Genomic DNA, 57,671 nt, shown 5'->3' on the forward strand with positions numbered 1-57,671 from the left:
CTAGTGTATATGATATTGCTCGGCCTGGCTGTCTATCTGCCCCTCTTTCTGCAAGGGGTGTTGGGTATATCCGCGACCAGCGCAGGGATGAGCATCACACCCTTTCTCATCTGTGTAACAGTGGGAGCAACCCTTTCCGGCTGGTTGATTGCTATCCTCAAACGCTATCAGGTTGTTATTATAGGGGGAACGTTCATCATGACCTGTGGCGTTTTTTTGCTGACACAACTGACATCAACAACCGGACTCCTGGCAGTAATCGTCGTTACATCAATGGCCGGGCTTGGTATTGGCTCGATTTTCTCTGTCCTCTATGTTGCAGCGCAGAATATACTGCCCCCAACTCAACTTGGTGTGGGGAGTGGAGTTGTGCGCTACTTTGGTCAGATTGGTTCAACCCTGGGGGTGGCCCTGGTTGGTATGGTCGTTAATCAATCACTGGACAATTCCGGCAGGAATGCAGGTGATGGACTTGCTACGGCTCTCCAACACGGTTTTCTGGCCATTCTTGTCTTCTGTGTTATAGCTCTCCTGGCTGTATTCTTTCTTAAAGATCCCTCCATCGTGCAGCAGCCTGGTAGATTGCCAGAGGGTCAAAAAGGATAAGAAACGAAGAGAGGTTCTTGAACGTTGATTCGTATTTCCCATGCAATATTGCTTTTGCTCTCAACTTGGTGATAGACTGCTTATATTCTCATGTACGACTATAAAAGGAGGATTACCATGAACGATACTTCGGTCGCACGCTTTCCTCTGTGGGTATCTATTGTGGTCATTCTCGGCGCTCTCTTGACCCTCGCTGGCGCGTTGATCGGTAAGCTAGATCCTGCGCTGCTGACAAACGGGAGTATCGCGACTGAAGCGGTGCGCGTCTATGCAGACTATATGTTTGCACGGAATCTCGCTCTTGCGATCATGCTGCTGTTTCTCCTTGGTGTGAGGGCGAGGCGGATGCTAGCGGCCTTCATGGTCCTGATCGCTCTCATTCAGCTTATTGATATAGGGGACGATCTGGCTCGGGGAGCATTGCTGCTCGTACCTGGTCTGCTTGTGTTTGTCATCGTGTTTTTGCTAGGATCGTGGCGGCTCTTTGGACGGGCATTCTGGCACATCGATGCATGGCGTGAGGGTGGGGAAGCCTGACTATTCATCAGGATCGAGATCGAGACCTCAATTACTCCTGAGCAAAAAGCCGAAATGGTGCATAAAGCAATTGCCTTACACCTTTCGGTAGAAGCCGAGCAGCAACGCCCTGAAATTGCGCTCGTTCATTTCGGAGCTATCATGGATGCCCGGGGATATCGACTGGAAGATATTCCAGGAGAGTTGCTCCATCCGATTCTCGAAGCCTACCCTCGACTTGGCTTCAAGCAGGCGTTTGCTGAAGTGCTGATGGAGCAAGCCAGAAAAAAGCCAGCCTCGGCCACTGCTGAGGCTATCAGGAATGGCGCGCTTAACGGACTTCTACAAGCCCCGTTTCCTGACTGACCACAAAGCAGCTCCGGCAACTGGCTTATGAAGAAGTTCCTGGTAAAGAAATTGCGTTCCCTTGTTGATGGTCTGCGATCAGGCGGAGTTTTTGTGTGCGAGAGAGCGCTTTAATCGCGTGTTCAATCCGTAGCGCCTCACTCTTTGTGGGAAAGGTCCAGCAGGCAAGCAGCGTAACCGGACGGTGAGCACGTGTGTATCGAGCGCCTTTGCCAGCATTATGTAGTGCAATGCGTTTCGCGACATCAATTGTGTATCCTGTGTAGAGCGCACGATTGGCGCATTGGACAATATAGACAAAGTATGTCTGATTCACAGAGACTCCTCTTCCTCGCCCGCGTGGTCCCATTGAACCCTGGCAAAGTTCGTTGCTGTTTGCTCCATCAACGCCTTGACAATTTGCCAGGGAATCGCACGCAGATCAGCGCCCTCGAAAGTTGCATGGTCCACAGTGGCCTGTTCCAGATTCGCCCCTTGCATGGTCGCATAGGTAAGATTGGCGCAAAACAGGTTCGCGCCTTGTAAGTTGGTCTGGCTTAAGTTGGCACCAAACAGGGTTGCAGAGCTCAGATCAGCATGACTCAAATTTGCACCGCTCAGATTGGCCCCCCACAAATCAATGCCGGGCATCTGGGCAAAACTCAAGTTAGCATGACCCAGATCTGCATTGCTTAACTCGGCAGGGTACAGCTCGACCTCACCGGACTGGGCACTGCTGATTTCTTCCTGGTGGAGCACAGCCCAACCCAGAATGGCATGGCTCAAGTTCGCCTCTGCAAGAATAGACCCTTTGAGGTGAGCACCACTCAAGAGAGCGCCGCTCAAGTTGGCCCGGCTCAGGTTGGCAGGACGCAAGGTTGCTTTGCGTGGGTTCGCTTCACTCACGTATGGCCCGTTTCGCCTGTTTGGATAGCGTTTGCCATAACTCAGATTGGCCTCGCGTAGATCGGCGTTGCGTAGATCAGCATCACGCAGGTCTGCCCCGCTGAGCCTGGCAAGGTAGAGGCTGGCCCCACTGAGGTCGGCATCGCTCAAGTTGGCTCCGCTCAGATTGGCTTCATTCACGTTAGCTTCGCTCAGGTTGGCCCCACTGAGGTCGGCATCGCTCAGATCGGTCGTGTCTCCTCGCACTCTGGCACGCGCTAGTTCGGTAGGACTGAACGTGGCAGGACTGAGATCAGCCTCGCTGAGATCGGCCCCGCTCAGGTTGATGCCTCGTAAACGAATGCCGTACAAGAATGCCTGACGAAGATCAGGATGGATCTCTGGATGCTGTTGTCGCCATCGATTCCACCTTCCTCGCTTCCATGAAGCACCAGCCGCCTGTTTGAGTCGATCAATGTGTTCCGGATTCGCCATCGGGTGTCACCTCCGGCTGTTTTCTCTGCCTGGAGTATACTGGCGCGTTCGCTACAAGGCAAGTGGGAGAGCACAGCCCTCGCGGTCTGGGATTGAGCGGCCGAGAATGTGAGACACTAAAGATAGGGCCATGTGTGGATTGTGTATTCTTTTAGCCAGGGATCATCGAGTATCGTGAAAGAATGAACTGCTCGATCCCGCCAGCGTAAGAGGCCCATCGATCCTTGTTCAAGCACCAATGTATCGCGTTCCCGATGCAGATCTGCCAGTTTGACTGAAAGCGTGATGCCATTGCTATCAGTGCGCACCTGGGGCGGACCTCCATAGTGGCCAAAGAAATGGTAAGCAGGTCTGTCCCTATCTAGAATGTCTTCGATCTCCTTCATCCCGCTCGCACTTTTCCCGCTGTACCCAAAGTGGGCGAAATTGGGGCGCGCATCGTGGGTCAGCAGGATATCAACCGGGCTGCGTTGCAGATGGGCAAGCTTTTCTGCTTCATAGTGCTGAATATACTTGCTTTGTTGCTGGTCCTCTTCTCCTGGTGGCGCGCCAATCCGTCCAACCCCCATGATCGTGATCTGCTCATCCTCACGCTGGAATAGCCAGGGCAGACCCGTTTTCAAGTTGTACACCCGCTTGTAAGCATCAATGGGAAAGATGGGTTCTTCGCTCTGCTGCTCAAGGCCATCGAGCCAGTTGTGATCTTCGTGATTGCCGCGCACAAAGATCATCGGGCATGTTGTCTTGTCCAGGACCAGGGCAACTGTAGGATCATAACGGCAGAACTGTTTCAGGAACCCGAGTTCTGTTGGATCATGCTCAGCATACCGGCGCGTGGCTTTGTCCAGTCTTTCCATCGCGGGAAACGCGCCCAGATCACCGGCCTGCAATATCAGATCGATGGTCTCTCCAGTCTCCCTCTGCCAGCGCTCACAAAGCTGGAATGCGAGCAGCAGCCTCCCATGCAGATCTGCAAAAATAGCGATATTCATACACCTTCCGCTTCTGGTTTAGCCAGATGTACGCGACTCTTCAACGCTAAATGCCTGCTTGCTTTTGCTCAGGCCTAGTTTTGCAACGTCTAAGGCCGTCTGGTCGCCGAAATCTGCGATAAACAACTCAAGTGATAAATACTCGTGATAACCTGCTTGATCGAGCAACCTTGCGATTTCTGCTGCGGGAGCAATGCCATCGCCAGGAAAGACGCGATCTTTATCCTGAATCGTCGCTCGATCCGGGACTGCGGGATAATCATTGGCATGTACGATTCCAATGTTGCGGCCCTTGAGATAGGCCAGATTATTGACCGCGCTGCCGCCGGTATACATGTGATACGGGTCCAGCAAAATCTTCACATCGGGCAACCCGCTTTGTAGGGCAACGGAGAGCGCATCGCTGAGCGTAGAGAGTTGCCTGGCTCGGCCCCAGAACTCCAGATATGGCTCGACGCCTGTGCTGTGACCAATCTCCACGAGTTGTGCAAAACAGGCGGCCATGTCGTCCAGTGTGACATGCTCAACATTGCCAAATGGCGGGGCGGCAATAGCTGGACATCCCAGTTGTGCCAGGAGGTGCATCTCCTTTTCTGCCTGGACCAGTCCTTGTTTGCGCGCGGTTGCTTCAGCATCAGCCCAGGTGAAAAAGCTAATGGCGTTGACGATGGCGATACCCAGATCGTCCCCATAACGCTTCAAATCCTGGAGGTTTCCTCCATCGGCAAGATATTTCTCTATGTCGCGCATCCACAACTCAATGCCTTCATAGCCAGCTTCGGCGGCAATCTGCACCTGTTGCCTGACATCCAGGTGAAAGGGAAACAATGTAGACGCATTTAAAGCCATTTTGAACGGGAACATCGGCGATCCTTTCTTGCTGAGTCGTTGGAAGGAAGAGCGGAGGTGTCCCCCCTTTTTTCAGCATCGTCCAGCGATAGAAATTGCTGTTACCATCACGCTGCATCCTGTCGCTGAGCGGTCGGAGGGAACATATTCATTATTGGATACAGTATAGCATATGCTTTGACGATCCGATATTTTTGCGGGTGAATCAACAGGGCTTTCCAAATCTCCCATCTAGCAGGAGTGCAGAGGGCGGCAGCCCTTTGCCGGGGTGCGGGGTGTCCCCGCAAAAACCTTTTTTCTTCTCTTTTGCGCGCCGCCGCAGGCGGCGCGCGAAGGAGGGAAGGAAACTGGGGACGCCCCAGGCCCCGGCAGGGAGACCCTGCACCCCTTTGAGCGGAGAACTGGAAAGCCCTGGGTGAATCAATCTTTCGCAAATGCATGAGATAGACGTTTCAAATACCTCTATCCCAGGAAGATAGAAGTAGGCGCTTCTGTTTCTCTGATTTTATCAATTTAGCGCTTGAGGTACCAAAAGTAGAGAAATATTTCTCTACTTTTGGTAAAAAGGTAATAGTGAAAACGTTATATTTTATTCATTTTATAGCCCTGAATGCTGAAACGTTGCCTTATCACTGAATGTCTCTTTCACTTGCGGGTCGTGGCTTCGACGCCATTCAGGTGAGTCTGCGCTGAAGACCACATGTGATCTCTGGGAAAATTCATCGAGAGCAAGGTAGGGAGCCGTTCGCGGTGCTGAACGGAGCATCGAGAAGATCATCATGAGCATGAGCTTGAACTGGGTGGCGAAGCTCCGTCTGGCTTCTGGGGTGGTGGCAGCGTAGCGTCTCGCGATGGTCTCAAAATCCTCTGCCTCTCTCCCGGTGATGCGGCGAACAACGTCTGTCGGCGCATTGACGGCAAACGCATTCTTCTGGTAATCGATAACGTACTGCTCATAAATGGCAAGGTTGTAGAGAGACAATTGGCTTCTCATAATCTTCGACAGCATCTGCATCGGAGTATTGCGGTATGTGACCTTCCGTCCAAGTACTTTTCCGAGGATTGCCGCGATTTCTTGCGGGGATAACAGCTTTGGACCTGTTGGGCGATACGTCTTTCCTGCGTGTCCTTCTGGCCTGGCGAGAATCTCAGCCACCACACGGGCCATATCTTCATTGGAAGGAGGCGCGTTGAGGCCAGAGCCGTAGGGCAAGGACAATAGCCCAGATTGAGCAGCGAAGGGTAAGAATTGCATCTCGTTGTCCGCGAAAAAACCAGGGTTAATGAAGGTTACGGCGGTTCCAGGTAACAACTCAAACAACCTGTCTGCCAGCCAGGTCTCGCGCGTGTGGATGGAAGGGTGATTGGGATTGGACAGCCACATGCTCATAGCGACGATGGCTTCCAATTTTTGCTCAGCCGCGACTACTGTAAAGATGGTTGCCGCTTTGAGATTACCCGCCTCATTTGGAACACAGAAGTAGGCACGCGTGGCACCTGCCATTGCTGTTCTCATATCGTTGATGTCCGTGAGCGAGCCGACGACGATATCCGCTCCTTTCGCTTTGAGACGTTCGCTTCGCTGATCTGCTTTATGTACAAAGGCAGTCACAGGAAAGCCTTCGTCCAGGAGTTGAAGAACAATGGGCATGCCAGTTCTTCCGACGGCTGCTAGAACAAGGATTCTTGGTTTACTCATGAGATGTAGTTCCTGCTTTCATGCATCTTATTTATTGTTTTCAGAATTGCGGAGGGGAGCTGGTGGCACGACGACCTCGACATAGCGGTATGAAGCAAAAGAACACTTTATACCGCTACAATGAGCATACAGTTTGCCGCAACGTCAAAGTCAAGCCTTACGTTTCAATACATCGATTGTAGGCAGCAACTCAGATGGGGAGGGCTGAATGATCGCGTCTGGTTACTGGCAGTTGCACCTCGATTACCGCTTCGTCCTGCTCCCCCGACTGCGGCAGTTGGATAAGGATATCTCGCCCCTCTCCACTTATCTGCCATCCATGTTGTTCTATCCAGGTAGCCAGTTTTCCATAACTCCTATGATTATCGTTGACTCGCCCGACGTGTGTAAGGGTTGCCATTGTCTCAATTGCTGGTAATATGCGCTGTGTGAGCATATGCACCTTTGAGAGTTCGACCGCTTGTGGACCATTCCCAATGAGCAGATAGCCGACTTCGACATCGAGCGCTTCAGGATCATACAGAGAAGAATGGATGATGACGGCGATATGACCAGGATTGTTGCGTCCTAACATCGTCGGAACAGTGGTAGCGATTCTGCGAACAAGATGCTGTATCGCGTTCATGCCTGGCAGCACGTCGCGTAGCCCAAGAAACTGCATTGCTGGCACGGCTTTCAGGATTACGTCAGGTTCTTGCATCTGCCCGTGTGTGTCGATCTGCTGCAACCGTGTCTCCACGATACGCAATCGCTCCATCTCTTCCTGAACTGATTGCTCGATCTGGGCTTTACGTAAGGTCAGCATCCCGCGAATTTCATCGATAGAAGTCTGCTGGTCCAGGAGCTGGGCAATTTGTTCTAACGATAAGCCGAGTTCTTTCAGCACCAGAATGCGATTGAGCCGGGGCAGTTGCCGGGCGCTGTAGTAACGATACCCCGTTTCCGGGTCGATAAACTGAGGACTCAGCAGGCCAATCTCATCGTAATACCGCAGCAAACGACCTGAAACCTGAGCAATTTTGGAGAATTCGCCGATACGAAACATATCAATTCCTCCTTAGAGTCTATAGAGGGAGAATTCGCCGATACGAAACATGTCAATTCCTCCTTGTAGATAGGCTCTACAGAGAATGTATAGTTTGACGTTACGGCAAAGTCAAGAGAATTTGTTTTTCAAGAACAGTACAGGGGTGCCGATAAAGAACAAGTGATGGGGAGAGGACCATCCTGTTTCTGCCATCTCTGAAGAAAGGAATATCTGCTATGAACCAATGGAAATTTACTCTTCCAGGCTTTAGTGCGGAGGCTGCTCTTTTGAGTCGAGTCAGCACGAGATCGTTCGCTGCTCCCGCCCCTGTGGGAAGCACAAATCACCAGATTCAACCACAAGCCGCTCTCCTATGCCCCATCGCTTGCGGTCCCGCTATGAAGGCATGTGCTGGAGCTGCCAATCAAGCGCATTGTTTGATACAAGCGGGGGCCGATCAGTGCATGCCATGCCTGTAATTCAAGAAAAGCAGATTTTTCAGAAGGAGATAGGAGGAAAGAGATGCTTCACAAGCATCTGGAGGTGATTCATCTTCTTCCTCTAATGCAACGTACTAGTGGTCGTCCTGACGTACTACTTGGACTGATTGATGGGCCGGTCGCCTTTTTGCATCCGGTGTTCAAGTCGTCTGCCCTCCGTCTTCTGGGCACTACATCGGCTGGCCCTCTTCGTGAGAGCCTCGCGCTCTTGCACGGTACGGCGGTCGCGTCCGTTCTGGCCGCCCGGCGAGATAGCAATGCTCCAGCCATCTGTCCCGCATGCACGTTACTCGTGCGACCGATCTTCGAGGCGGCAAGCGAGCGTCTTGATGGTGTACCAGCCACTACTATGACGATCCTGGCACAGGCCATCGTCGAGTGTGTCGAGGCCGGAGCGCGGCTTCTCAATCTGAGCGTTGGACTGATCCAGTCTTCGGCCTCTGGACAGCAAGAGTTGCAGGAGGCGCTCACCTACGCGAAGGAGCATGGAGCACTGCTTATCACGGCAGCGGGCAACCAGGGCAGCATCGGCGGGTCACTGCTCACCCGTCACCCTTCCACGCTGCCCGTCGTCGCCTGCGATCTTCGAGGGCGACCCCTGGACTATTCCAATCTGGGAGCCTCGACTGGCAGGCGGGGAATCTCGGCTCCTGGGAGCGCTCTGCCGAGTATTGGTCTCTCCAGCAGCCCATTTCTCTTGAGTGGCACGAGCGCTGCTGCTCCTCTGGTGACTGGGACAGCGGCCCTACTGTGGTCGCTATTTCCAACGGCCTCCACCGCCCAACTGCGTTATGCCATTACAGGAGCCTGGTCGTCCCCGCGAGTTCGTCTCGTTCCCCCACTACTTGACGCGTGGCGAGCTTATCAAATCTTACAACAGATCATTCCCTCACAACAACTGAGGAGGTTTGCATGACAGAGCAGCATACGCCTGCTGATCAGCAGGCCAAACATCGGGTGCGTTTGCCGGGCTTTGTCTCCGATGAAGAGATTGGCCTGGGTAATGTGATCAAAAAAGTGACCTCGACGATAGGTATCAAAACCTGCGGCGGATGCCAGCGTCGTGCTGAGGCACTCAATCGCTGGATGTCGTTTACTGGTAGGGGTTCCCGTTAACGCCTACCATACCACAAGACGAGAAAAGGAAACAGAGTTATGGAACCTCTTGAAGCGCTGGAACTGCCAGAAGAAGCGATTATAGGCAATGGAACCTCTACTCTCTCAAGTAATGGAACGGCGCTGCTTGCTCCTCCGACCATTGAGAACGTGACGGCACCATTGCCGTTCGTCCCTGAGCCTGTGACTGGTATGCCTTCTGTTGCTATTTTTGCCCTGGGTCGCATCAACGTGCAATTTCCTACGCTGGCTATCGAGAAGGAATTTGCTCACGCTGCCTCGCAGATCGACACTTCCGGCAAGAGCGACCTGGAGGCCCGTCATCTGGTTTTATCTGCGCCCGAGAACCGCTATTTGCTCCATCATCTCTGCTGGGTCTTTTCGGTGGAAGGTTTAGAGACCTACATCTTGCACCCCAGGAACCCGGCACATTATGATCTGCTGGTCAATGCGATCCGCCCGGTTCCCAGCAACCTCGACGTGGATATCGTGATCGGAATGCGTGGTGAACTGGCTCCCCCTGAAATGTGTAACGGACTGGTGGTTCCCATTGTCCACTTCGACCAGATCTATTCGTTTGACCGCGATCAGCTCATCGCCGCTATTCCCCTGCCAGAAGGGACGCAAGAGTCGCAAGATGGCACCTTCCGGCAGCAGGCTGGCGAGTTATTTGATCGCATGATGCAGATGGCCGATAATGCCGGAGCCACCGATGAAGATCGAGCCTTGAACTTCCTCTCCGTTCGCTACCCGGCGATCTATGCGAAGGCAGCGGAACAGTTCGGCAAGAACTTTCAGTTGACCGGCATAGAGACTCATGCTTCCCGTCTCTCCGGGGCGCGGAAGGTGATGGATGTCATTTTCTCCTATCGGCACCGGCAAACCGATGTCAGCGAGAAGTACTTTGTACGTGTGGATGTGACCGAGGAATACCCCTTCCTGGTTAGTAAGCTGGCTCACTACTTCAGTCGATGAGCCAACGTTCTCGAAGCAGTCGAAAGGAGACGATCATGAAACAGTGGAACGTCACCCTTCCCGGATTTAGTGCGGAGGCTGCCCTCATCCCAACTGAGCGTTTTTTCATTGCTCAAAGCGATGCTCGACAGTTGGGTCCGGTCAGACCCCAGATGTCGGCAGAGCGGAAAGAACGGGTGTGTGGGTGGCTACATCGTCGCTGTGAAGAGGGACAGGCCGGTTCCTGCCGGACGTATCTCACCCATTGTCATAGCTAAAGAACGTTTCAACGGTAAACCTTACCCTTCGTAGTGGAGCGATTGATCGCGTTGGATCGGCCTGTGGTGCGCTTGCGCCAACGCGATCAATCGCTCCACTACTACTTTGTCAAATTTCATCGCCCCTACCATAGACGGTCCCACCCCAGAGGATGTTCTGGATGCACCAACGAATGAAGCTTGACAGAGTACTACGAACACTTTCCCGACGTTGTTTGTATAAATTCATTATTGAATTGAAAGGAGCAGCGAGATGAAGAAGCTCTCAACCTTCCGGGTGCCTGGTTTTTGTGCAGAGGCAGCTCTCAGCCGACGAGAGAAGACTGCCAGGCAGATGGCAACAGGTCAGCAAAAAGCGATACAGGCTGGTGGAATAGTGGTTCCACAGGCCCTTTCTCCTACTGCTTGTGCCTCGTTAAACGCTTCCTGCCGAGCTGGTGACGACTATGCCTGTAGCTTCTATCAAAGCGGGTGTCCATAAGGAACCTAACAGGACTGCACAGATAAGAACACACGATCCACGCACACAGAATGTGTCCTCTTCCAGCAGAGGACACATTCTGTGTGCGTGGATCGTGTGCAGACGCATCCATGAGGGATGTGATAAGATGGGGACGAGAACATATTTTTTCCACTTTCAGGGGGAACTCTATCATGCAAGAGGCTGTACTGCCACAGCTTGCCAGCTGGGAAACTTTTTATGTCATTGTCGGCACTGCTGCGGCAACGCTGACGGGTTTGATGTTCGTCGTGGCTACCCTGGTTGCGGCGGCGCGCCCGCGTGTCTCGTCTCCTGGCGAAGCGTTTGCAGCCTTCAACACCCCGAGCGTCGTGCATTTTGGTGCTGCGCTTCTGATCGCTGCGCTGCTTAGCGCACCCTGGCAGGCGATCTGGCCTGTGAGCTTGCTGCTCGCCCTTGAAGGGCTGGCAGGGATGAGCTATGTCGTGATTGTGCTGCGACGCGCTCGCCATCAACATGACTATCAACCGGTGCTGGAAGACTGGATCTGGCACACGATCTGCCCCTTCATTGCCTATACGATTCTCCTGGTCGCTGCGCTGCTGCTGCCTGTCGATGCGACGCTGGCTCTCTTCTTCATCGGGACGGCTACTATCCTGCTCCTGTTCATCGGCATCCACAACGCGTGGGATAACGTAACTTATATTGCCCTTGAGTTCTCTGAATCAGAGGACACGCCCCAGGAAAAGTAGAGCGTGCCTCTGCTTTTCCTCTCCGGTTGCCTCTTCTTTGTTGGAGATTCGCTAGCTGCATTACGCGAGTTATTGTATATATAACTCTGGTCTGTTATAATGAGAGAAGAAGGCCTTCTACGCATTTTCGTAAAGGATGGTGCCAGGTTATGCATGATGCATTTGCTTCTGCTTTCAGAAGATCCCGGCAATGGCGAGATATCTTCGTAGTTATGATCGTGGTAATGTTCGTAAGTACTGGTTGCTTCCCCTTTCCTCTCCTGACCACTCTTCCACCTGCTTCCCTAACCAACTCGACGGCAAATACAGTCGTCGATGGGAACGCACGCTTTATGGTGTTGACGCCCAGACTGGTGCGTGCGGAATACGCTGAGGATGGCAAATTTCAGGACGCCACGACCTTTAACATTATCAATCGCAGCTTTCCCGCCGTTGCGTATACGACCAGGGTGATCAATGGCTGGCGAGAGATTCAGACTGCTGATCTGCTCATGCGCTACAAAGAAAACTCCGGCGTGTTCTCGCCAACCAATCTCACAGTCCACCTGCAAGGACAATCGCTATCTCCCTCAGCACAATCTTCCCAGATCATTCCTGATTGGGGTCTAGCAGCCATGATGCCTTGTATGTTTGCTCAGGCATGTGAAGCTGAGAACGCAACTTTGAGTGGTGGCGAGATGATACGTTCCGATCACAAGAACGCTGGCGGTACGGGCTTTGTGGCAGATTTCGGAGTGCGGGGCGCAACCACCACCTGGACGCTCCACGATGTCCCAGTAAGTGGCAATGAGATGCTCGCCATTCACTATGCCAATTCGACCGGAGGCGATGGACAGACGACAGCGCGCACGCTCAGCCTCTATGTTAATGGCAGTAAAACAGGAACGATTACTCTCCCCACGACGGCGAACTGGGATACCTGGGGCACCGTGCAGTCAACAGCGCGATTACAAGCAGGCGATAATACCGTTGCGCTTGTTTGTGATACTGGGGATAGCTGTAATGTCAACATCGATACGCTCACCATTCTGGAAACTTGCGTGTTGGGCCAGATCTGCCAGGGTGAGAATGCCACGCTGACAGGTGGCACCACCGTTGCCGCCGACCATCCCGGCTTTATCGGCACGGGCTTTGTTGCGGGCTACGAGCAGACAGGGGCGACGACGAACTGGACGATCCACAATGTATCCCAGGAGAGCGACGCTGTTCTGAGCATTCGTTATGCCGATTTTCTCGCCAGCGACAGCCAGATCACATCCCGTACGCTCAGCCTGAGCGTCAATGGCGGTCAGCCGAATACCGTGACCTTTGCTCCCACTATGAGCTGGGACTCCTGGAACACCTTTACGCAGAAGATTCATCTCAAAGCGGGTGACAATACTATTGCTTTGAGTTGTGGCAGCGGCAATAGTTGTCGCGTCAACATCGATGCGATTGCCGTCACCTCTCCAACGGCGCCACTGCCCCTGATGACGCCTGCGAACCTAGGCGGCTGGGAGCGCAGCCTGGACCAGCAGAGCGATGCCTCGCCCTTGAATAATGGCCTGTTGAGTCGTGATGGCTGGTATCTGCTCGATGATAGCCAGACGGCGCTCTGGAATACGAAAGACTGGCCCACGTCGCGCCCCGTTCGCCAGGGAGCCTATCAGGATGGCTACTTCTTTGGGTATGGTCATCAATACGAGGCCGCGCTCAAAGACCTCGCCCAACTGACGGGAACCTCGCCGCTGTTACCGCGCTGGGCCTTTGGCAACTGGTACTCGCGCTACTTTGCCTATAAGGATACCGATTACGAGCAAACCCTGCTCCCTAAGTTCCGTAGCGAGCATGTTCCCCTCGATGCTCTGGTGATCGATACCGACTGGAAATCGCCCACCCAGTGGAACGGCTGGAACTGGAATGCAAGCCTCTTCCCTGATCCGCAAGCATTTCTCAACTGGGCTAACACTCAGGGTTTGCATGTCACGCTTAATATCCATTCCAGCATTCAGGGCGACGATCCACAATTTGCCAGCACGAACCAGACGGCGGGTGGCCTGACCTCCACCGGGAACAACACCTATGTCTGGGATTGGAGCAATCAGGCGCAGGCGACCTCCTATATGAACCTACATCACCCATTTGACAAGCAGGGAGTGCGTTTCTGGTGGCTCGATTGGTGTTGCGATGCCAGTCAGGTCTCGATGGCTGGACTTAACCCTGACGGCTGGATCAACTACCTCTATGCGAAGGACGCCACCGATCAGGGGTTACGTGGCTTCGCCTTCTCGCGCATGGGATCGGGCTATCATAATTACGCCAACGACTCTTACACGGTTCTCAGCGGCCCCTGGTCCAACCATCGCACCACGATCCAGTTTACCGGCGATACCCAACCAACCTGGCAGATGTTGAGCTTCGAGTCGGCGTTTACGCAGAAAGAGGGCAATGTTGGGCAGACCTATGTCACGCACGATATTGGCAGCTTTGCCGGGAAGCACCTTTCAGACGACATGTACGTTCGTTGGGTCCAGCTAGGAACGTTCCAGCCGATTTTCCGCCTGCACTCAGATCATGGGGATCGCCTCCCCTGGGATTATGATGATGCCGCGCGCCTTCCGGCAGAGCAGTTTATGCAATTACGCGAGGCGCTCATTCCATACCTTTATACGCTGTCCTGGCAGGCCTATAGCAGCGGATTGCCGATGGTGCGCGGCCTGTATCTCACCTATCCAGAAGCGCCTGAAGCCTACGCCTTTGATCGCGAGTATATGCTGGGAGATCAAATGCTGGTTGCGCCAATTACCACGCCAGGGTCCACCGCCTCCACGTCGGTCTGGTTTCCTCCCGGCACATGGACCGACGTGTTCACCGGCAAGACCTATACCGGGCCGATCGTGCAAACGATCACTGCTGATCTGACGAAGATGCCTGTGTTTATCAAGGCCGGTGGTATCCTGCCCTCACAGCCAGCGATGGACTACGCGACGCAGAAGAGCGCGAATCCGCTCACGCTCGATGTCTTTACAGGGGCTGATGGCTCGTTTACACTGTATGAAGACAGCGGCGAGGGACTGGATTACCAGCACAACAATTATGCCCTGACGCCCATCAGCTATTCGCAGGGTCAAGCAACCGTGCAGATCGGGGCCGCTCAGGGACACTATGCGCAACAACCGACCCAACGGCAGTACGCACTCAACCTCATCAACGTCAAGGCTGCGCCCTCCAGCGTCACAGTCAATGGACAGACATTGAAGCAGGCCAGCAGCGGCGTCGGCTGGAATTATGACGCGAACGCGCAGATGGTTCACGTGACGGTTGATCAGCAGAGCGCGCAGGCGGCGCTGGTTATCAAGCTGAACTCGTGAGTTGCCTGGCTCGTTCAATACAGTCGTAGTCGCTCGATTTATCGCATATTTCAGCAAATGCGGGATAAACCGAGCGACTACGACTGCATTGAATTAGAAAAGTCGGAAGGAGGTATAAGATATATGCTGTACCTGGATGTGCGCAAAAACTTTGAGGAGAAGGTGTCCTATGTGGCGCGGCATGTCAATGGCATGATGGTTGATGAGCAAGCGAGCTATCTGACCGTTGATTGCGGCGTGCCAAGCGATACATTCAACGTCATTGTGGTCAGGGGTGCATCTCTCTCGACCCAACTGCTGGCGAGCATAGAGCGTTTTACCACAAGAGGCATTCCGTTCGCTCTCTGGTACTGGGAAAATGCTATCGATGCCGCAAGTAATACAACGCTGATGCAGCAGGGACTGAGCCATGTCGAAACGCATACCGCTATGACAGCCGATCTCTCACAGGTGCAACTTACCTCTCGTCATCTTGAAGGCCTGGAGATCAGGCAGGTCACGACTGCCCACGAGTTGCAGCAATTTGGAGAGGTGATAACGGCCCTCTTTGGAGCTTCGCGCGAGGGACGCCAGGTGGCTGTATACTTTCAACAAGTGTGTGCGTATCCGCTCAGTATGTTTCCTGCGATGCGTTACTATCTTGGCATATTTCATGGCACCGTCGTTGCGACCGGAACGCTCTTTGTTGGTAGTCAGACCGCAGGGATCTACGATGTTGTCACTCATGATCAGTATCGTAGAAGAGGGATTGGGAGCATAATATTTCATCATCTGCTCAAAGAGGCCATAACCACGAGCCGTCGCTATGCCGTGCTACAGGCGTCAAAAGATGGGCTTGGGATCTATATAAGGGCTGGTTTTCAAGCAACCGGGGACGTTTTAACGTTTGAACAGAACGGTGAGGGTGGATCATAAAGCGCTATCAATGCTGTTGTCGTCCCATGATTTATCACGCATTGTATAAATGAATGAGCGATATATGATGATTGCTGCATTTAGCACCTGAGACGGAGAGGGCTGCCCGAATATGGCAGGGGAGACGGCTTGGCCTCGCCTGTCTCCCCAGGTCACACGATGGGGTGAACCAGGGCGAGGCCAAGCCGTCTCCCCTGCCATATTCGGCTTCCCCCGGAGGATTTCGTGATGCGCCAATTATTGCACAACGACGCTAGCATTTTCATACATAGATAGTCGCTACGATTTGTCGTACAATGAACTTGCCAGATGAGCGCCCTGAACGATCTGGTGCGGTCTAGCCTGCGATTCATACTGCCAGGAGGTACAGCGTGCTCGATTTCCCGACAGGCACTATCACGCTGCTTTTCACAGATATTGAAGGGTCCACACGGCTGCTTCGTCAGCTCGGCGATGAGTATAGCGAGCTGTTGACCTCGTGCCGTACGCTGCTGCGAAATGCTGTCCAGGAACAGCACGGCTACGAGGTCGATACGCAGGGAGATGCGATTTTTGCAGTGTTCGCCAGGGCCAATGATGCGCTCTCTGCCGCTACAGCAGCACAACGCGCGCTCGCCGCCTATGCCTGGCCGCAAGGGGTGCAGGTGCGGGTACGCATGGGGTTGCATACTGGCGAGCCTGCCCGCGTCGCCGAAGGCTATGTGGGCCTGGATGTCCATCGGGCCGCGCGCATTATGAGTGCCGCGCATGGGGGACAGGTGTTGCTCTCCCGGACGACGCGTGATCTCGTGGTGAACGATGAGATCGAAGGAGTCAGCTTGCGCGATCTGGGAGAGTATCGCCTCAAAGATTTTGAGCAAGCGGCGAGTCTTTATCAGGTGGTAATTGCTGGCCTGCCTGCCGATTTCCCACCTCTCAAGACGCTTGATAGTCGCGCGGACATCCTCCCCGTGCCGCCAACCGCGCTTGTTGGTCGTGAGGATGAGGTGGCGCACGTCGGAGCGCTTTTGCGTCGCGACGATGTGCGGCTTGTAACCCTATCAGGACCGGGCGGCACCGGCAAAAGTCGCCTCTCGCTTCAGGTGGCAGCAAAGCTCCGTGGCGCGTTCACGGGAGGTATTTTCTTTGTCTCGCTCGCCCCGATTACTGATCCCATGCTGGTTCTGCCTGTTATTGCACAGGTGCTTGGCATTCGCGATGGGATCGAACGAGATCTGATGGCACGCGTGGTGGAAACGCTGCAACGGAGAGCCGTCTTGTTAGTGCTAGACAACTTTGAGCAGGTGATCGGAGCCGCAGAGCAGGTGGGAGATCTGCTTGCGTCGTGCCAGGGGCTCAAGATACTGGTGACGAGTCGCGAGGTATTGCATGTGCGGGCCGAATACGAGTTCGCTGTGCCTCCGCTGGAACTGCCTGACCCCGCACATCTTCCCGCATTGGAGGAACTCGCAAGCTGCTCTTCGGTCGCTCTTTTTGTGCAACGTGTGCAGGCGGTGAAGCCCGAGTTTCGTCTGACGACGGCGAATGCCAGAGAGATTGCGGAGATCTGCGTGCGTCTGGATGGGTTGCCACTGGCAATCGAGCTGGCGGCTGCACGGATGAAGCTGCTCTCGCCCCAGGCATTGCTCGCTCGCATGGGGAAGCGCCTGGCTTTGCTCACGGGAGGAGCGCGAGATGTGCCAGCACGACAACAGACGTTGCGCAATACCATCTCCTGGAGCTATCACCTGCTCAATGAGCAAGAACAGCGGCTTTTTCGCTGGCTCTCAGTGTTTGTCGGCAGCTGCGCCCTGTCATGCGTCGAGGCTATGTGTACCCGGACGGGCAACGACATGGATGATATTACTTCCCTGGTCGATAAGAGCTTGCTGCGGCCCGGCGAGCAAACGGAGGAGGAGAGCGGCGAGGAGCCACGCCTCCTGATGCTGGAAACGATACGTGAATACGGGTTGGAAATGCTTACCACCAGCGGCGAGGCTACAGAGGCACGGCAGTGGCATGCAGAACACTTTTTGCAGCTTACGGAAGAGGCTGTGCCCGCGCTGGATGGCCCGCTGCTCACCGCCTGGCTCAATCGCCTTGAACAGGAGCATGATAATTTGCGGGCTGCGTTGCACTGGCTTTTATCAACTGAATTTGAGACTGATGCCAGTCAGGTAGCGTTGGCCTTACGCCTTGCTGCCGCGCTGGAGCGCTTCTGGGTCGTGCGTGGCTATCGCAACGAGGGGCTGACATTCTTAGAGCGAGCGCTGAGAGAAAGTGCAGGAGTGGCCCCGGCGGTGCGTGCAAAGGCGTTGCTGGTTGCTGCCCGCCTCACTTCTATGCAGAGCGATTATGAACGAAGCAAGGAACTGGCTCAGGAGAGCCTAGCGCTGTTTCGGGAACTGCAAGACAAACGCGGTATTGCCCTCTCTCTCAATCGGCTTGGTATCGCTGCCTGGCGACAGGCCGATTTCGCAACGGCCCGTGTTTTGATGGAAGAAGACCTCGCCCTCTACAGGGAGCTTGAGAACCCGGATCGCATCGCCTGGTCGCTCTTTGCGCTCGGCCTGCTCAACATCAAGCAGGGCGAATATGCCAGGGCTGCTGCCTCGTTTCAGGAGAGTTTGGCGCTCTTCAGAAAGCTTGCCAACAAGCGAGGGATAGCAGCCTCTTTGACCCAGACTGCTGCTACTCTGTTTCTTTCTCAGGGCGAACAGACGATGGTGTATCCATTGCTCTCACAGGGACTCGCGCTCGACCGGGAAGTTGGCGACAAGGAAGGAATGGCGGTTACGTCTCTGCTGCTCGGTTCAGTGGCACTCAAACAGGGAGATTTTGCCACTGCACGGACGCGGATAGAAGAGGCACTGCGCCTTTATCGAGAGATGGGATATCAAGAGGGGATAGCAGAAGCGCTTGCCCTGCTGGGAAAAGTGGAGACGGCACGGGGAGATCTGCCCTATGCCAGTACGCTCTATGAAGAGAGCATAGCGATGGCGCGAGAACTGAATCAGCGAGAATTGCTTGCTATTGGACTGGAAAGACTGGCACCCCTGAGAGCAGTCCAGGGCGATCCTGCTCAGGCGGCGCGGCTCTGGGGACTTGCGGAAGCGCTGCGAGAAGCGCTTGGCGCGCCCCTGCCCCCTGTTGAGCGAACCGACTATGACGCCGCCGTTGCCGCTGTTCGTCACCAGCTTGGTGAGCAGGTCTTCGTCTCTACCTGGCAAGAGGGACGCCTCCTCCCGGTAGATCAGGCGCTCCCAGGTGCGGCAACGCCGCTATCACCTCAACAGAAGCGGCAGATTGTGAGCTAGCGACACGCTCCTCGTTTTCTCTATGAACCAAACAGCCAATGATTTCGTATTACCAATGGAGGATACCGATCAGGGCAGAGATAACTCTGACGGCTCTTTATTACTCGCTTGTCAGGATAGACGTTCCACACAGTGTATCAGCATGGAGGTAGGGAAGATGCCTGTTGAGAAAGAGAATGGTTATGGAACAGACCGGGTTAGAGCATGCACACGATGGCGAATATCAGGAATCGCAAGCGCAAATGGAAGAGGCGGTCAGATCTGCTGCCAGATTGAAAGAGATGGAACTCAGGACATTAAGATCAGAAGAATTAAAAAGAATAGAATTTCGCCATACCATCATCCAACTGGCGCTGACAGGTTTTGGCGCTATCCTTGCCCTCGGCATACAACAAAAACTCTCGCTTGTCCTCTTGTTTTATCCCTTCTTGATGCTCTGGCTTTCGTTGCTCTGGAGACAAAACGCCGAGATGCTCACGAAGCTACGTGGGTATATCGCAACTCATATTGAATCTGAGGAGCACCAGTGGGAGAGGGCGCTCAAGACACAGTCCCATCCGACATGGAACTATGACAATGTGTTCGCGTGTATCTTCATCGGCTCTGAACTGATTGCGTTGGGGATAGGGATAGCACAAAATCCTCAAAATATCGTTTTTATTATAATAGCATCTTTCTGTACTGTAATAACGGTATTCCTCCTTCTGGTAAGATCACTGCCGATCACTGAATTTGTAGATACTTCATCTGAAAGTATATCATAGTCCATGCATCTTATTGGGCTTGAATGTTTTCTAGAAGAGCTTGCCTATGCTCACACATTCCACAAGTGGGTGAAGATCAAGGAGTTTGGAGAAAATGAAACAAGATCTTGATTCTACAAAATATCAGGGTGGGCATGCCAAGCAGCCACCAGTCGAGCAGCTTGAGCTCCTGGAGGAGGCGAAGATCTCCGAACTGCTGCCGGGCATCGCGGATCAGCGGTTCGAGGCGAGCGGCGTTGTTGCCAGGGATGGATGGTTCTATGTGATCTTCGACAACTCAACGAACATTGGCTGTATCAAGGATGGCCTTCGTGCGACCGAGGGGAATCATCTCATCGAGCAGAATCAGGGGGCTGCTGCTGGGTACGAGGACATCGCCTATGATCCCATCACCAATCGTTTCTACCTCCTGATCGAAGTTCTGCCACATTTCGGGAATCTCGTGGCGAAAGTGGAAGAGTATGATGAACAGTTTCGCTATATTTCTAGCGGCTGGCTCGATTTTCCCCTCGACCATCCCAACAAGGGTCTGGAGGGATTAACCTGCATTCATCAGGCCGGGCAGACCTACCTGCTTGGTATCTGTGAGGGCAATAAATGCAGGGGAGGAGCAGCCGGGCGCAAACCGGGAGGAGGCAGGATACAGATCTTCAGGAAGGATCAGGATCGCTGGGACCACATGGGCACGATGAAGTTGCCGAAATCGCTGTGGTTCGAGGACTACAGTTGCCTGGCTGTAGTCGATGACCGTATTGCTGTTGTCTCGCAAGCTTCCTCGGCTGCGTGGATCGGCAGGTTCTCCCCATCGAGTTGGGAAGTCGTAGACGAAGGAAGCGTTTACAGGTTCCCATTGGACGACAAGGGCAAGGTTCTCTACTGCAATATCGAAGGAATCTCACGAGTGGACGCTGCTCGCTTCGTTGTCGTGTCCGACAAGGCGAAGGTGAAGGAGCAGAGCAAGCGGTGTTGCGCCAAAGAGATGTCGATTCACGTCTTCAAGACGCCCAGGCATCGGGAGAACCAGTAAATCAATTCGCCTTTTCTGCTGCGTGTGTATCGGGAAGGGCGAATTAAGTAATGCCGAGCAGGTGCAGGTGGTGATTTATGTGAACCGTTTTGTTGCCTGGATACACAAAGAAGCACGAAGCCTCGCTATCTCCGTTCCCGTTCCTAAAAAGCTTGACGCTAAAGCTTGACGCTGTTTTTTCGACCATGTATACTGATGCCGTAAATTTGAACTGAGTTGCTCATCAACTCAGTTCACTTCATATTTGGAGAAGTATATATGGAAGCATCTGAAAATAGAAATGAGACAGGAACCGACGAGGCCAGAAGACCAACCGCTTTGGAAACACTGAAAAAAGCTGGCGAGGACAGGATAACGATGCTCAGCGATGGCATTTTTGCGATTGCTATCACGTTGCTCGTCCTCGATATTCGCATTCCAGACGGGGTGGCAAATTACGAGGCTTTCAAAGAAGCGCTCACAGACGATTTTTTTGATGGCACGCTCTTTTATGCAATAACCTTTGCTGTTTTGGCCGCTTACTGGATGAATCATCGGCGATTGATGAATATTGTCGAGCGTATCGATGGCATCTTTCTCTGGCTGAATCTCCTCTTTCTCGCCTTTGTCGCCTTCTTCCCTGTCGTCTCTAACCTCTTGAAGTTCTCTCAGTTTCCCGAAGCCGTTGTTATTTATACGGTTGTGCTGGCCGGGTGTGGCTATTCCTCGCTGCTTCTCTGGATCTATGCCTTTAAAAACCATCGCCTTGTTTCGGTGGATAGAGCTATTCATCACAATGCATCTCGCTTCATCGGCGTCTCGATCATTCCGACGTTTCTCCTGCTGACGTTGTTTCTCCTGTTCGTTCCCTATTTTCGCTCTTCTCCAAGCGATCTCTTTTATACATGGTTTCTCTTGCCCGTTGTCAACATTATCTGGCGAGTCGGCTCAACAAAAAAAGATAAGATGGATTGAATGAGCTATGTAGAATTATTGTGTGAGAAAATAGGGTTGATGCTATATTGCCGAGATGCGGCTCTTCCTGTTATACTGGATACATCCTGAAAATAAACCAGGATAGGACTGAGCAATGCATAAGCGACTTCCTCATGAAGCCAGCGTTACATCTGGTTTCACTTTATTGGTACGGAGTGCTGGGAGGAATTGAAGCATGGCAGATGCGGCCCGGTATGATATCAAAATAGACCTGCAAGGATTGATTCGTCTCCTTGCAAAAAACCTGTATACAGAGACCGATGTGTTTGTACGTGAGCTAACGCAGAATGCTCATGACTCTATCAGGAGGCGCAGCGAACTCGAACCAAACGCACCACTGGGGACGATCCATATCCGTATCGATGCTCTCAATGGGACGATTGCGTTTACAGATAATGGAGCAGGTCTGACCGAGTCTGAAATACATGACTACCTCTCGACTATTGGACGTAGTGGTACCGATGCGTTTCGTCAGGAACTCATGAAAAAAGGCCGACAGGCAGAAGTAACGCTGATCGGCCAGTTTGGTATAGGGCTGCTTTCGGCGTTTGTTGTTGCCTACAAGGTTGAGGTGGAAACGCTCAGCCTTCAATCTGAACAGCAGGCGTGGCATTGGACCAGCGAGGGGCAGCGTGAGTACGAACTGGCGTCAGGCACACGAACCATCATTGGGACGACCGTTCTGTTACATATCAGCGATACCTATCGCTATGTACTCAATTCCGACGAATTGCGCAAATCGATCAAAAAATATGCGGATTTTCTGCCATACCAGATATTTCTCAATGACGAGCGCGCACCAGTCAACGCCGTCAATGCTCCCTGGCATCTCAATTTTACTTCTGAATATGAAAAATTGCAGGAATATGCATTATTTATCGCCAGACGCTTTCCCGACTTTATCCTTGAAGTGTTACCCATCGAGTTGAAAGATCCCTATCCTGTAAACGGGGTATTATATATTACCGACCGCCGCACTCTGGATGAGAATGCTACCGGGCTGGTTGATGTGTACCAGAACCGCATGTTTGTGATGAGCAACAATCGTACCCTCTTACCACCCTGGGCCAGGTTTATGCGTGGAGTGATTGACTCTCCCGCCCTGACGCTGACAGCCTCACGGGATACCATTCAAATGGATGGGATTGCGCGGGAGATTACCGAGGCGTTGGGAAATGTCATCGTTCGACACCTGCAAGGGCTGGCACAGAGCAATCCGACACATTTTGAAGAGATTATGAAGTGGCATGCCTTTCATATCCAGAACATGGCGCTCGACTATAACGACTTCTTTGATGCGATTGCTGAGCTGATCCCTTTTGACACAAACCGGGGGCCAATGAACTTGCAGCGGTATCGCGAACAGTCGTTGCGCATTGGGAACACAGGCGGCTACGACATTTTTTATTTCCGTGAGCGCAGCAGCGCCGCCCAGTTTTACATGTTGTGTAATGAAAAAAATCTGCTGGTCATTAATGCCGGTTCTATCTTTGAAGATGAATTTATTGAAAAGTACGCCCAACGTCATCCAGATGTACGGCTGCATCTGATCAGTGGGGCGGGCGGGGATATTCTTTTTGAGCGCCTGACGGTGGATGAGATGAGAGCCTTCCAGCCCTTAGAAGCTGAATTTCGGAAGGTCGTCATCCAGAATATGCTCAATGAACTGCGTATTGTGCGCTTCAAACCCAATACGCTCCCGGCGGTAACTATACTGGCCGGTGATGCCAATCTTCAGCGTGAACTGCAAGAGGCCAGAAGTAATATTCGTCTATCGGGATCTCTGCGAGTGTTAGCGGAACGTCTGTTGAAAGAGCGTCGCGTGCCCATTACGATTCAACTGAACGCCGACAATCCCACCATCCAGCAACTCGCTCAGATGGCCGCTAACCATATGACTCATAATGAAGCCTATCAGGTTGCTATACGCGCTATCTGTAGTAACGCTATTTTGCTTGCGCTGCACCTCATCACGCCCGAGATGGCCCAGGCAATCTTTACCAGTTCTAACAATACAATTAAATTACTGATCGATCAGACCGAACAACTCCAGGAGCTGCAAGGCCGGCTGAGCGCCACGCAACTGGCTCTGCAAGCAAAAGAGAAGCAGGAAATGGAGACCGCTCAGCGTGAGCAGATCACACGTAGCAAGCATATCACCTGTATGGTTGCGCTCCCCTTTAATGATAACGCTACCTTTGCCTATAAAAGCGTGTTGTTCCCAGCTCTACGCAAGGTTTTAGAGCAGCATCCCTACTATTGGCAGGTCGCACGTGCCGATGAAAAATACTATCATAGTACCGTCCATGCCAATGTTGCGCGCTGGTTAAGGCAGGCCCACGCCTATATTGCCGATATCTCTGACTTAAACGCCAACGTGCTATTAGAACTGGGCTACATGTTCTGGGGAAAAGAACCCTGGCAACCGGTGATCGTGCTACAACGAGAACAATCAAACAAGGTAGATCTGGCGGATCTGGGAGGGATCATCCGTATCACCTATCCAGATGTGCATAATGAACATGCTGTGGATGATGTTGCTACGAAGTTAAAGGCCGAGTTTGCGAAAGATCAGAGCATTCAGAAGCTCAATCGCATGAAAGAGGAGCATTATCTTTCGCCGTTTTTGCTCGAAGACAAGGGGGCAAGAGATGAAGTAGCAAAAAGTCTTACTGAGCATTTCCCATCAATAGAAAGTTTTGTGCAAGCAGAGAGTAGTCATGTGAAGCAGCTTGTAAGAAACGTCCCGCCGGGATTGTTAGAGTACCTCCAGGGTGAAATGGCTAAATCATTACAGGAGATAAAAGGCCATGAATGAATTTGATTCGTGGCTTGAAGAATTTGAAATACGGGAACTCCTAGATCTGGCGCACAGCAGCTTTGATGGTGGGCAATATGCTGATGTGGAGCAGTTAGTGGAGGAAGTATTACGCCATCTGGGAGAACCACACCTCGATAACCTGCCAGAACGCATTGAGGCACGTGTGTTGTTGGGAAGTGCGCAATTACTACAAGGGAAAGACATAGAAGATGCGTTCGAGAACTTTATGTGGATTACGAGCCTGGTGAATAATGCCGATTATAGCTCACTCTTTAGAGAGGATAACATCAGTCTTTCTAATGTGGTGGAGGCTTTTGGTAAACTGATCGATTGTGGAAGCTTTTTACCCGATATCGCACTTGAGGATTTATTTCGTACTATTGATGAAGGTATAAATTGGCTGGAACAGATCGGGAGAATGGAATGGCTCGCGGCGTTCCGCTTGCGTAAGGGCTTATTATTTCTCCACCAATACAAAAAAGAACAGGCGCTACAAGAGCTAGAAGCAACTCTTGCTTTGGGTTATCGTTACCCGGAGTTCATCCATCTGGTTGAGTGCAAAATAACATTAGCTGAGGCACTGTATATATCCCCGTTGCCGGATTTTGAACGTAGCCTGCGACTGCTTGAAGAAGCGTTGGAAGAAGCTGAGTATCCTGATGAGCTATGTAGAGTGTATCTGTTAAAGGCGAAAGTGCTACGCGAAAAAAATTTACGGCAAAGAGACTTCGATGAAGCTTTCATTGCTGCCCAGGAAGCCGTAGAAATTGCTCGTACTCTTCAGGCGAACCCATATCTTTCCGACGCTTATGTAGAGCGAAGCCGCATCTCTTTTGAGATGGAACACTATCAGGACGCTGTGGCTGATTTGAATGAGGCTGAGCGTTTTTATGTATCTGGCAGCACTATATTCGCTTCGCGTGGTGGCCTCTATATGCAGATGGAACGCTACGAGGAGGCATTGGCAGACCTCAATCATGCCATTGAACTGGAAGAAGCTGAACCCTGGAGCCTCGGTCAGCGCGGGAGCCTCTATGTCCGCATGGAACGCTACGAGGAGGCATTGGCAGACCTCAACCATGCCATTGAGTTGGGAGGAGCCGATCCCGATCCCTGGATCATCAGCTGGCGTGGTAATTGTTACCTCTTATTAGAGCGCTACGAGGAGGCATTGGCAGACCTCAACCGTGCCATTGAGTTGGGAGGAGCCGATCCCGATCCCTGGACTCTCGGTCAGCGTGGTGAACTCTTTCTCTTGAGAGGGAGCTACCAGGAAGCCCTGACAGATCTCAATCAAGCAGTCGCACTGGGAACAAAGGGAAGTGACTGGAGGTTCTATGTGCGCGCAAGAGTATATCGGCAATTGGGGCAATCAGAACTGTCGAACGAGGATATACAAACTGCCATTCAGCTTCTACAAACGGAGAAAAAAAACGGAACCGTTTATTGGTGGAAGAACTTTAATCTTGCTCTCTATACCCTCTTTCATGGCGAGGATGTCAGCGCACAGGCTCAATATGAACAACTCATAGCAACCTGTCCATCTGCTATACCACTTCAAGAAGCAAGAAGAGATTTGAAGGATGTGCTGGAGCTACAGCCCCAACATCAATTAGCCAGGCAATTGCGCCAACAAATGAACGAGCGCATCGCAGTGCTTCAACAAACCGCTCATTCGTAAAGAACTGCCTCATCTGAATTAATAAAAAAACGAGATTTATCAAAACTATAAGGATAACCTTGACAGAACGGGTGACAGTCCTTTATGCTTTAGTATACGCGAGAGAGAATTCGGTGATACTGACAATGCTTGCGTCGCCAGCAACCAGTTCCCAATTACAGCGCGATTTTGTTTGCCAATGACAACGATGTCATCCTCTAAGCAAACAAGGCCAGAAATCGTAATCTAGAAGGGGATATCATTCTATGGAACTTCGGTCTAAGATTCGACCATCGAGCAGGTCTGATGTACCCACCGTCGGGTCACAACAAAGCAACCAGCCAGACCTCCGCCGCCGCCTTTCCAGATCTCAATCGTTGGAAGGACTAAATTCTTCATCGGCTGCCAGGCCACAAAGCGACCACTTAGATTTCATTCGTCCCCTTTCCGGCTCTCGATCATTGGAAGGGCTAGCTTCTTCATCGGCTGCTGGCGGAGCACAAAGTAACGCAACGGACATTCGCCAGCCCCTTTCCATGTCTCCTCACGCATTGGAAGGGCTAGCTTCTCCATCGGCTGGCGGATCGCAAGGCGATCTATCAGACGTGTTCCGTAACATCTATGGGTCTTCTCCTCATCTATTGGAAGGGCTAGATCCTACATCGGCTGGCAAATCGCAGGGCAATCTGTTAGACTTCCACCGTCTCGGGTCTCAATCATTGGAAGGGCGTGGTTCACGCCCACTCCGTGAGTTTCGTTCATTGCCTGACCTGGCTCCATCGGCTGGCAGCCTCGATCTTCCCGCCAGACCTCTCTCATTGCCCGAACGATCTTCACCCTCTGTCGAATCGCTGGGTGGCACCAGATCAGGCGATCATGTGATCATTGAGATGATCCCCAGAAGTGAGCTACCCCCCGAAGGTCACACAAACCACCAGGACGATACTCCTGTCGATTCTCCTGATTTAGGAATCAATACTGATCGATTATTCAAAGCTTTAGGCATTACTGAAGACCCGCAACGGCAACGTGAGGTGCTCGATATCTTCGCAAATATGAAGAGAGATATGGAGGAGCTTACGTATATGGGCGACACTCCACTCCGGCCAAATGAGGGTATTGCAAGATTAGATACAATCAACGAAGTTTTTCTTGCGATGTCGGATCAGCTCAAAAGCGAGCAAGATATTACTGCTATGCGTAGATATTATTACGAGTTTGTCCGACATGCGAATACCTGGTATGGTCAAGCAATTGTTGGTTCTCTTATAGGGGCCGCAAATGATATCTATCCTTCATTGCTTAGCAAAGGCTGGCTCTGGTCAACCTTCATCTTAGGTGGGATTGCTGCCGGTTTTGGGGGGATGGCCGTGAGAAAATTCGGGTTTCCATTTAACGTCTTTGCTCAAACCGCAGGGGGGCAAGCCATTATTATTGGCGGTGGCTTCGTGGAAAAGTATGTGAAGGCGAAATATAAATTACCCTAGCATTGTTGCTTGAAGATCTTTTTGCATCGTTGTTATCAACGGGGCAAACGAGGCAACATTGAGAGAGCACAGTAAATTATTGTTGTTGTGCTCTCCCAATGCCTTTCTCAAACGGTTTCTGATCGTGGGAGCTTTGCCGCAAACACATCAACTTTCTCGAAGGTCAGAGATGCTTCAAACAGGTCAGTAGCTCTCTCTCGGAGCCGCGCCGAGCCGACCGAGAGATGAGCCTCTCTCGCTTCCTCGTCTGGAAAGACATCAAAGACGCCAAATGTGGAAGATCCCAGGCGGAAAGGAAACCATGCGGTGGTTCCTGGCTCCTGCTGGATGACTGCCAACGCAGCCTGTATACCACGTTCGAGCTTCTCCTCTTTGCCGGGCCGGGCCTCGTATCGAGTCAGCAGCCCAACTGTGACGTTGTTTTCCCCTTGAGGCAGCTTGGCCGTCAGGATGTTAACCTGCTCTACGGTGCGGGGTTGTGCGAGGAGAGTGTTTGCACGTTCCAGGCGGGCTACGATCTCATCCGAGTAATGGGCAAGTCTCCCCTGCTCATTGGAGAAGATGGCGAAAGTTCCCAATGTTGAGGCATCAAAGCGGAGTGCGAACCAGGCAAGCGTCGCCGGTTCAAGCTGCACGCGTGCGAGATTTTCCTGGAGGCCGCGTTCGACTATTGCCTCGTTTCCAGCTTTTACCTGTAGGCGAATGATATCTGCAACAGCAATCATATATGTATCTCCTTTTCTCAGCGCGTGTCTGATTCCCACTCGTGCCCCTCATGATCCCCGCTCCCAGACACGCTCTCATACAGGCCGCTCTGCGCGACCAGTTATTTTTCTATCGACAGGGAAGAGTATATCTGGAGAAGAAGAGATGACCAAGTGTAAAACTACACCTGCGTTGGCGGGTTATTAATCGTGCTCTGTATATAAGGAAAGCCAATTCATCTCCGCCTTCAATGATCGGAACTTTCCTGGTCCATTTGTGTAAGATGAAGATACCCCGAACACTATCGTCCGGGGGTATCCAATGTTGTTATGAGCACTCTTCACGAATTAGCTGCTGCTGGCTGGTTGGTTCCTGTAGTCTGAGAAGTGAACGCCGAAGCATTGAAGCCCTTCACAATCAGCCATCCCCCTACAAACACCTCCCACAGGCCGCCCGGAAGCTCGGAAACCAGACCCAGACCGGTCCCCATGAGTTCTGAGACCATCCCGCAACAAATGATCGCGTATCCAACAAGGCCCCAGATAGCTATCCAGCGAGGAACCAATCGCGCCCTGTAAAACAGGTAGTTTAGCATCAAACCGGCGAGTCCAAGCGCGATCCAGCCGAGACCGTCAACATATGGAATCGCCTGGATGAATATCGTGCTCAGGGCTTGCAGGGAGAACGTGGTGGGAGCTCCAGCTTTCAGGTACGCGCTCCCGATTGGTATTTGAAGGAGCACGAAGAGAACGTGGATGCTAAGAAAGACGCTATCGATGATTCTGGATGCAAGGTAGCCGCTGGCGAGACGTTCGCTGTGTGGTTTGAGAACTGGGAGCATCAGAATGCCGTGAGCGGCGTCGCCAGCTGCGGCCATCAGCCAGAGGATCGCGCCGCCGGCGAGCATTATGCTCTTTGCGGAAACTGTGGAAAGGTAATCAGGCGCACCAAGAGTGGATTGAATGAGTCCGGTCCCCGCGAGGCCGACAACAAATCCCGCGAGGTACACTATCCCCACGACGGTTGCAGTTGTTCTATAGGTGTTCATTTCTTCTTTGATCTTCATTGTTTTCCCTTTTATTGAATATCTGCTGCATTTGTATTGAATCATACTTCTCTAAAGTTGTAGTCGATCATCTTTGTTTGTGTCGCTTCCTTGATCCTTCTGAAGTATAGTTCTATGGCAGTGTTCACAGAGAGCCTCGAAAGGGGGGTATTGAGAGTGGTGGCGAAGAGACCCGAAAGGGGGGTATTGAGCAAACTATGAATCATCCCGGATTTTTTTGCGGCGACCTCGACCCGTACTGCTCGCCGCGCAGCGGCTCGCTGATTGAGGAGGGGTGGTGGCTGGAGGCAGGCTGTGCCTGCCTCCAGCCACCACCCCTCCTCAATCGGGACGAAGCGCCAAAGGCGCTGAGGCGTGCGAGAGCCACGGCGAAAAGGCCGGGATGACTCATAGCTTGGGCTGCAAGAAAGAGTTACAACAGACCAAGCTGGCGTGCACGGGCGACTGCTTCTGTACGTCGTCGGACTTGCAGTTTGCCGAAAATGTTCTTATTGTATCCTTTCACCGTTTCCAGGGCGAGGACAAGCTGCTCGCTGATCTCCTGATTCGAGAGGCCCTGCGCAATGAGCTGGAGGACTTCTACCTCGCGTCGGCTGAGAGGCTCGATGAGAGGTTGGGTTGGTGGGGACGGATATGAGAAAGCTTCGCTCTTGTGCTCCTCTGCTTTCCATGCAGCAAGCAACTCCCCGATATAGTTCGGCATCCTCCCGGTAGCCTCTACTAGCGACAAAAGGCGCGCCATTGGTTGCCCTTCGTCGATAAAAATACGGATGAAGCCCTCTGGCGCGGCGTGCGCCAGCGCATCACAAAGCACCTGCACCGCCTGTTCCTGTTTGCCATGTGCCTGGAGAACGAGCGCCTGAAGCACCATCGTCTGGAGCCGTTCATCCTGCCATTCCTTTGCTTCTGTCTGCCGACGCCAGGGAGAGAGTACTGTCAGCGCTGTGGATAGGTCTCCCTGAGCTAGATGGGCCCGGACTTGACTGAGGGGCAGTTGGTGCTGTTGAGCCAGCTTTGCAGCTACCGCAGGCTTTCCCTGGCGAAGCAAAAGCATCACCTGTGCGCCAGCAACATCGGCCATCCGATGGACAAAGTGATGCTGCCGTACAAACGCTTCGGCCTCATCAAGAATCGTAGCGGCTCCATCCACATCTCCCTGGGCCAGTTTTAGACGGGCGAGCAACAGCGTAGACGAAGCAAAAGTATCGATGCTTTCTACTTGCTGCGTCATTTGGACGCATTGTTGTGCATGCTGCCAGGATGCTTCCAGGTCGTTCCACTGATAGAGAATGCGAGCCAACCCGAGATATGCTTCGCAGGCAATCGATAGCGGCGGATCACCTGCTAATTGCAGGACGCGTCGGTAGGTCTGTGTCGCCAGAGACAACTGGTTGTTTGTTTCCTGGACCTGGCCCAGACTAAGCGTAGCCGCTATGGTGTAGATAGAATCCCCGGACGACTTCTCGCTGGCGATGATTTCGCTATAAGTCCTGCTTGCCGCTGCGCGGTCTCCTTGCAGTTGATAGGCGTACCCTAGCGTCCAGGTGGCGGCAGTACGGAGAGGCAGGTTGTGAGGATGCAGATGCTTCAAGGCACGGCGCGACTGGGCCATGATGGTCTCAACATCGTGTTGCATGACCGCTAGCGTGGCCCGCATAGAGGCAATCTGTCCGATCAGATCTCGGGTTCTATCGTCCGGCTCCGTGCCTTGTAGTGCGGCTTCTGCGGCCTGGAGCTTCTCTTCGATAGAGGCGATACTGTGGCCGACAAACAAGAGAGCCGAAGCATACACTACCCACAATGAGGGTCTGGCGTCCAGTTCCGCAGTTTCTAGCGATTCCAGCCAGGAGAGCACAGGGGCGACCGCTCCAGGAAAGGGTAGAGACATGCTCTTGCCTTCCACCAGGCCGGCGGCACGGTCAAGATCAGCGGCGGCTACCGCGTGATGAAACGCTTCCAGTTCCAGGCCATGTTCTTCATACCATACGCTGGCGCGTTGATGCAATGCTGTGATGAGGGGAACCTCACCACTCGTAGATGAGGCAGTTGTTGATTGCAGGAGCTTTCGCAACAATTGAGCAAAGAGGTGGTGATACCGATACCACCTCCGCTCGTTGTCCAGAGGGACGATGAAAAGGTTGGCGCGTTCGAGATGTTCCAGGATTGCCTGCCCGGAATGGGAGGAGTCGAGCACAACGGCATCACACAGGGAACCTGACAACTGCTCAAGGATGGAGGTGCGCAGCAAGAACGTCTGGATGTGAGCCTCCTGCTGTTCAAGGACTTCTTCCACAAGGTAGTCCAGCACGAAATGGTGGCCCCCGGTGAACGAAGTGATGATGCGGGTCGTGTCCTGGCGTCCCCGCAAGGCAAGTGCGGCGAATTGCAAGCCAGCAATCCAGCCTTCAGTACGCCTTTCCAGGGCAGCGATGTCCTGGTCTGAAAGAGTGAGGCCCATCACCTGATTGAGGAAGGTCGTGGCTTCTGAAGGAGTAAAACGCAAATCGGCGGCGCGGATTTCGGTCACATGATCTCTGGCTCTCAGACGGGCCAGAGGCAGTTGTGGGTCTTCACGCGTGGCGATGACCACGTGCATGTGTGGGGGGAGGTGCTCGACGAGAAAAGCGAGCGCCTCGTGAACCGCTCTGGCATCAATCACGTGAAAGTCGTCCAGGACGAGGATAAACGGGTCTTGTAGTGTCGTCAGTTCATTGAGGAGGGTCGTCAGTACCACTTCGGGGGGCGGTGGCTGGCTTGATTGGAGCGCGCTCAATACCCCTTCTCCAATCCTGTCTGCGATCATCTGCAACGCCACAACGAGGTATGCCAGAAAGCGGGTAGGGTCGTTCTCCCCTTCGCTCAGGGAGAGCCAGGCGGTCGGCCGCTCGATGATGGCAGCCCATGCGCTAATGAGCGTGGTTTTCCCAAAGCCGGCGGGGGCTGCGATGAGGGTCAGTTTGCGATGTAGTCCCTCGTTGAGCTGCTCGATGAGGCGGTGGCGGCGGACCACGTTGGGCCGAAGCCGGGGAAGATACAGTTTCGTGGTGAGAATGGGCGTAGGCATGTCTGCTGCTTTTCCCCCCGGCGGTTCATATGAGAATAAAAAGTGAATTTAGAGGTCCACTGCAAGTATAGCCGATACGGAGCGAGATGGGAAGGTGGAGGCAACGACAAAGTGGAAATCACTTCTGATACTCAAACGGCCCGATATCATAATCTTTTCCCTCTGGTCGTGGATTGCCATCAAAATCTGTAGTGGGTGCCCCAAGAGCGATACCCGCGTCAATAGCTGAACTGCCCGTTTGCAAATGGTAGTCTCCGGTGCCATCTGCCTGGAAAGAGACGAACATGACTTCTTTAGTGATTGTATCCACGTCCTTTGTATCAACCGCAGAAGGCCACTCATATGATTCATCACCAAAGGCAGCTCTGCCATTGCCGTAAACGATATTATGCGAGAACTGGTTGTGCGAACCAACGCCCTTGCGTTCTCGCATACCTAGAATCCCGTTATTGATGCTGATATTATTGGTGACGATGAAATGATCTCCATCATCGCCATCATTGTCCTTTGGTTCGGTTCCTATGCTGATGCCATGCTCTTTATTCCCAAAGACGAGATTGTTAGAAATGATTGTATCGGTTGCAGCATGCCACAGGTTGATCCCGACACCAGCATTATCATAGGCAATATTGTTGACGATATGCCCCCGCGCATTAGAATGGTAGATCGCATGCACATACTCGCACATCTTGGGGTACGTATCGCCGATGTGAAAGACGACATTGCCAATAATATCGTTATCATGCGCAGTATAATTGGTATCGGTCATCCCTGAGCCGCCGGTCTTATCACAAGTGCCGGGAATGTCATGGATGCGGTTCCCAATCGTGCGGGTAAATGAACCCCAGTTCACCAGACCATCGCGCGCCCCATCGCTGCTGATATCAAAGCCGATGATGTCAATATAGTCAGCCTTTGTGGTCCAGGGAACGTCATCGTTCGTCGTTTTGATCTTCGCGGCCCATTGCTTCAGCGAGACAAAGGCGATGCGCGCCTTGGCGGTGCCGTCATGCTCGACCACGACATCTTCATTATAGGTGCCAGGGAGTACATACACGATAGTTCCCGGCTTGACGACATCAGCCGCTTTCTGGATGGTGGCAAATGGCTGAGCCTCAGATCCATTATGGTTGTCATTGCCCGAAGGAGAGACATAGAGAGCGTTGCTTCCGGGACGAGGCGTGATGTAGTGTTGAGAGCCGTTCCCCACGATTCCCTTGACCGGTGGAGCCTCATTTCCCCCCGATAGATAGCGGAATGCCAGGACGATCATCGAACCTGCAAGGAGCAAGGCGATCAAAACGAGACTGCCTGCAAGATAAAACCTCTTCGGTCTGTTTTTCAAATTTCGCATCTTTTACTCTTTTTCAATATACGTAGAAACATCACTGGTGCACCTGGCAAATGGTGGAGAGAAAGCCGCCATTTGCCAGGTGCATCAATCATGGAAGGTACTGATAAGGGACAAACTCGCGTTAAGGTGCCAGTATGTCAGGTGCATTCATACCATTTCCCGCATCTTTCGGACTATATTGCCAGAGTACCGAACCATCCGAAAGCCGAATCGCGTACACGCTATCGGTAAACTTCTGATTCTTCCCGCTTCCACTTACCGTTGACGCCTGCTGGTATACAATTCCGTTACTCATTCCGATGGAAGTCGAAGTAAGAATGGTTGGTTTCTCCGCCAGGAGCTTGCCACTCTGCCAATCAAAGGACTTGATTTTAACAGGGATGTCGGTCTTTGCACTTTCCAACTCGAATAGATAACCTGTTCCATTCACCATGTATACCGTACCGCCAAAACACTTATTTGGTGAACAAGGATCATTCATTTGCCAGGCTAACGTTCCATCCTTTACTCGAAAAGCATTTAACGTCAGAACGCCACTGTGTTTTCCCTGAGCGATGAGCAGTCCAGCAGCGATAGAATTCCCATCGAGCATGGTATATCCTGGAGGTGAAGCCCACACGATAGCTCCCGTTTTTGCGTCAAATGCAGATATCTTTTGACTTTGTTCGTACTGTTTCTGATCTTTCTCAACTTGCTGCGATGAGCTGGCGTACACAATGCCGTTGACGAGTTGGAATGAGGAGAAAACATAGTCCGCTGGTATCTGTTGCTGCCAGACGAGCCGCCCGGTTTGTTCATTTAATGCAACGAGACGATTCCCTATCCCCATACTGAAGTACACAATGCCATGCTCTACCACAGGCTCCTGGGAGAAACTCGGCCTGTGTGGACTGGTAAAGTGCCAGTGCTCCACGCCCGTAGCTGCGTCAAAGGCATAGAAGTTTTCCTGGTCTGAGAGGACATAGAGTGTGCCATGAACTACAAAGAACCACTGACCTCGACCAGTATGAAACGTCTTATTGTGCCATAACTCAGCGCCATTCTGAGTGCTGACGGCGGAAAAAGTCCCCGGTTCATTTGCTCCAAAACCATAGAGGTAAATCCTGCCATCTGAGACTGCATCATAAGCATAGCTATAGCCATCGTTTCGGCGCGTGTGCCAGCGTTCTTGGCCTGTACGAGCATTAAGGGCATAGATATCGCGGCTCATGATGACGTAGACCACGCCACCAAAAACATGCACATGCATGCCCCCTGTAAGCTCCTGCGCTTTGGGGTCCAGTGGTGCCTGCCAGATCATTTTGCCTGTGCGCCCATCAAGCTTATAGACCATGTGATTGCGCCCAATATAGAGATTTTGCTGCGTCCCATCCAGGCCGCCGTTCGTAGCTACAGGTTGTTTTTGCTCTTGTTGTTTTGCCAGATGGGTCACAACGGCCCAACTTCCTAAGATAAGGCCAAGTATCAGGACTGCAGCCATCAAACTCAATGCTCTACTGAAAGCTGATGGTTTCCTTTGATGAGTTTGCTGCCCGACTGCGCTCTTTGGGTTGTGAAATGGGAAGACGTTCGTCTCTTCTGGTGTGGAGGAAGGAGGCACGACAGCTTTTTTGCTGGTGATGCGCTCTCTGGCACGAGCCAGCGAAGCCCGATCCTCTGCCGAAACATCAGATCGATAGATGTGCTGAAGCGTTTGCATAAGCTGCACATCAAATGCCGCATCTTGATCGGAAGCCTCAGCGCTAGCATATTGCTCAATCTGTTCATCGACGGTTTCTGGTTTGAAAAGCTGTTCGTTGTCTCTCATTGCTCCGTTCCTCCTTCTATTCGTTTGTAAGCGGCACGCAGATGATTGATGGTCCGTGAAAGCATCGTGCGCACTGCCGATTCTTGTTTGCCTAAGATGGATGCGATCTCCGCACTGCGCAGGTTATAGCCAAAGCGGAGCCACATCACATCCTGTTGCAGAGGAGAGAGTCGTGTCAGCAGACTTCTCACGAGATCCTGTCGCACAACAGTCTGTTCAGGGCTACGAGCTTCGTCTTCCAATAGGGTTTCGGCTACCAATTCTAATGGAACACCGCGTCTAACGGAGGCCCGCCTGAAAGAGTCAACGACTTTGTTGCGAGCGACGCGCCAGAGCCACGCCACTTGTGCCTGCTCCGAGAGTTGTGCAAACTGCTCATTCTCAATGGCTGCGAGAAACGTATCCACCAGAATGTCTTCTGCATCTTCACGCGAACGGGTATGTTGCCGCAGGTAGGTAAAGATAGCTGCGGCATGGCGCTCATAGAGCCTGTCCGTCAGTACATCTTCGGTTGTTGGCTGTTGTTGAGAAAACATAATTACCTATTCCTCTACATAGATGAGATCTCACTAACCACATCGCATCAGACGCGAAAAATGTTGCAAGTTCATGTGGAGCGGCTACTATCACTAGTACTGCTTTGAGCATCCTTTCACAACCTTGACAGGGCGCATGAGTATATGTTATTTTCTTACGAAAGGTGAAACGTTTAACCCAGAGGCAAGAATGGATACTACTGTCCCAACCCTGAAGGATGTTGCACGCTATGCAGGCGTCTCAATCGCGACCGTGTCGTACGTTTTGAACGGTAGGCGGCAAGCCAATAAAACGATCAGTGAAGCCACGCGCCAGAAGGTCTTACAGGCTGTGAGCGAGCTGGGATATACGCCCAACCATGTGGCACGCCATCTGCGGCGGCAGCGCACGGAGCGCATTTGTGTGGTGTTGCCCCGCCTGGGCGTTCCTTACTATGAAGCGTTCTGTCAGGACATCGAAGCAGTGGCGGAGCGCTATCAATATACGGTCATTCTTTCTTTAACTGGCACACGCGAGAAAGAGCGAAAGGTGCTGGGAGCGTTACAGCATCGTTTAGCCGATGGGGTGATTGCTCTTCATGGCGATTGGGAAAGCGAGGAACTGGCGCAACTGTCGGCAATGGGGATCGCCGTTGTGGTGCTCGACAACTATATTCAAGGCAAAAACGTTGATGTGGTGCGCACCACTGAGGAAGATGCTTTTTACGAGGCGGTCAGTTATCTTGCCACAAAGGGATATCGGAAGATTGTCTGTTTTCTTGGGGGTGATACACGTGGAACGAGGTATGCGGCCTATCAACGAGCGCTACGCGATCACAATCTACCATTGGATGAACGCTTTGTGGTTGAAGGGTGTGGAGATCGCCAGATAGCGTATCAAGAAACGCTGAAATTGTTGAAACTGAAGGACAGGCCAGATGCGATCTTTGCCGGTTCTGATGTTGCAGCGATCTCAGCAATCTGGGCAATACGGGATGGAGGATTGCGTATCCCGGATGATATCGCCATTATCGGAGCGGGCAATATCGCTGAAGGTGAAATTACAGTTCCCCCTTTAACGACGGTTGGCCCTGTCTCTCTTGATTTCTCAGATGTTGCCGAGTTCCTGTTTGATCGTCTGCGCAATCCAGATCAGCAGGAGCGAGTTCTTTTACGACAATGGAAGCTGATTCTTCGTGGATCAGCTTAATGTCCGGTGCATTGATGCCAGAACATGGAGGTATTCTCTCATGAGCAACCTTGATCTCCCCAATAGTGCAAAAGACAGCAATACAGTTCATCAAGACAAGCGCATCTCTCGACGTAAGGCATTGCAGCTTGGAGGTGCTCTGACCTCAGCGGCCCTTGCTGCCCCGGCTTTTCTTTCGGCCTGTGGTGGTACTGGAAGTCTTGTTTCTGACTCCTCCTCCTCTTCTTCCACAAAGACATTGCGTGTCTATTGGAATCCCGGCCACGCTTACAAGAGTTATCAGCAGGTGATTGATAAGTTCGAGCAGGACCACGCTGGATGGAAGGTCAAGCTAGAGCAGTATCAGTGGCCCGATATGCGCACAAAAGTGTTGGCGAATTTTGCTGCTGGCGATGTTCCTGATCTCATCGAGGAACCAGGCGGCTGGGTGCAGGAGTTTGGTATTGCCGGGAAACTGCGTTCGTTACAGCAATATGTTGATAAGGACGGTAAGAGTATCGGTTTTCCGGATGACTGGCAGGAGTACACGGTCCAACGCAATACAGTGAATGGGGAAGTGTACGGTGTCCAGTTGCATCTGACCTGCTCGCTGCTCTTTTATAACAAGGAGATGCTGCAAAAAAGCGGCAAAAGTGTGCCGACGACCTGGGAGGAGCTGCTGGCAACCTGTCAGGCTCTCACGAGCAATGGCGTCTACGGGTGCGCTCTGAATCAAGATGCGAGCTATTCCTGGTCCTGGTATTTACAGAATGGTGTGCGTGAATACGATCCCGCGAAAAAAGTGATCGCCATGGATAATGATGCGGCGTATCAGGCGCTCCAGTTCCAGTCAGATCTGATTCACAAGTATAAAGTCGCGCCGGCTCCGGTTGCGACCGGCAGTTATGATGGCCCGCAAAAGCTCCTTTCTGCCCGCAAAGCCGCATTCATCCTGACCGGCCCCTGGGATATCAAGCCAATTGTGACTGCAGATGCAAACTTCCCTCTGGGCATTGCTCAGGCGTTGAAGCATAAAACGCAGGCTACCTATGCCGCAGGGACCAGCCTGATGATCCCCAAAGATGCGAAAAATCCCGATCTGGCCTGGGAATTATTGAAGCGATTGGTTGCGCTCGATGTGGAGGTTGCGGCGACCAAAGAGGCAGGTATGACGATGCCGCGCAAATCCTGGGGTCAGCATCCCGAGACGCAAAAACTGCCGATGATCGCTCCGTTTGCTCAGGGCTTACAGTATGCTCAATTCGCAGGTGGCGAGTTGGAGAAGACGGGCAAATCCGGGGCCGTAACCGATCTCTATAACAAAGCCTATCAGGATGTTATTTATAAGCAGGTGCCTGCTTCACAAGCGCTGAAAGATTTTGTCGCGACTGGCAACAAACAACTCTCCAGTTAATCTGAACAACATGTGGAGCGTTCCTGGATTATTTGGTTCATCTTCATTATTGGTGCATCTGACGATGGAAGGAGAGAATGGCTAGGGGCACAGAGGATGTTGGGTCTCCCGTAGCGACAAGGGGCGGTTGAGGGGTCTTGGCGGGGGCCTTGCGCTTGTCTCGCCGTAAAAGCGAGGGCGACAAGCGCAAGGCCCCCGCCAAGACCCCTCCACGCCACCCCTTGTCGCTACGGGTGCGGGGAGCTTTCTCTTCCTGGAGGATTTGTTGAATGCACCAATTAACGCTCGACTACGACGGGGTTTATTGAGTCTAAGTGAGGGGAGTTGATTTTATGGGACTTATCGTTGCACAGGATAGCACGAATGCACGGCGCACCGTACGCGTCGGGCTGGCAAGTCGTCAGGCCATGATAGCGTATATCTTCCTTGCGCCGGCACTCATCTACTTCACCGTTTTCTTTTTCTATCCTATCGTGCTTGAGTTCTGGGCGAGCATGCAAAGCACAACGGCCTTCGTTGGCCTGGGGAATTATGTTCAGGCTTTTCAGGATGCGCGGGTCTGGGAAACATTCAAGGTGACGCTGCTCTTTGCCGCCGGGGTGACGCTGCTCAACGTCATCATTGGCCTGGCTCTGGCGCTCCTGCTCGATTTACCACTGCGAGGGCGAGTGGTCTTTCGCGCGATCTTCATGGTTCCCTATATGACCTCGATGATCATTGTCGGATTGATGTGGCGCAATATTCTCGATCCGCAGATCGGCATTCTCAACCGGCTGCTCATCACGTTTGGCCTGCCTGCTCAGGATTGGTTGACCAATTATCAATTAGCGTTACCGGCTGTGATCGGGATTACCATCTGGCAAGGCGTGGGCTATACAATGGTGCTGTTTCTGGCTGGCCTGCAAGGGATTCCGCGCGAATATTATGAAGCGGCCCATGTGGACGGGGCCGGAGGATTGGCACGATTTCGCTTTGTGACCCTGCCCCTGCTGGCCCCGACGACGCTGTTTGTCGTCATCATCGGCGTCATTAACAGCTTGCAGGCATTTGCGCAGGCATTTGTCATTACGCAGGGTGGCCCGGCTGATGCGACACGTTTCTATGTGTTTCATGTCTATAACGTGGCCTTTAACGAGAACAATCTCGGTTATGCATCGGCGCTCTCTTTCCTGATGTTTCTGGTGATTCTGGTGCTGACGTTGATTCAAATGCGTGTCGGGAATAAGGCGACCGAGTACTAATAACGCTACAGGGAAAGGAGAGAAAGATGCAACAACTCAGGCTGGGCAAGATGCTTGCTCATAGTGCCATCTATATCGTGCTTGTACTGCTGTCGGCGATTGCGATCTTACCGCTTTTGTATATGCTCTCGTTAGCATTGCAAAGCGATAAAGAGATCTTTGCCGGTATACCAGTCCTCATTCCAACGGACCCACAATGGCAGAACTTTCTCGCCATCTGGCAAAAAGCACCCTTTGCGCGCTTCTTTCTGAATAGCGTCATCGTTGCGGGCGTGATTACGCTGTCACACCTGTTTTTTGATCCGCTGGCGGGATATGTCTTTGCCAAATTTCGTTTCCCGCTCAAGAACGTGATCTTTTTGCTGATTCTGGGCACGCTCATGATCCCATTCTTTGTGCGTATGATCCCGCTCTATATCATCATGGCGCAACTGCACTGGCTCGATACCTACCAGTCATTGATTGCCCCGTTTCTGATGAGCGCCTTTGGCATTTTTCTCATGCGTCAATTCATTCAACCTCTGCCCTTTGAATTGATTGACGCCGCACGGCTGGATGGCTGCTCAGAATTCGGCATTTACTGGAAGATTATTCTCCCTCAGGTCAAACCAGCACTGGCAACACTGGGCCTGTTTACCTTTATCTTCCAGTGGGATGAGTTCCTCTGGCCGTTAATCGTCGTCAACAGTACAGAGATGCGCACCATGCCAGTTGGTCTCACTCTTTTCAATCAAGAGTTCTTCACCCAGTGGAATTATACGGCGGCTGGTGCCGTCGTGCTCTTTATTCCGATTCTGGTGCTGTTCCTGTTTTTGCAGCGATACTTTGTGAAAGGGATCAGCCTGAGTGGTTTGAAATAGCGGTCTGATGGCCGTTGAGTTGATAACGTCAAGTGTTTTCAATGAGAGGAAGGTCTCGTGAAGGATCGTACCCGTCCTAATGTGATTGTCTTTTTTACCGACCAGCAACGCTGGGATACCTCTGGTCTGCATGGAAATCCCCTGCAATTGACGCTCAATTTTGATCGTTTTGCGCAAAGCGGGACATATCTCCATTCGATGTTTAGCTGTCAACCTGTTTGCGGTCCAGCGCGTTCTCTCCTTCAGACCGGCCTCTATCCAACAACGAGCGGCTGTTATCGCAATGATATTCCGCTGCCAGCCCAGGCAAAGACGCTGGGACACTATTTTCGTCAGGCCAACTATGCGACTGGCTATATTGGGAAATGGCATCTTGGCTCGGCTGACCCGGTTGTGGTGGAGGAACGTGGAGGCTATGATTACTGGCTGGCCGCCAATATTCTAGAGTTTACGTCTCGGCCATATAATACGGTGGTGTATAACAATGAGAACGAGGCGGTCAAACTGCCGGGCTACCGTGTGGATGCGATCGTCGATGCCTCTATTCGCTATATCGATGACCATCAGGATGAGCCGTTTTTTCTCTTTATCTCGCAACTGGAGCCGCACCAGCAGAATCAACAGGACTATTTCCCGGCTCCTGATGGCTATGAGGAACGCTACCGAGGTGGCTGGGTTCCTCCTGATCTGGCGGCGCTTGGCGGCTCGACGCAGCAACATCTGGCGGGTTATTATGGTCAGATCAAACGGGTGGATGAAGCCTTTGGTCGCCTGCTCGACGCATTAAAGAGCCTTGAGCTGACGGACAATACGATCGTTCTCTTCACCTCGGATCATGGCTGTCATTTCAAAACGCGCAATAGCGAGTATAAGCGTTCCTGTCATGAAAGCTCAACGCGTCTGCTGGCGGCGTTTCAGGGACCGGGCTTTCGAGGTGGGAGGCGTCTGGAAAATCTGGTCAGCCTGATCGATATTCCTCCGACGCTTTTAGATGCGGCGGGAATTCCTGTTCCAGAGGCGATGCAGGGACGCTCCCTGATGCCGCTGGTCCGGTATGAAGAGGAGAGCTGGCCGGAGGATGTGTTGATCCAGATCAGCGAATCGCAGGTGGGGCGAGCCATTCGCACGCGGCAGTGGAAATATGGCGTGGTGGCCCCTGACAAGCACGGCTGGCACGATTCCAGTTCCGACTTCTACAGAGAGACCTATCTCTATGATCTGGAGGCTGATCCATATGAGTTATGTAATCTGGCGGGCAGCAAAAAGTATCGTGGTGTCGTGAAAGATCTCAAGGAGAGGCTCATTGCTCGCATGGTCGAAGCTGGCGAGCAGGCTTCTGCTGTTGCCGACGCTGACGATTGAGGAGCAACCTTCCACGTGTCGTAATCAAGCGATGATTGGTGCATCCAGCAATTGAGACGGAGAGGAATACCATGCGAATATGGCAGGGGCGATGGCTGGTCCTCGCCCGTTTCGCCCCCATTACGTGTATTGTCACTCGGGCGAGGACCAGCCATCGCCCCTGCCATATTCGGCCCTCCCCTGGAGGAGATTGTTTGTGAAAGCTTACAGGCTCCTAGATTACACAGAGATGACCGCGAGGATAGCGGGTTGGAACCCATCTGCGTATGGATTCACTCAAACCACAAAAACCGTGCGCGATTGAGCAATCTCTGTTGACCAGGCTGCTTCGACTTGAGAAAGAGGAACGGGTGTGGTCGCAATCTGAAACTTCCCGGGAACCGCTGCTTGCAGTACGCCTTCAGAAGCCTTGAGGAACCGATCGGGGGGAATACTGCCGATGCCGCTGCCCATCAATTCGATAGAAGAGGAGCGCAGGACAGGGCTGGGCAGCGAAATGTTGAAAGCGCTGACAGAACCAATCTGGATACAGCGGATCGGCACCCCATCTTCTCCCGCTCTAGCCGCTGCTCTCAGCAACCGCTCCATGCTTGGCCCCCACAGGTAATCAAGCACGACATCGACTCCCTCGTGAAATGGCTCCAGGAATGCTTTTTCCAGTGCCTCCCCGTCCTCGACGAGCGGAATGGTTACATCAGCACCCAGAGCGGTGAGAGATTTCAGCACTTCAGTATTGCGACCGGTGGCGATCACTTTTTTGGCACCGAGATACTTAGCGATCTGCACTGCCAGCCGACCAGAAATCCCGGTCGCGCCGTTGACCAGGACCGTTTCGCCCGCTTGAAACTTCGCTCTTTCCAGTAATGCTCCCCAGGAAGACATTCCGGGAATGGCAATCGCAGCGGCGGTCACATCATCCAGCTCATCGGGCAGGGCAAGACAGTGCGAGGCTTCCACTTTTGTTTGCTCTGCCATACTGCCAAAAGGAGCTACTGGCAGCACAAAGTAGACGCGACGACCATCAGTGAGCCGCCCGACACCATCGAGGCCAACAACGAATGGAACCTGACCGGAGGTGCTGTAGTGCGTACCTGATGCCATGCCTCTGGTTACATGGCTGAGCGAGGCTGCTGTCACATTAATCAGGTTCTCTTCTTCGGAAGGAACTGGTTCGCGAAAATCGCTATATACCGGTGTTTGTCCGGCTTGCAAAACGAGAGCTGCTTTCATAATATACTCCTGTTCAATATTTCAATGTCTTTAATATCCGTGTATTTTGCACGTATCTAGCATAACAGAAAGAACCTGGACATGTCAAGGGAACTCCGTGTATAATACACCCATATGAACCAGGATAATCGTCAATTTTATGACGCCCTCTTCGATATCATCGGGTTGATGAACCAGCCGCAACGCGATAACATCCTGTTGCGAGAGGCGGGCGTATCTCTTGATCGGGCATTGTTTCCTTTGCTGGTGGTGATTGATCGTCGCGGCGCTATTGGCATCATGGAGCTGGCCGGGCTGGTTGGGCGTGATCATAGCACGGTCAGCCGTCAGGTTGCCACCCTCACTCACCTGGGGCTGGTGACACGACATGCTGGCACCAGCGACAGGCGGGAACGCAAGGTGGCAGCGACACCGGAAGGGCTGGCAATCGCCCATGCTCTGGATGCCGCGCGCGAGAGGCTACTGCAACCCATTGTTGCTCAGTGGGATGAGCAGGACTGGAAGACCTTCGTTTCGTTGCTCCGCCGCTTTGCCGATGATGCTCTGGCACATTCCTGAAGAGCAGCGCTGAGAGTTTTGTAGGGCATGACGACCTGGAGATGGGGTCGAGCCTGCGCACCATGAAAAAACCTCTTATAGCCATAGGTGTGACATGCGTTTATGCTGATTTGAGCGGCGTTGATCTACTGGACGTTTTTGACCCCCTGTATGCTTGAAAAAATGCTTCACGCTACGTCATTATTAATAGAGCAAACGTTTGCTCTGTTCTGTACTGCAACGTGCGTGTGAAAAAGCATGATACATGCGGCCCAACTTTTGTCAAAGATGACTCAATATATGTAGAACCAGGAAGTTTTGTATGGCACGGCATTTTTTTATCTCATATTCAAGACAGGATTATGATGTTGCCTTACGACTCAAAGCCGATCTGGAACAACGAGGCTTCTCCCTATGGATGGACCTGAAACGCATTCCTCCTGGAACAGCCTGGGATGATGAGATACGAGATGCTATCAAAGGATCTCTGGCAGTCCTGTATCTGGTCTCGCCCGATTCACGAGCCTCGCGCATTGTTGCACATGAGCTTGACCTGGCCGATGCGTATAAAAGACCTATCTGGCCCCTATGGGTGAAGGGTGACGAACACTGGGCTGAGGTTGTGATGATGGGCTATTCAAGAGTACAATACATCGATTTGCGAGAGGCCGCTTATACGCCAGGGCTGGAGAACCTGGGAACAGAACTGAAGCGTCTCAGTAACCGAACCAGGGTTCTTCCGATTGAAAGATTTACTTCTGTGATACCACGCAATCCATACAAAGGTCTGCACGCCTTTGAATATAAAGATGCGCGCGATTTCTTTGGTCGTCATGATCTGGTCAAGAGCATGATCCAGCAGATCAGAAGTATCATTGCCGAAGAGCAGGAAGACGGCCAACATTCTCGCTGTATGCTGGTGGTCAGCGCCAGTGGAGCAGGAAAATCCAGTACTGTGCTTGCCGGATTGCTGCCAGCGTTGCAACATGATACGGAGATTGTACCAGTCGAGCAAAGACAGATCGCTGAGGTGGAGCGCTGGCTGTTTCTCGATCCCGTGCGACCTGGAGATAAACCAATTGCAGGATTGATACGCGCGTTGAATCGTCCGTTTCTGAATAGTGAAGTGATTGGCGACTCCTTGCCGCTTGAACTTTCGTCGGATAGCGTACAAAAAACGCTGGACGAGTCTTCGCTGGGGTTGTATAAATTGCTACAACAGATCAAGACCAATGCGCGGGATCGTCTGGTCCTTACCATTGATCAGCTTGAGGAGCTTTTTGCCCCGACGGTTGATGAGGGACAACAAAAACAGTTTATCGAACTGCTTTTTGCCACCGCCACCCAACCTCATAGCAATGTGTTGATCATTGCCACCTTGCGAGCGGATTTCTATGATCATGTGCTGAAAGACCCACACCTGTTTGCGATCATGAAGGCGCACCGGATGGAAGTGCCGCCGATGCGTATCCAGGATTTACGAGAGGTCATTGAAAAACCGATTGAACTGGAGGATGTAGGCGTCACGTTTGAGATGGATCTGGTTGGTGATCTCCTCTACGATGTGCGCAGGCAGCCTGACGCTCTGCCGCTGCTACAATTCACGCTGGCGCAATTATTTGAGCATCGCGAGGGGCGTTGTTTAACCCGCCGTAGTTATGAGGAGATCGGCAGATTAAAGGGAGCGTTGGAGAAACATGCGGATGCTACCTACAACAATTTGCCTGACGAGCAGCATCGTGCGAGTGCGAAGAAGCTCTTTACCAGCTTTTTTATCAATGTCGCGGAAGTACAAAACAATGCCTCTTATATTGAGTTCGCCGAGGGCGTGACCAGCCGCCGTGTGACCCGTGCAGAGTTGCTGCTGGACGATCCAAACAGCCAGCGTATCCGCGATAGAACGCTTGAGGCCTTTACCAATGCACGCTTGCTGATCGTGCGCAACTCTATCAGACAGGGGCAGGAGCAGGAAGATACGACCTACGAGATCTGCCATGAGGTCTTAATCAGTGCGTGGAAGAGGCTCCAGGATTGGATCGAGGAAGATCTTCAGGACATCTATTTCTTACAGCGCTTACGTCCACGTATTCAGCAATGGCAAAAAGGTGGGATTGATAAGACGAAGCAACGCTCTTTGCTCTCTACCGATCACGAGTTGGAGCAACTTCAGCGGTATCAACAAACAAACGAATTGAGCCACAGCGAGACGGAGTTTTTAAAGCAGAGCTTGCGGTGGCAGAGGCGACTGAAACAACGCACGACCGGGTTATTCCTTGCCACAATCTCTCTAACGCTGGTTGTTGCTCTGGTTGCAGGTGTCGTTGGCTACCAGAGGTTTGGGTATCTCATCTTTCCATCGCCTACGACCGTTACCACTGTCAGTAATAGTGGGCCGGGTTCGCTGCGTTCAGTGCTTGCACAGGCACCAGATGGTGCAACCATCACCTTTTCACAACAACTCAGCGGCCAGACGATTCAGCTGACTGAGGATCTCCCCCTGAAGAAAAGAGTAACCGTTCAGGGATTGCAGGATGGAACAATCAGCATCAGCAGTGGCCGGACCGGGAAAGGCATAGCTATTCCCGGGTCAAAGACGGAAGTGACGTTTAACCATATCGCGTTTGTGCATAGTTATACCCACCGGGCCTCGCTGATTACAAATCATGGCATCCTGACCCTCACCGATTGCCAATTGAACGATAATCAATCCTATGGTCTGGGCGGGGGAGCCATTGCCAATTATAATCGGCTGATTCTCAATCGCACTCTGCTCACACATAATCAAACCAGCGGCAACGGGGGAGCCATTAACGATCTGTTCGGGATCGTGACGCTGAATAATAGTGCTATTACAGGGAATATTGCTTACAACAATGGTGGCGGAATATATAGTCAGGGGGGGCATATTGAGATGGTAGAGAGCAAGGTTTTCGATAATCAGGCTCAGTTGCCCCGTAGCACAATCACGAACAATTATGGTGGCGGCATCGATGTTGTGAATGGGTCGCTCAATATGTTCTCCTCGCAGATTTTTCACAATACCTCTGCATACTATGGTGGTGGTATTGCCCTTCAGGGTAGCCTTGCGACGATCAATGACTCGATTATTCATGATAACGCAGCCGGTGTGAAAGGTGGAGGGCTGATAGTGACGAAGGATACTGACAATAACTTTTCGAGTCTGGCAGTCTTGAGCAATATTGTAGTCACAGAGGAGCCACTAGCACAATATTATATCGGACAAAATACGGCTGGCACCGACAAACACGGGGACGAAGCGGCTGGTCAACAAAAGAGCGTTGGCGACACCATTCAGATTGCCGATGATGACAGGGTAGCTACTGCTGGCAACCCACCTCCAAACCGGGTGACGCCTCCTGAGCAAACGGCAAACTATCTCGGCGTGGCCCATATCAATGAATTTTGTCAGCAACAGAAATACAGTTACGGCAATATTGGGAGAATGGCCTCCATAGATGAAGAGGGGTTGAACGATATCCAGGTCTCATGTTTTACGTTAAATAATGAGCGCATGCATAATTTCTCCGGGAAAGAGGTATGTGGAACGTGGTTTCGCAACACAAACAATAATGCGACGATTGTTGATCGTCTGACAAACTACTTCGATCCTTCCAGCTTGCAATGCTACAAAAATCTGAAACGGCTGGGACCGCTTGGGAACAATGCAGCAGATTTCGACGCGCAATGTAAAAAAGATTCAATCAATGAGGGGTTATATGACAATCCACTGGAGCGACATACCGCCTATGATTGGAGTTGTCAGCCGAAAGATCACAACTTGTTGCCGATTGGCCTGAGCGTCGCCAACGCCTGCGATACCAGATATAGAGTAACTAACGCGATTGATCGGCTTGTCAACTACAACAGTCCTGCCGGGTGGGAATGCTGGCAACCAGCTTAGTATTACTGTTGAAATGACATACATCATCAAGTAGAAGGATATCGCTTCGTTTCTGAAGTGGTTCCTGATGACGTATCCTTTGACTTATGCCTGCTTTGCCTCTCTTCTTGAGATTGCTGAAGAGAGGCAATTACCCTCTGAAGCTCATTTACTTGCATCTGCAAGCGATGAAAACGCGTCAATAAATTATTGAGCTTACCGCCAATCGACCAGAGAACATTATCTTGTGTAAGCGGGACACGTGCCGTTGTAATCCCGTTTGCAACCTGCTCGTGCACCAGTTCGATCTGTCGAATAGAAGCATCTAATTGTGTCTTTTGAAGGGCAATAGCATGGTCCCGTTGGGCCAGAGCCATAACAAGTTCAGTGACTCTCTCGGCCTGATCTGCTCGTAAGATGGCCTGTTTAGCACCTTGCACCCAGAGAAAAGCCACAACTGACACAATGATCTGGCTGAGGATGATCGGCGCAACAACAACAGGAAATGCCGTGTTGAGTACCTGCTGCAACTCTCCTGAGACAGGTAAAAAGCGCAATGCATAGAGGGTAAAGAGACAATTTCCCGCAGCTACGACGAAGACCCATCCTGGTGCAAGAAACGAAACCGCACACATTAAAGGTAGCACCAGGAAAGTGAAAATAGGCAGAACGCTCGTATTCACACCCCCAGGAGCAGTTAAAATATTCGCGATAGGCCCGGCAACAACGCCAAGTACGACCATAACGCCGGCAGTGTTCACCATTCCCAGACGATTAAACACCAATGCAAATGCGACAATAAGCAAGTTAGCGACGAGTGTTATGATAAGAATAGTGTTTACCCCGGCGAGAGCAGCAGGGAAAGAAATGATAATCATAAAGAAGAGAGCAATACTAATCTGGCTGCCTGTTCGCCCACGACGAAACAAATCCCTCTCCTGGAAAGGTGCCGAAGGCCCTGGGGCAGCAGGAGAGGTAAGCTGATACCACGTTTGCAGAAGTGCAGAGTCCCTTTTTATGGGTTTGTTCATTTTCGGCCATTTAGGGATGGTTGGGGTAGATTCCAGGTCGCCAGTAAATGGGGGACGTCTATCCATAAACTGAGCCTCCTTATATCATGGTTCTCTCCAGGGGAAACATATCATACCTGTGTTAAGAGAAGATTGTTTCTTTCTAAAAACAGTCTGTGGTGTTCTGCTCCTGTGGTGAAAATTAACATAGTACCGAGCATGATGAACATTTTCCTCAGTACATGTGGCTCGCGTCGTATGCTCGAACTGATTGCGAAACAAAGTCGAAGGATGAGTCATCCCGAATGGTTTTGTCGTGATCTCCGCCCGTATTGCTCTCCACTCCCCAGCGGTGGAGAAACGCTGAAGGCGTGAGCCATCTGGAAACAATCCGGGATTAACCCATCCCTCCTGAAATAACGTGAATGATATGTGATGCTTTATGCCAATTCTTGACGAACCATCCGGGTGCCTTCGACCAGTGAACAGAGCTTGCCAAAGGCGACCTCTCGCGGGAGGTATTTCATGCCACAGTCGGGGGCCAGGATCAGGCGCTCCGGCTCGATATACTCTAACGCTGAACGTATTCTACCAGCGACGATCTCCGGCGTCTCGACCTCCATATCGCCCAGATTCAGGACGCCAACAATCATAGTTTTTTCGGGGAAGCGACGCAGGATCGATAGGTCGAGTCTGGGTTGCGCCGTTTCAATTGCAATCTGCTTGACGATACAGTCATTCAGCTCGGCGAGGAAGGCATACTGGCCCGGTCGGTCGTGTACAATCGCGGCATACCCGAAGCAGAGATGCAGCGCCGTTGTGCCTTCAATCCCCTCCAGCGCTCGATTGATAACCTCAACGCCGTATGCTCTGGCCTGCTCCGGTCGCGCTTGCAGATATGGTTCGTCAATCTGAACTACGTCGGCCCCGGCAGCCTGCAAACTTTTGATCTCCTCGTTGACAGCTGCCGCGATATCCAATGCCAGGGACTTCTGATCGTGGTAATAGTCATTTTGCGCCTGCTGGGTAATCGTGAAGGGACCAGGCACAGTGATCTTGATGCGACGATTGGTGTTGCGCCGGAGCAGCTCCACGTCGCGTACTTCCACCGGGTATCTGCGACGGATGGGGCCGACGACTCGCGGGACCGGGTTGGGGTGCCCTGTGCGATCGATGGCGACCCCGGGATTATCAAGGTCCATCCCCTCCAGTGCTGTTGCGAAGCGGTTGGAGTAGCTCTCGCGTCGTATCTCCCCATCAGAAATAATGTCAATCCCTGCACGCTCCATGTCACGAATAGCGAGAAGAGTTGCGTCATCCTGTGCCTGTTGCAGCAGAGGCTCCAGGATGCGCCAGATCTCGCGCGCTCGGATGCGAGGTGGCAATCGACTCTGTAAGTTCTTGCGATCTACCAACCAGTCTGGTTGAGGATAGCTTCCCACAACCGTCGTCAAAAGCCTGTCAGTCACGCTCTTTTCTCCTTCATTGGCCCTGGTATGTTCCACTCTTCATCGGTTCCCACGCGGCAGCTTGTCCGTAGAGCGAACTTCTGTCCGCCTGCTTTATAAAAAGCAGTATAGAGAATATGAAGCGAGCGTGTCAAGGAACAGGCTCGATGTTCCAGGGCTTTCCAGTTCTCCGCTCAAAGGGGTGCAGGGTCTCCCTGCCGGGGTCTGGGGTGTCCCCAGTTTCCTTCCCTCCTTCGCGCGCCGCCGCAGGCGGCGCGCAAAAGAGAAGAAAAAAGGTTTTTGCGGGGACACCCCGCACCCCGGCAGAGGGCGGCAGCCCTCTGCACTCCCGCAAGATGGGAGAATTGGAAAGCCCTGCTCGATGTTCTCTGCTACGTCGTGCATTTTAAAATCGACAGGCAGATACGTCTTCTCCTTTAGAACTATTTTCCTCATGTAAAGATGCGAGAAGATGTGGTACTATTGCACTTATAAATTGAGTATGCTGGTGGGGGTTACAGATGCAATTTCTATCTTTTCAAACAGCAACCCTATCACTATTTACAGGATTATTCTGGATTGGAAATCACCTCCTGTCTGTCTATTTTCCTCTACCAATATGGACAGCTTTTGTTGCATCCCCAACGCCAACGCCACCTGCTTCTCCCTTATCTGATGCCAGCCTGTAGCGATTTCGCCACTTCTTCAAATCAAGACCTGATCGGGTTCGCAGCCGAGCGCTGGGACGAGTGGTATGGTTTTCCAGAGGAGGAGGCGCGTGCTCACATGGAGAGCCATCTTGCTAGCGGGAATGCATTGCTACTTCTGGATGCATTGGATGAAGCGGTCGCAGGGGGAACCGATGAGATGGCGAGATCATCTTATAGTCATGTTCTCGAAGCGATTCAACGCGTGGCAACCCGCTACCGCGAGATTTCCATCGTGATTACCGCGCGCAAAGCCGGATATTATCGCAACGCGCATATAAGCGGTTTTACGGAACTGGAAGTGCTGGAATTTCGCCCCGAAGAGATTAACGAGTTCGTTGACAACTGGTTTACATACCATCCAGCGCCATCGAAATATGCGACGGCCAGCGAGCTAAAGGCGCAGCTTGCACAAAACACGCGCATCCAATCCCTGGCAGCTAATCCGTTGCTGTTGTGTCTGATAGTCATGGTCTATGAGTCGCACCAGGATTTGCCGGTGAAGCGGTCGAGTATCTATAAGGATTGTATTGATACGTTGCTCTATCGCTGGGATACCAGCCGCGATATCCGTCGCCGTCGCAAATTTAAGATTGAGCATAAGCAGCAACTATTGATTGAGATCGCGTGGCACTTTCATCGACAGGGGAAACGTTACTTTCCCGAAGACGAACTGCTCCAGGTCATCGCCGACTTTCTCCCCACTGTGGACCATTTAGCAGAAGAGAAGCGAGCCATCCTCAACGAGATAGAGGAGGAGAACGGCCTGTTGAAAGAGCAGGCGCGAGGCTGGCACGGCTTCCTGCATCTCACCCTGCAAGAATATCTCGTCGCCCAACATCTCGTCGGCAGAGGAGCAGACGGGCTAGACGAACTGCTCAAGCATTGCGGCGATCCCTGGTGGGAAGAGGTCATGTTGCTCTATGCCGGTTCCGTCTCCGACGCCAGCCCACTCTTACGCTCCCTGCTCAAGCGAGAAAAGCAAGACTGGCCCTGGGAAGACATCTTCCACACCTTTCTACTCTGGGCGGGTCAATGTCTCACCACAAAGCCCCGATTGGTACAGAGAGAGTTGCGAGACGAGATTATTGGTCGGTTGTTTGCTTTGTTAATGAGGAATGATTCCCCTTATGTGTTGTGTAAGCAAATAGTTAGAACGTTGCTGGAGCTTGGGGATAGTGATGTCAAAGAAAAAATACTGCTTTTGATTAAAGACAAACAAAATGACGGAGAAGTCCGCCGGTCTTTTGCACAAGCATTAGGGGAACTGAGGGAGAAGTCGGTGGTGCCAGACTTGTTGGCACTACTCAAAGACAAGCGAGAAGATAGAGAGGTTCGCCAAGCTATAGCCAGAGCATTAGGGGAACTGGGAGAGAAGACAATAGCTCCTGAATTGTTGGTGGTACTCAAAGACAAACGAAATGACAGCGAAGTCCGCCAGTCTATAGCGGAAGCGTTAGGGAAGTTGGGGGAAAAGACGGTGATGCCGGACTTGCTAGTAGTGCTGAAGGATAAACGAAATAGTAGATATTTGCGACAATTTATAACTATAGCTTTAATTACATTAGAACAGAAAGAAAAATATACTTCCTTATCTTTACCTCCTGCTGAATGACTATCCTGTACGTAGTGATTTTATGTGGAATATTGATGCTCTCCGTCAATTTACACCGCTGTTAAAACGAAAGCATATAACCTACAACACGTATGAGCAGTTTTGGACTGCCAGCAAACGCGAAAAAATGCACATTTTGATGTTTAAATGGAAATTTGTGAAGTTTGTGCGGATAGTGAAGATATAAGGTGGGGAGAGGAGAAAGTTCTCCTCCTCCCGTTATCGTTGCGTGTGGTCCAACAACCGTTGTCACTTCACAGGTGGAGGGGAACTTTATCTCCGCCACTGGCGTATAAATCGTTGGGTCAGGATGAGGTACTGATTGCCGTATGTGATGCTTGGCTCGATCATTGCACCCTCAAACCACTCGTTAAAGGTCGTGATGGTAATCCATTCTGGCTGGCTTGCCATTGCTGCCGTCCAACTCGTCGCGTAAAGAGCGCCATTCCGACGAGGGATCTGGTAGCTAAAACGGCGTTTAAGACGAGTATCATCATAACCTGGTTCGACCCCTGCGGCCCAGATCTTTTGGGTATGATGCATGAGATTATAGGCCGCGATGCGATCATGAAAGCCCTTATCGACAGCGGGCATATTGTTGTGGACGAGACCCCAGTACCCCGCGCTGAACAGGTGGATGCCATCAAATACGTTCAGTAAGTTCATATCGACCCCTTCTGCCGACCAGATCATCCGATGTTGAGGATCGATCGCCTGACGAATGGCGGCCCACTGAGCCAGCGTGCGCCCCTGGTCGAGTGGCTTCCAGAAAAAGAAGACGGGCTTGCCTTGCCAGTGGAAGAAATGTGGATTGTTGCTCGCATGGCGGCTGAGATAACGTAAACCGCGAATAATGCTGCCGGGACTTGTCAAACGAGGTGAATCACACTCGAAATAGACCGTTGAGGCAAAATGTTGATGCGCTCTCTTCTCCAGTTTTGCCGAATGTGCCAGCAGTTTCATAAAGTTCTGGTCGGTCGGATCACCTGGTCCCCACCAGGAGCTAATGAAACCTGTAATGCCAGCGTTAGCAGCCCATGTGATCTGCCGATCAATGGTGGCTTCGTCGCTGGAATTGTATCGAATGGTTGGCAGGTCCGGCATTCTAGAGAGGGACCAATCGGACTGGTGATACCACATATAGTAGAAGGCCAGTACCGGGCGCTCAGGAGCAAGTGGTGGTTTCGCCATTGCTGATGCCCTTTCCGCCTGTGTAGACATACGGTATTCAGGTCGACGTAGAGCGGCATGAGTTATACCAGTTGCGATGAACATCACATCGGCAAGCACCATCACAGCACAGGCTGTGAGTATCAGAATGCGTCTGAAAGGGGGAGTATACATCATTGAGTCTTTCTTCTCTGTCATCACATCAAAGAGCATCATCGCTTTTGAGTACTCTTATAAAAAGTATACCCTTCTCTTTCAAAAATATACGTTTTATTTATTTAAATATTTTGTTGGTATATCCGGGAAATTCTCCGGATTGAGATCGAATATGGCAGGGGCGATGGCTGGTCCTCGCCCGGCTTCCCAGGCGGCTATCACCCCTCCCATATTCAGGGAGCGCTCCCCTTATTCCACCGTCACGCGCTTCCCGGTCTCAAATGATTGGATGGCAGCTTGCGCGAGGAGCAGTGCTCTTCGCCCGGCCTGGGCGTGGATTGGCGGCTCTTTGCCCTCTCTGAATGCTGCGAACAGAGCATCCATGTGTCGGTCAAAGGTGCGGTGAAACTCGCGGTCCAGATCGTTAAAGTAGCCCGCCTGCCAGGTTTCGCCCGTCTCGTTCCCGGCTTGCTGGAAGCTGTAGCGCCGGACCGTATCTTCGATCAGGACGCGCCCGGAGCTACCGTTCACCTCAACAAGATGCGTGTCCGAGTAGGCGTAGGATGTATCGTAGGAACCAACCAGGCTGCCTACCGCACCACTGGCAAAGTGCAGGGCCAACACCAGCGTTCGATAGCCGCTTCCGGTCTTGTCGGTCATCTGGGCCATCACCGAATCAATGGGGCCGCAGAGCCATTCGAGCATATCGAAGCCGTGACACTGCGTTTCGATCAGGTTCGCGTGGGGATGATCGCTGCTGCCCTCGCCGCCAAAGCGCCAGGTTGCGAACGTGAGATCACCAACTCGACCGCTCTCGATGGCCTGATGTGCCAGTTGGACCGGGCGTGCATAGCGATGGTTGAAGTTGATGGCGAAAAAGAGCGAGCGCTTGGCCGCCTCATTAAGCAGCGTGTCCGCCTCGCGCAGATCAAAGACCAGCGGTTTCTCTACCAGCAGCGGGAAACCAGCTTCGATTACACGCAGCGTCGCCTGAAAGTGCCCTTGATTGGGCAGGCACAGGCTCACGAGATCGGGCTGCTCCTTTGCGAGCATCTGATCGATATCCTGATAGGCGCGGACCCTGAACTCTTCGGCGCGTCGCCTCGTCTTTTCCTCCGTTCGCCCAACAATGGCGCAAAAATCGATGTCTGGGCGAGCCGAGAAGATCCGGGCGTGTTGCAGTCCCCAGCCTCCGGCGCCGATAAGGGCAACTTTGATTGACTTCTGCTCGCTCATTGTTCGATCACCACCTTGCCCGTCTTGCCCTGGAAGAACAGATCAAACCCCTGCGCGATCTCGCTCACATGATAGGTGTGGGTGATAATCTGACGCAGATAGGCGCGATGCTGGCGCAACAGTTCCAGGTTGTTGGCGATCTCGCGATAACCGAAGTATTCGCTACCCAGCACTGCACGCTCAGTGGAGATCAGATCGGCGGACACCTGAAGATGCAGGTCTTCCCCATGACCAACGCAGACCAGCACACCACGCTGAGCGAGCAGTTGGAGCGCATCCTGGCGTGCCGCGCCCTTGCCGCTCGAATCAACGGCCAGATCAACCGTCGTCAGCCCATGTTTGCGCGCCCCCTCTCGCAACGTCGTCTCCTTGAGCCGGATCGGTCGGCCACCTAACTGCTCTGCCAGTTGCAGACGATACTCGCTGACATCAGAGATCAACACGGGAATGTCCTCGCCCAACACCAGCTTTGCCATCGCCAGTACCGCCAGCCCGATAGGACCGGCCCCTGTGACCACGAGGGATGTGATATCAGGATGGACCAGCTTGCTTCGTTTGATGACATGCCCGCCCGTCCCCATGATGTCCAGCAAAAGCGTTGCATCGGTGAGGGGAACGTCGTCAGCGATCGGGAAGAAGATATTTTCATTCACCAATTCGTACGAGCCATAGCCGCCGTCTTTGTTGAAGCCCATATCGCCGCGTTTGTGCAGACATTGGTTCGTGAAGCCTTGAGAACAGGAACGGCACTGCCCGCAATAATCCATCAAGAAGATCACGCCCGGAGTGCCAAGCGCAATATGTGTGTCGGGTCCAGCAGCGGCGACAATGCCGGTCGCTTCATGTCCCGGCGTCACCTGAGAACCATGATAGAACTGCTCGCGATCCGTGCCGCAGATTGCATTCGCCTTCACCTCTATCAACAATTGTCCCGTCCCTGGCGTAGGAACCGCTTTTTCGACGAAATCGATCTTGCCATTGCCAGCAAACCTCGGAACACGCATACTTTGCGGCAACACCTGTTGTGCCATATTATCCATCCTTTCAGGAACCGTAGCGACAACCACAAGGGATTGTCGCAGGCAATACACATAAAACGGGTGCAACGCGACAACCACAAGGGATCGTCGCTACGTGGGTGAGGAACACGCAAAGGGCATTCTCACGACAGGACAAACGTTCCTCCTCTCCTGCCGATGATTTTCGCCATATTTCGTAGTGGAGCGATTGATCGCGTTGGCGCGGCGTGTGGAGCGGCTCCGCCAACGCGATCAATCGCTCCACTACGAAATATATTACCGCTTTTGAAGGAAAAATTTTATAATCACGTAAATACGACATGAAGATGAAAAAGAAATAGTTTCATCTCTCTCATCCGCTTAACAGGATTCGCGAACAACGAGCGTCAGGTCAAAGACGCGTTGTTCTATTGGCTGATCTGGATGGCGGAGACGCTGCAAGAGCTGGCGCGCCGCTTCGACTCCAATATCGTATGTTGGTTGGCGAATGGTGGTCAGCGTTGGATGCACGAGCGACGAGACAAAGATGTCGTCAAAACCAATTACCGCCACTTGTCCGGGTACAGCAATGCCCTGCTGAGCCAGATAGCGTAAGGCTCCCAGCGCAGAAAGGTCGTTGGCTGCAAACAGACAGGTTACTTCGGGATGTGTGCGCAGTAATGTTTCGGCGGCGAGACGGCCCTGCTCGAAGAGGAAATCTGCGCGCGCAATCGGCAGTTCCTCGTGCTGATCCACCTCTTCCAGCGGGAGATCCGTCTGGCCGATATTGTCGAGATAGGCACGCAGGCGCAAATCGGCGAAACGCAGACTGCGCGGACCAGCCAGAAATCCGATAGCGCTATGCCCCTGCTGTCTGGCCCACTCAAGCGCTTTCCTGGCCCCATGATAGTGATCGACAGTAATATGCGACCTGCCCGATGCATCGCCGTGATCGACCACAATGACCGGAAGATTCACATCCTGAAATTTGCCAGCTAAGAGTTCTCCATGCGCAGGCGAAACCAGAATCACCCCATCGACCGCTTGCTGGCGTAAAATCGTGACGGTTTGCAGTTCGTTCTCTGGCTGCCAGTCGGTGTCAAGCACCATGATGGTATAGCCATGCCGCCTCGCCTCATCTTCGATCCCACGTGCCAGTGTAGGGACAAACGGGTTCGTCAAATCGTGCAAGACGACGCCAATCGCCATGCTCCGTTTCGTCACCAGCGTTCGGGCAGCGCCGTTGGGGACGTAGTGAAAGCGCTCAACGGCTTCCCACACTCTCTGCCGCGTTTCTTCACTCACATAGCCCGTCCC

Annotated in this window: 48 protein-coding genes (2 of these 48 only partly in view); 29 read left to right on the plus strand and 19 right to left on the minus strand. The window is 52.4% G+C overall.

What is annotated here, in order from left to right:
* From K3T83_RS46305 to K3T83_RS46315, 3 genes are all read left to right on the plus strand, one after another.
* Window positions 1–606, plus strand: the 3' end of a protein-coding gene (locus K3T83_RS46305; protein ID WP_220209924.1) for an MDR family MFS transporter. It extends 912 nt beyond the left edge of the window; the window shows 606 of its 1,518 coding nt (coding positions 913–1,518); its start codon lies beyond the left edge, outside the window; the stop codon is at window positions 604–606.
* A 117-nt stretch (window positions 607–723) separates the two neighbouring features.
* Window positions 724–1,143: a hypothetical protein gene (locus K3T83_RS46310; RefSeq protein WP_220209925.1), complete on the plus strand. Its 420-nt coding sequence runs from the start codon at window positions 724–726 to the stop codon at window positions 1,141–1,143.
* Between the two features lie 54 nt (window positions 1,144–1,197).
* Window positions 1,198–1,488 (plus strand): hypothetical protein, encoded by a 291-nt coding sequence (locus K3T83_RS46315; protein ID WP_220209926.1) that lies wholly within the window; start codon window positions 1,198–1,200, stop codon window positions 1,486–1,488.
* 25 nt (window positions 1,489–1,513) lie between these two features.
* Here the strand turns inward: K3T83_RS46315 and K3T83_RS46320 are convergent, their stop codons facing one another.
* The 6 genes from K3T83_RS46320 to K3T83_RS46345 all read right to left on the minus strand — a co-directional run bounded on the left by K3T83_RS46320 (window position 1,514) and on the right by K3T83_RS46345 (window position 7,432).
* On the minus strand, window positions 1,514–1,837 hold the full coding sequence (locus K3T83_RS46320) for a GIY-YIG nuclease family protein (RefSeq protein ID WP_220209927.1): 324 nt from the start codon (window positions 1,835–1,837) through the stop codon (window positions 1,514–1,516).
* A complete protein-coding gene (locus K3T83_RS46325) occupies window positions 1,801–2,847 on the minus strand; it encodes a pentapeptide repeat-containing protein (RefSeq protein ID WP_220209928.1) in 1,047 nt (348 codons plus the stop codon). The genes K3T83_RS46320 and K3T83_RS46325 overlap by 37 nt, the downstream gene beginning before the upstream one ends.
* A gap of 116 nt (window positions 2,848–2,963) precedes the next feature.
* Complete coding sequence (locus K3T83_RS46330) at window positions 2,964–3,839, minus strand: metallophosphoesterase family protein (protein WP_220209929.1); 876 nt, start codon at window positions 3,837–3,839, stop codon at window positions 2,964–2,966.
* An 18-nt stretch (window positions 3,840–3,857) separates the two neighbouring features.
* The gene (locus K3T83_RS46335) at window positions 3,858–4,703 is read right to left on the minus strand and encodes a sugar phosphate isomerase/epimerase family protein (RefSeq protein WP_220209930.1); all 846 of its coding nucleotides are present in this window, start codon (window positions 4,701–4,703) and stop codon (window positions 3,858–3,860) included.
* Window positions 4,704–5,286: 583 nt separating this feature from the next.
* A complete protein-coding gene (locus K3T83_RS46340; protein WP_220209931.1) occupies window positions 5,287–6,387 on the minus strand; it encodes an NmrA family NAD(P)-binding protein in 1,101 nt (366 codons plus the stop codon).
* A gap of 190 nt (window positions 6,388–6,577) precedes the next feature.
* Window positions 6,578–7,432, minus strand: a complete 855-nt coding sequence (locus K3T83_RS46345; protein WP_220209932.1) for a MerR family transcriptional regulator — start codon at window positions 7,430–7,432, stop codon at window positions 6,578–6,580.
* Window positions 7,433–7,650: 218 nt separating this feature from the next.
* Between K3T83_RS46345 and K3T83_RS46350 the strand changes: the two genes are divergently transcribed.
* From K3T83_RS46350 to K3T83_RS46430, 17 genes are all read left to right on the plus strand, one after another.
* Window positions 7,651–7,893: a hypothetical protein gene (locus tag K3T83_RS46350; RefSeq protein WP_220209933.1), complete on the plus strand. Its 243-nt coding sequence runs from the start codon at window positions 7,651–7,653 to the stop codon at window positions 7,891–7,893.
* A gap of 43 nt (window positions 7,894–7,936) precedes the next feature.
* A complete protein-coding gene (locus K3T83_RS46355) occupies window positions 7,937–8,830 on the plus strand; it encodes a S8 family serine peptidase (protein ID WP_220209934.1) in 894 nt (297 codons plus the stop codon).
* Window positions 8,827–9,030, plus strand: a complete 204-nt coding sequence (locus K3T83_RS46360; protein ID WP_220209935.1) for a hypothetical protein — start codon at window positions 8,827–8,829, stop codon at window positions 9,028–9,030. Before K3T83_RS46355 ends, K3T83_RS46360 begins: the two co-directional genes overlap by 4 nt.
* Before the next feature lie 39 nt (window positions 9,031–9,069).
* Window positions 9,070–10,005, plus strand: a complete 936-nt coding sequence (locus K3T83_RS46365) for a cyanobactin maturation protease PatG family protein (RefSeq protein WP_220209936.1) — start codon at window positions 9,070–9,072, stop codon at window positions 10,003–10,005.
* 35 nt (window positions 10,006–10,040) lie between these two features.
* A complete protein-coding gene (locus tag K3T83_RS46370) occupies window positions 10,041–10,262 on the plus strand; it encodes a hypothetical protein (RefSeq protein ID WP_220209937.1) in 222 nt (73 codons plus the stop codon).
* A gap of 253 nt (window positions 10,263–10,515) precedes the next feature.
* Window positions 10,516–10,743 carry a hypothetical protein gene (locus tag K3T83_RS46375; protein WP_220209938.1) on the plus strand — a complete coding sequence of 76 codons (228 nt, stop codon included), beginning with the start codon at window positions 10,516–10,518 and terminating at the stop codon, window positions 10,741–10,743.
* Between the two features lie 173 nt (window positions 10,744–10,916).
* Window positions 10,917–11,474: a hypothetical protein gene (locus tag K3T83_RS46380; RefSeq protein ID WP_220209939.1), complete on the plus strand. Its 558-nt coding sequence runs from the start codon at window positions 10,917–10,919 to the stop codon at window positions 11,472–11,474.
* Window positions 11,475–11,623: 149 nt separating this feature from the next.
* Window positions 11,624–14,824: a TIM-barrel domain-containing protein gene (locus K3T83_RS46385; RefSeq protein ID WP_220209940.1), complete on the plus strand. Its 3,201-nt coding sequence runs from the start codon at window positions 11,624–11,626 to the stop codon at window positions 14,822–14,824.
* 123 nt (window positions 14,825–14,947) lie between these two features.
* Window positions 14,948–15,739 carry a GNAT family N-acetyltransferase gene (locus K3T83_RS46390; RefSeq protein ID WP_220209941.1) on the plus strand — a complete coding sequence of 264 codons (792 nt, stop codon included), beginning with the start codon at window positions 14,948–14,950 and terminating at the stop codon, window positions 15,737–15,739.
* Between the two features lie 71 nt (window positions 15,740–15,810).
* Entirely contained in the window at window positions 15,811–15,996 is a 186-nt protein-coding gene (locus K3T83_RS46395; protein WP_220209942.1) for a hypothetical protein, read from the plus strand.
* Window positions 15,997–16,110: 114 nt separating this feature from the next.
* Window positions 16,111–19,035: a tetratricopeptide repeat protein gene (locus K3T83_RS46400; protein WP_220209943.1), complete on the plus strand. Its 2,925-nt coding sequence runs from the start codon at window positions 16,111–16,113 to the stop codon at window positions 19,033–19,035.
* 182 nt (window positions 19,036–19,217) lie between these two features.
* Window positions 19,218–19,799, plus strand: coding sequence for a hypothetical protein (locus K3T83_RS46405; RefSeq protein ID WP_220209944.1), 582 nt, complete (start codon window positions 19,218–19,220; stop codon window positions 19,797–19,799).
* A 94-nt stretch (window positions 19,800–19,893) separates the two neighbouring features.
* A complete protein-coding gene (locus K3T83_RS46410; RefSeq protein ID WP_220209945.1) occupies window positions 19,894–20,826 on the plus strand; it encodes a hypothetical protein in 933 nt (310 codons plus the stop codon).
* A gap of 258 nt (window positions 20,827–21,084) precedes the next feature.
* A complete protein-coding gene (locus tag K3T83_RS46415; RefSeq protein ID WP_220209946.1) occupies window positions 21,085–21,780 on the plus strand; it encodes a TMEM175 family protein in 696 nt (231 codons plus the stop codon).
* A gap of 196 nt (window positions 21,781–21,976) precedes the next feature.
* Entirely contained in the window at window positions 21,977–24,619 is a 2,643-nt protein-coding gene (locus tag K3T83_RS46420; protein WP_220209947.1) for an HSP90 family protein, read from the plus strand.
* Complete coding sequence (locus K3T83_RS46425; protein ID WP_220209948.1) at window positions 24,612–26,303, plus strand: tetratricopeptide repeat protein; 1,692 nt, start codon at window positions 24,612–24,614, stop codon at window positions 26,301–26,303. Before K3T83_RS46420 ends, K3T83_RS46425 begins: the two co-directional genes overlap by 8 nt.
* A gap of 245 nt (window positions 26,304–26,548) precedes the next feature.
* Window positions 26,549–27,769: a hypothetical protein gene (locus K3T83_RS46430; RefSeq protein ID WP_220209949.1), complete on the plus strand. Its 1,221-nt coding sequence runs from the start codon at window positions 26,549–26,551 to the stop codon at window positions 27,767–27,769.
* Between the two features lie 107 nt (window positions 27,770–27,876).
* Here the strand turns inward: K3T83_RS46430 and K3T83_RS56735 are convergent, their stop codons facing one another.
* Window positions 27,877–28,494: a putative quinol monooxygenase gene (locus K3T83_RS56735; protein WP_236065222.1), complete on the minus strand. Its 618-nt coding sequence runs from the start codon at window positions 28,492–28,494 to the stop codon at window positions 27,877–27,879.
* A 320-nt stretch (window positions 28,495–28,814) separates the two neighbouring features.
* Window positions 28,815–29,540, minus strand: a complete 726-nt coding sequence (locus K3T83_RS46440) for a DUF4386 domain-containing protein (RefSeq protein ID WP_220209950.1) — start codon at window positions 29,538–29,540, stop codon at window positions 28,815–28,817.
* Between the two features lie 197 nt (window positions 29,541–29,737).
* Between K3T83_RS46440 and K3T83_RS46445 the strand changes: the two genes are divergently transcribed.
* Window positions 29,738–29,926 (plus strand): hypothetical protein, encoded by a 189-nt coding sequence (locus tag K3T83_RS46445; protein WP_220209951.1) that lies wholly within the window; start codon window positions 29,738–29,740, stop codon window positions 29,924–29,926.
* Between the two features lie 26 nt (window positions 29,927–29,952).
* Here the strand turns inward: K3T83_RS46445 and K3T83_RS46450 are convergent, their stop codons facing one another.
* The 4 genes from K3T83_RS46450 to K3T83_RS46465 form a co-directional block, all read right to left on the minus strand.
* A complete protein-coding gene (locus K3T83_RS46450; RefSeq protein ID WP_220209952.1) occupies window positions 29,953–32,604 on the minus strand; it encodes a winged helix-turn-helix domain-containing protein in 2,652 nt (883 codons plus the stop codon).
* Window positions 32,605–32,722: 118 nt separating this feature from the next.
* Complete coding sequence (locus K3T83_RS46455; RefSeq protein WP_220209953.1) at window positions 32,723–33,958, minus strand: right-handed parallel beta-helix repeat-containing protein; 1,236 nt, start codon at window positions 33,956–33,958, stop codon at window positions 32,723–32,725.
* Between the two features lie 121 nt (window positions 33,959–34,079).
* Complete coding sequence (locus K3T83_RS46460; RefSeq protein ID WP_220209954.1) at window positions 34,080–35,765, minus strand: PQQ-binding-like beta-propeller repeat protein; 1,686 nt, start codon at window positions 35,763–35,765, stop codon at window positions 34,080–34,082.
* Window positions 35,762–36,301, minus strand: coding sequence for an RNA polymerase sigma factor (locus K3T83_RS46465; protein ID WP_220209955.1), 540 nt, complete (start codon window positions 36,299–36,301; stop codon window positions 35,762–35,764). Before K3T83_RS46465 ends, K3T83_RS46460 begins: the two co-directional genes overlap by 4 nt.
* Before the next feature lie 190 nt (window positions 36,302–36,491).
* Between K3T83_RS46465 and K3T83_RS46470 the strand changes: the two genes are divergently transcribed.
* The 5 genes from K3T83_RS46470 to K3T83_RS46490 all read left to right on the plus strand — a co-directional run bounded on the left by K3T83_RS46470 (window position 36,492) and on the right by K3T83_RS46490 (window position 42,346).
* Complete coding sequence (locus tag K3T83_RS46470; RefSeq protein WP_220209956.1) at window positions 36,492–37,490, plus strand: LacI family DNA-binding transcriptional regulator; 999 nt, start codon at window positions 36,492–36,494, stop codon at window positions 37,488–37,490.
* A gap of 40 nt (window positions 37,491–37,530) precedes the next feature.
* On the plus strand, window positions 37,531–38,883 hold the full coding sequence (locus tag K3T83_RS46475) for an ABC transporter substrate-binding protein (RefSeq protein WP_220209957.1): 1,353 nt from the start codon (window positions 37,531–37,533) through the stop codon (window positions 38,881–38,883).
* A gap of 332 nt (window positions 38,884–39,215) precedes the next feature.
* Window positions 39,216–40,124, plus strand: coding sequence for a carbohydrate ABC transporter permease (locus tag K3T83_RS46480; protein ID WP_220209958.1), 909 nt, complete (start codon window positions 39,216–39,218; stop codon window positions 40,122–40,124).
* Window positions 40,125–40,150: 26 nt separating this feature from the next.
* Window positions 40,151–40,984: a carbohydrate ABC transporter permease gene (locus tag K3T83_RS46485; protein ID WP_220209959.1), complete on the plus strand. Its 834-nt coding sequence runs from the start codon at window positions 40,151–40,153 to the stop codon at window positions 40,982–40,984.
* A gap of 57 nt (window positions 40,985–41,041) precedes the next feature.
* Window positions 41,042–42,346 carry a sulfatase family protein gene (locus tag K3T83_RS46490; RefSeq protein WP_220209960.1) on the plus strand — a complete coding sequence of 435 codons (1,305 nt, stop codon included), beginning with the start codon at window positions 41,042–41,044 and terminating at the stop codon, window positions 42,344–42,346.
* A 276-nt stretch (window positions 42,347–42,622) separates the two neighbouring features.
* Here the strand turns inward: K3T83_RS46490 and K3T83_RS46495 are convergent, their stop codons facing one another.
* Window positions 42,623–43,576, minus strand: coding sequence for a quinone oxidoreductase family protein (locus tag K3T83_RS46495; RefSeq protein ID WP_220209961.1), 954 nt, complete (start codon window positions 43,574–43,576; stop codon window positions 42,623–42,625).
* 114 nt (window positions 43,577–43,690) lie between these two features.
* Between K3T83_RS46495 and K3T83_RS46500 the strand changes: the two genes are divergently transcribed.
* Both K3T83_RS46500 and K3T83_RS46505 read left to right on the plus strand, forming a co-directional pair.
* On the plus strand, window positions 43,691–44,134 hold the full coding sequence (locus tag K3T83_RS46500; RefSeq protein ID WP_220209962.1) for a MarR family winged helix-turn-helix transcriptional regulator: 444 nt from the start codon (window positions 43,691–43,693) through the stop codon (window positions 44,132–44,134).
* A gap of 301 nt (window positions 44,135–44,435) precedes the next feature.
* A complete protein-coding gene (locus tag K3T83_RS46505; protein WP_220209963.1) occupies window positions 44,436–48,035 on the plus strand; it encodes an nSTAND1 domain-containing NTPase in 3,600 nt (1,199 codons plus the stop codon).
* A 26-nt stretch (window positions 48,036–48,061) separates the two neighbouring features.
* On the opposite strand, the gene K3T83_RS46510 is transcribed toward K3T83_RS46505, so the two are convergent.
* Both K3T83_RS46510 and K3T83_RS46515 read right to left on the minus strand, forming a co-directional pair.
* Complete coding sequence (locus tag K3T83_RS46510) at window positions 48,062–49,111, minus strand: hypothetical protein (RefSeq protein WP_220209964.1); 1,050 nt, start codon at window positions 49,109–49,111, stop codon at window positions 48,062–48,064.
* Between the two features lie 353 nt (window positions 49,112–49,464).
* Entirely contained in the window at window positions 49,465–50,493 is a 1,029-nt protein-coding gene (locus K3T83_RS46515; protein ID WP_220209965.1) for a uroporphyrinogen decarboxylase family protein, read from the minus strand.
* 558 nt (window positions 50,494–51,051) lie between these two features.
* Between K3T83_RS46515 and K3T83_RS46520 the strand changes: the two genes are divergently transcribed.
* Window positions 51,052–52,794: an NACHT domain-containing protein gene (locus tag K3T83_RS46520; protein WP_220209966.1), complete on the plus strand. Its 1,743-nt coding sequence runs from the start codon at window positions 51,052–51,054 to the stop codon at window positions 52,792–52,794.
* Window positions 52,795–53,067: 273 nt separating this feature from the next.
* Here K3T83_RS46520 and K3T83_RS46525 read toward each other — a convergent pair whose 3' ends face one another.
* The 4 genes from K3T83_RS46525 to K3T83_RS46540 all read right to left on the minus strand — a co-directional run.
* Window positions 53,068–54,141 (minus strand): glycoside hydrolase family 71/99 protein, encoded by a 1,074-nt coding sequence (locus tag K3T83_RS46525; RefSeq protein ID WP_220209967.1) that lies wholly within the window; start codon window positions 54,139–54,141, stop codon window positions 53,068–53,070.
* A 228-nt stretch (window positions 54,142–54,369) separates the two neighbouring features.
* A complete protein-coding gene (locus K3T83_RS46530) occupies window positions 54,370–55,356 on the minus strand; it encodes a Gfo/Idh/MocA family protein (protein ID WP_220209968.1) in 987 nt (328 codons plus the stop codon).
* Window positions 55,353–56,387 carry an alcohol dehydrogenase catalytic domain-containing protein gene (locus K3T83_RS46535; RefSeq protein ID WP_220209969.1) on the minus strand — a complete coding sequence of 345 codons (1,035 nt, stop codon included), beginning with the start codon at window positions 56,385–56,387 and terminating at the stop codon, window positions 55,353–55,355. The genes K3T83_RS46530 and K3T83_RS46535 overlap by 4 nt, the downstream gene beginning before the upstream one ends.
* A gap of 348 nt (window positions 56,388–56,735) precedes the next feature.
* Window positions 56,736–57,671 carry the 3' portion of a LacI family DNA-binding transcriptional regulator gene (locus K3T83_RS46540; RefSeq protein WP_220209970.1) on the minus strand. The gene runs 69 nt beyond the window's last position, so the window shows 936 of its 1,005 coding nt (coding positions 70–1,005); its start codon lies beyond the right edge, outside the window; its stop codon occupies window positions 56,736–56,738.

It is taken from the genome of Reticulibacter mediterranei, from assembly GCF_016587455.1.

Excerpts from the sequence above, each read along its gene's own strand:
- K3T83_RS46310 (WP_220209925.1), top strand. The coding sequence starts at position 724 with ATGAACGATACTTCGGTCGCACGCTTTCCTCTGTGGGTATCTATTGTG.
- K3T83_RS46315 (WP_220209926.1), top strand. The coding sequence starts at position 1,198 with ATGGTGCATAAAGCAATTGCCTTACACCTTTCGGTAGAAGCCGAGCAG.
- K3T83_RS46320 (WP_220209927.1), bottom strand. The coding sequence starts at position 1,837 with ATGGGACCACGCGGGCGAGGAAGAGGAGTCTCTGTGAATCAGACATAC.
- K3T83_RS46325 (WP_220209928.1), bottom strand. The coding sequence starts at position 2,847 with ATGGCGAATCCGGAACACATTGATCGACTCAAACAGGCGGCTGGTGCT.
- K3T83_RS46330 (WP_220209929.1), bottom strand. The coding sequence starts at position 3,839 with ATGAATATCGCTATTTTTGCAGATCTGCATGGGAGGCTGCTGCTCGCA.
- K3T83_RS46335 (WP_220209930.1), bottom strand. The coding sequence starts at position 4,703 with ATGTTCCCGTTCAAAATGGCTTTAAATGCGTCTACATTGTTTCCCTTT.
- K3T83_RS46340 (WP_220209931.1), bottom strand. The coding sequence starts at position 6,387 with ATGAGTAAACCAAGAATCCTTGTTCTAGCAGCCGTCGGAAGAACTGGC.
- K3T83_RS46345 (WP_220209932.1), bottom strand. The coding sequence starts at position 7,432 with ATGTTTCGTATCGGCGAATTCTCCAAAATTGCTCAGGTTTCAGGTCGT.
- K3T83_RS46350 (WP_220209933.1), top strand. The coding sequence starts at position 7,651 with ATGAACCAATGGAAATTTACTCTTCCAGGCTTTAGTGCGGAGGCTGCT.
- K3T83_RS46355 (WP_220209934.1), top strand. The coding sequence starts at position 7,937 with ATGCTTCACAAGCATCTGGAGGTGATTCATCTTCTTCCTCTAATGCAA.
- K3T83_RS46360 (WP_220209935.1), top strand. The coding sequence starts at position 8,827 with ATGACAGAGCAGCATACGCCTGCTGATCAGCAGGCCAAACATCGGGTG.
- K3T83_RS46365 (WP_220209936.1), top strand. The coding sequence starts at position 9,070 with ATGGAACCTCTTGAAGCGCTGGAACTGCCAGAAGAAGCGATTATAGGC.
- K3T83_RS46370 (WP_220209937.1), top strand. The coding sequence starts at position 10,041 with ATGAAACAGTGGAACGTCACCCTTCCCGGATTTAGTGCGGAGGCTGCC.
- K3T83_RS46375 (WP_220209938.1), top strand. The coding sequence starts at position 10,516 with ATGAAGAAGCTCTCAACCTTCCGGGTGCCTGGTTTTTGTGCAGAGGCA.
- K3T83_RS46380 (WP_220209939.1), top strand. The coding sequence starts at position 10,917 with ATGCAAGAGGCTGTACTGCCACAGCTTGCCAGCTGGGAAACTTTTTAT.
- K3T83_RS46385 (WP_220209940.1), top strand. The coding sequence starts at position 11,624 with ATGCATGATGCATTTGCTTCTGCTTTCAGAAGATCCCGGCAATGGCGA.
- K3T83_RS46390 (WP_220209941.1), top strand. The coding sequence starts at position 14,948 with ATGCTGTACCTGGATGTGCGCAAAAACTTTGAGGAGAAGGTGTCCTAT.
- K3T83_RS46405 (WP_220209944.1), top strand. The coding sequence starts at position 19,218 with ATGGAACAGACCGGGTTAGAGCATGCACACGATGGCGAATATCAGGAA.
- K3T83_RS46410 (WP_220209945.1), top strand. The coding sequence starts at position 19,894 with ATGAAACAAGATCTTGATTCTACAAAATATCAGGGTGGGCATGCCAAG.
- K3T83_RS46415 (WP_220209946.1), top strand. The coding sequence starts at position 21,085 with ATGGAAGCATCTGAAAATAGAAATGAGACAGGAACCGACGAGGCCAGA.
- K3T83_RS46420 (WP_220209947.1), top strand. The coding sequence starts at position 21,977 with ATGGCAGATGCGGCCCGGTATGATATCAAAATAGACCTGCAAGGATTG.
- K3T83_RS46425 (WP_220209948.1), top strand. The coding sequence starts at position 24,612 with ATGAATGAATTTGATTCGTGGCTTGAAGAATTTGAAATACGGGAACTC.
- K3T83_RS46430 (WP_220209949.1), top strand. The coding sequence starts at position 26,549 with ATGGAACTTCGGTCTAAGATTCGACCATCGAGCAGGTCTGATGTACCC.
- K3T83_RS56735 (WP_236065222.1), bottom strand. The coding sequence starts at position 28,494 with ATGATTGCTGTTGCAGATATCATTCGCCTACAGGTAAAAGCTGGAAAC.
- K3T83_RS46440 (WP_220209950.1), bottom strand. The coding sequence starts at position 29,540 with ATGAAGATCAAAGAAGAAATGAACACCTATAGAACAACTGCAACCGTC.
- K3T83_RS46445 (WP_220209951.1), top strand. The coding sequence starts at position 29,738 with ATGAATCATCCCGGATTTTTTTGCGGCGACCTCGACCCGTACTGCTCG.
- K3T83_RS46450 (WP_220209952.1), bottom strand. The coding sequence starts at position 32,604 with ATGCCTACGCCCATTCTCACCACGAAACTGTATCTTCCCCGGCTTCGG.
- K3T83_RS46455 (WP_220209953.1), bottom strand. The coding sequence starts at position 33,958 with ATGCGAAATTTGAAAAACAGACCGAAGAGGTTTTATCTTGCAGGCAGT.
- K3T83_RS46460 (WP_220209954.1), bottom strand. The coding sequence starts at position 35,765 with ATGAGAGACAACGAACAGCTTTTCAAACCAGAAACCGTCGATGAACAG.
- K3T83_RS46465 (WP_220209955.1), bottom strand. The coding sequence starts at position 36,301 with ATGTTTTCTCAACAACAGCCAACAACCGAAGATGTACTGACGGACAGG.
- K3T83_RS46470 (WP_220209956.1), top strand. The coding sequence starts at position 36,492 with ATGGATACTACTGTCCCAACCCTGAAGGATGTTGCACGCTATGCAGGC.
- K3T83_RS46475 (WP_220209957.1), top strand. The coding sequence starts at position 37,531 with ATGAGCAACCTTGATCTCCCCAATAGTGCAAAAGACAGCAATACAGTT.
- K3T83_RS46480 (WP_220209958.1), top strand. The coding sequence starts at position 39,216 with ATGGGACTTATCGTTGCACAGGATAGCACGAATGCACGGCGCACCGTA.
- K3T83_RS46485 (WP_220209959.1), top strand. The coding sequence starts at position 40,151 with ATGCAACAACTCAGGCTGGGCAAGATGCTTGCTCATAGTGCCATCTAT.
- K3T83_RS46495 (WP_220209961.1), bottom strand. The coding sequence starts at position 43,576 with ATGAAAGCAGCTCTCGTTTTGCAAGCCGGACAAACACCGGTATATAGC.
- K3T83_RS46500 (WP_220209962.1), top strand. The coding sequence starts at position 43,691 with ATGAACCAGGATAATCGTCAATTTTATGACGCCCTCTTCGATATCATC.
- K3T83_RS46505 (WP_220209963.1), top strand. The coding sequence starts at position 44,436 with ATGGCACGGCATTTTTTTATCTCATATTCAAGACAGGATTATGATGTT.
- K3T83_RS46510 (WP_220209964.1), bottom strand. The coding sequence starts at position 49,111 with ATGGATAGACGTCCCCCATTTACTGGCGACCTGGAATCTACCCCAACC.
- K3T83_RS46525 (WP_220209967.1), bottom strand. The coding sequence starts at position 54,141 with ATGATGTATACTCCCCCTTTCAGACGCATTCTGATACTCACAGCCTGT.
- K3T83_RS46530 (WP_220209968.1), bottom strand. The coding sequence starts at position 55,356 with ATGAGCGAGCAGAAGTCAATCAAAGTTGCCCTTATCGGCGCCGGAGGC.
- K3T83_RS46535 (WP_220209969.1), bottom strand. The coding sequence starts at position 56,387 with ATGGCACAACAGGTGTTGCCGCAAAGTATGCGTGTTCCGAGGTTTGCT.